The sequence below is a fragment of the Halobellus sp. GM3 genome (genome assembly GCF_052545375.1).
Genome location: NZ_JBQWLT010000013.1, coordinates 1 through 57,671, shown reverse-complemented (window position 1 = coordinate 57,671; position 57,671 = coordinate 1). Strand labels below are relative to the sequence as shown.

50 protein-coding genes and 4 pseudogenes (1 of these 54 running past the window's edge) are annotated in these 57,671 nt (G+C 55.8%); 21 read left to right on the top strand and 33 right to left on the bottom strand.

Annotation, left to right across the window (positions count from 1 at the left end):
* From ACT3HL_RS16010 to ACT3HL_RS15995, 4 genes are all read left to right on the top strand, one after another.
* A protein-coding gene (locus ACT3HL_RS16010) for a CPBP family glutamic-type intramembrane protease (protein ID WP_445087758.1) crosses the window boundary here: on the top strand, positions 1-403 show its final stretch. 635 nt of this gene lie to the left of the window's left edge; the window shows 403 of its 1,038 coding nt (coding positions 636-1,038); the start codon falls outside the window, past its left edge; the stop codon is at positions 401-403.
* 557 nt (positions 404-960) lie between these two features.
* A complete protein-coding gene (locus ACT3HL_RS16005; RefSeq protein WP_445087757.1) occupies positions 961-1,134 on the top strand; it encodes a hypothetical protein in 174 nt (57 codons plus the stop codon).
* Positions 1,135-1,336: 202 nt separating this feature from the next.
* The gene (locus ACT3HL_RS16000; RefSeq protein WP_445087756.1) at positions 1,337-2,188 is read left to right on the top strand and encodes a DUF3592 domain-containing protein; all 852 of its coding nucleotides are present in this window, start codon (positions 1,337-1,339) and stop codon (positions 2,186-2,188) included.
* Positions 2,189-2,653: 465 nt separating this feature from the next.
* Positions 2,654-2,806, top strand: coding sequence for a DUF7837 family putative zinc-binding protein (locus ACT3HL_RS15995; RefSeq protein WP_445087755.1), 153 nt, complete (start codon positions 2,654-2,656; stop codon positions 2,804-2,806).
* A gap of 362 nt (positions 2,807-3,168) precedes the next feature.
* On the opposite strand, the gene ACT3HL_RS15990 is transcribed toward ACT3HL_RS15995, so the two are convergent.
* The 3 genes from ACT3HL_RS15990 to ACT3HL_RS15980 all read right to left on the bottom strand — a co-directional run bounded on the left by ACT3HL_RS15990 (position 3,169) and on the right by ACT3HL_RS15980 (position 9,438).
* A complete protein-coding gene (locus tag ACT3HL_RS15990) occupies positions 3,169-3,474 on the bottom strand; it encodes a hypothetical protein (protein WP_445087754.1) in 306 nt (101 codons plus the stop codon).
* A 123-nt stretch (positions 3,475-3,597) separates the two neighbouring features.
* Positions 3,598-3,990 (bottom strand): hypothetical protein, encoded by a 393-nt coding sequence (locus ACT3HL_RS15985; RefSeq protein ID WP_445087753.1) that lies wholly within the window; start codon positions 3,988-3,990, stop codon positions 3,598-3,600.
* Between the two features lie 2,175 nt (positions 3,991-6,165).
* Positions 6,166-9,438 carry an ATP-binding protein gene (locus tag ACT3HL_RS15980; RefSeq protein ID WP_445087752.1) on the bottom strand — a complete coding sequence of 1,091 codons (3,273 nt, stop codon included), beginning with the start codon at positions 9,436-9,438 and terminating at the stop codon, positions 6,166-6,168.
* A 33-nt stretch (positions 9,439-9,471) separates the two neighbouring features.
* Between ACT3HL_RS15980 and ACT3HL_RS15975 the strand changes: the two genes are divergently transcribed.
* Positions 9,472-9,630 carry a hypothetical protein gene (locus tag ACT3HL_RS15975; protein ID WP_445087751.1) on the top strand — a complete coding sequence of 53 codons (159 nt, stop codon included), beginning with the start codon at positions 9,472-9,474 and terminating at the stop codon, positions 9,628-9,630.
* On the opposite strand, the gene ACT3HL_RS15970 is transcribed toward ACT3HL_RS15975, so the two are convergent.
* From ACT3HL_RS15970 to ACT3HL_RS15960, 3 genes are all read right to left on the bottom strand, one after another.
* Positions 9,627-9,899 (bottom strand): hypothetical protein, encoded by a 273-nt coding sequence (locus ACT3HL_RS15970; RefSeq protein ID WP_445087750.1) that lies wholly within the window; start codon positions 9,897-9,899, stop codon positions 9,627-9,629. The genes ACT3HL_RS15975 and ACT3HL_RS15970 overlap by 4 nt on opposite strands.
* Positions 9,900-10,181: 282 nt before the next feature.
* On the bottom strand, positions 10,182-10,823 hold the full coding sequence (locus ACT3HL_RS15965; protein ID WP_445087749.1) for an isochorismatase family protein: 642 nt from the start codon (positions 10,821-10,823) through the stop codon (positions 10,182-10,184).
* Positions 10,824-10,993: 170 nt separating this feature from the next.
* The gene (locus tag ACT3HL_RS15960) at positions 10,994-11,743 is read right to left on the bottom strand and encodes an HFX_2341 family transcriptional regulator domain-containing protein (protein ID WP_445087748.1); all 750 of its coding nucleotides are present in this window, start codon (positions 11,741-11,743) and stop codon (positions 10,994-10,996) included.
* A gap of 196 nt (positions 11,744-11,939) precedes the next feature.
* Here ACT3HL_RS15960 and ACT3HL_RS15955 point away from each other — a divergent pair, with 196 nt between their 5' ends.
* Positions 11,940-12,536: a hypothetical protein gene (locus ACT3HL_RS15955; RefSeq protein ID WP_445087747.1), complete on the top strand. Its 597-nt coding sequence runs from the start codon at positions 11,940-11,942 to the stop codon at positions 12,534-12,536.
* Between the two features lie 3 nt (positions 12,537-12,539).
* The gene (locus tag ACT3HL_RS15950) at positions 12,540-14,450 is read left to right on the top strand and encodes a HEAT repeat domain-containing protein (RefSeq protein WP_445087746.1); all 1,911 of its coding nucleotides are present in this window, start codon (positions 12,540-12,542) and stop codon (positions 14,448-14,450) included.
* A 211-nt stretch (positions 14,451-14,661) separates the two neighbouring features.
* Here ACT3HL_RS15950 and ACT3HL_RS15945 read toward each other — a convergent pair whose 3' ends face one another.
* From ACT3HL_RS15945 to ACT3HL_RS15920, 6 genes are all read right to left on the bottom strand, one after another.
* A complete protein-coding gene (locus tag ACT3HL_RS15945; RefSeq protein WP_445087745.1) occupies positions 14,662-15,900 on the bottom strand; it encodes a phage integrase SAM-like domain-containing protein in 1,239 nt (412 codons plus the stop codon).
* A 27-nt stretch (positions 15,901-15,927) separates the two neighbouring features.
* Positions 15,928-16,437, bottom strand: a complete 510-nt coding sequence (locus ACT3HL_RS15940) for a DNA-binding protein (RefSeq protein ID WP_174955904.1) — start codon at positions 16,435-16,437, stop codon at positions 15,928-15,930.
* On the bottom strand, positions 16,430-17,125 hold the full coding sequence (locus ACT3HL_RS15935; protein ID WP_445087744.1) for a nucleotidyltransferase domain-containing protein: 696 nt from the start codon (positions 17,123-17,125) through the stop codon (positions 16,430-16,432). Before ACT3HL_RS15935 ends, ACT3HL_RS15940 begins: the two co-directional genes overlap by 8 nt.
* Positions 17,126-17,225: 100 nt before the next feature.
* Positions 17,226-17,807, bottom strand: a complete 582-nt coding sequence (locus ACT3HL_RS15930) for a DUF7342 family protein (RefSeq protein ID WP_445087743.1) — start codon at positions 17,805-17,807, stop codon at positions 17,226-17,228.
* Positions 17,808-18,302: 495 nt separating this feature from the next.
* Complete coding sequence (locus tag ACT3HL_RS15925; protein ID WP_445087784.1) at positions 18,303-20,015, bottom strand: transposase; 1,713 nt, start codon at positions 20,013-20,015, stop codon at positions 18,303-18,305.
* A gap of 311 nt (positions 20,016-20,326) precedes the next feature.
* On the bottom strand, positions 20,327-20,704 hold the full coding sequence (locus ACT3HL_RS15920; RefSeq protein WP_445087742.1) for a hypothetical protein: 378 nt from the start codon (positions 20,702-20,704) through the stop codon (positions 20,327-20,329).
* A gap of 416 nt (positions 20,705-21,120) precedes the next feature.
* Here ACT3HL_RS15920 and ACT3HL_RS15915 point away from each other — a divergent pair, with 416 nt between their 5' ends.
* The 4 genes from ACT3HL_RS15915 to ACT3HL_RS15900 are packed head-to-tail and all read left to right on the top strand — an operon-like array spanning position 21,121 to position 23,144.
* Positions 21,121-21,456, top strand: coding sequence for a hypothetical protein (locus tag ACT3HL_RS15915; RefSeq protein ID WP_445087741.1), 336 nt, complete (start codon positions 21,121-21,123; stop codon positions 21,454-21,456).
* 5 nt (positions 21,457-21,461) lie between these two features.
* A complete protein-coding gene (locus tag ACT3HL_RS15910; protein ID WP_445087783.1) occupies positions 21,462-22,331 on the top strand; it encodes an FAD:protein FMN transferase in 870 nt (289 codons plus the stop codon).
* On the top strand, positions 22,315-22,602 hold the full coding sequence (locus tag ACT3HL_RS15905; protein ID WP_220599877.1) for a thrombospondin type 3 repeat-containing protein: 288 nt from the start codon (positions 22,315-22,317) through the stop codon (positions 22,600-22,602). The genes ACT3HL_RS15910 and ACT3HL_RS15905 overlap by 17 nt, the downstream gene beginning before the upstream one ends.
* Positions 22,602-23,144, top strand: a complete 543-nt coding sequence (locus tag ACT3HL_RS15900) for a hypothetical protein (RefSeq protein ID WP_445087740.1) — start codon at positions 22,602-22,604, stop codon at positions 23,142-23,144. The genes ACT3HL_RS15905 and ACT3HL_RS15900 overlap by 1 nt, the downstream gene beginning before the upstream one ends.
* Here the strand turns inward: ACT3HL_RS15900 and ACT3HL_RS15895 are convergent.
* The 3 genes from ACT3HL_RS15895 to ACT3HL_RS15885 all read right to left on the bottom strand — a co-directional run bounded on the left by ACT3HL_RS15895 (position 23,141) and on the right by ACT3HL_RS15885 (position 25,967).
* Positions 23,141-23,662, bottom strand: a complete 522-nt coding sequence (locus ACT3HL_RS15895; RefSeq protein WP_445087739.1) for a metalloregulator ArsR/SmtB family transcription factor — start codon at positions 23,660-23,662, stop codon at positions 23,141-23,143. The two genes, ACT3HL_RS15900 and ACT3HL_RS15895, sit on opposite strands and share 4 nt — an antisense overlap.
* Positions 23,663-23,665: 3 nt before the next feature.
* The gene (locus tag ACT3HL_RS15890) at positions 23,666-23,842 is read right to left on the bottom strand and encodes a hypothetical protein (RefSeq protein ID WP_445087738.1); all 177 of its coding nucleotides are present in this window, start codon (positions 23,840-23,842) and stop codon (positions 23,666-23,668) included.
* A gap of 448 nt (positions 23,843-24,290) precedes the next feature.
* A complete protein-coding gene (locus tag ACT3HL_RS15885) occupies positions 24,291-25,967 on the bottom strand; it encodes a transposase (RefSeq protein WP_445087737.1) in 1,677 nt (558 codons plus the stop codon).
* 111 nt (positions 25,968-26,078) lie between these two features.
* Between ACT3HL_RS15885 and ACT3HL_RS15880 the strand changes: the two genes are divergently transcribed.
* Both ACT3HL_RS15880 and ACT3HL_RS15875 read left to right on the top strand, forming a co-directional pair.
* On the top strand, positions 26,079-26,561 hold the full coding sequence (locus tag ACT3HL_RS15880) for a GNAT family N-acetyltransferase (protein ID WP_445087736.1): 483 nt from the start codon (positions 26,079-26,081) through the stop codon (positions 26,559-26,561).
* Between the two features lie 181 nt (positions 26,562-26,742).
* Positions 26,743-27,915, top strand: coding sequence for a Fic/DOC family N-terminal domain-containing protein (locus ACT3HL_RS15875; RefSeq protein WP_445087735.1), 1,173 nt, complete (start codon positions 26,743-26,745; stop codon positions 27,913-27,915).
* A gap of 257 nt (positions 27,916-28,172) precedes the next feature.
* On the opposite strand, the pseudogene ACT3HL_RS15870 reads toward ACT3HL_RS15875, so the two are convergent.
* The 5 genes and pseudogenes from ACT3HL_RS15870 to ACT3HL_RS15850 all read right to left on the bottom strand — a co-directional run.
* Positions 28,173-28,700 (bottom strand): annotated as a pseudogene (locus tag ACT3HL_RS15870) (transposase); the annotation flags it as partial.
* A 386-nt stretch (positions 28,701-29,086) separates the two neighbouring features.
* Positions 29,087-29,593 (bottom strand): twitching motility protein PilT, encoded by a 507-nt coding sequence (locus ACT3HL_RS15865; RefSeq protein ID WP_445087734.1) that lies wholly within the window; start codon positions 29,591-29,593, stop codon positions 29,087-29,089.
* Positions 29,590-29,958: a UPF0175 family protein gene (locus ACT3HL_RS15860; RefSeq protein WP_445087733.1), complete on the bottom strand. Its 369-nt coding sequence runs from the start codon at positions 29,956-29,958 to the stop codon at positions 29,590-29,592. Before ACT3HL_RS15860 ends, ACT3HL_RS15865 begins: the two co-directional genes overlap by 4 nt.
* Before the next feature lie 290 nt (positions 29,959-30,248).
* The gene (locus ACT3HL_RS15855; RefSeq protein ID WP_445087732.1) at positions 30,249-30,767 is read right to left on the bottom strand and encodes a hypothetical protein; all 519 of its coding nucleotides are present in this window, start codon (positions 30,765-30,767) and stop codon (positions 30,249-30,251) included.
* Between the two features lie 18 nt (positions 30,768-30,785).
* Positions 30,786-31,121 (bottom strand): hypothetical protein, encoded by a 336-nt coding sequence (locus ACT3HL_RS15850; protein ID WP_445087731.1) that lies wholly within the window; start codon positions 31,119-31,121, stop codon positions 30,786-30,788.
* A gap of 450 nt (positions 31,122-31,571) precedes the next feature.
* Between ACT3HL_RS15850 and ACT3HL_RS15845 the strand changes: the two genes are divergently transcribed.
* Together ACT3HL_RS15845 and ACT3HL_RS15840 are read left to right on the top strand one after the other, a co-directional pair.
* Complete coding sequence (locus tag ACT3HL_RS15845) at positions 31,572-32,117, top strand: DUF7344 domain-containing protein (RefSeq protein WP_445087730.1); 546 nt, start codon at positions 31,572-31,574, stop codon at positions 32,115-32,117.
* A gap of 91 nt (positions 32,118-32,208) precedes the next feature.
* On the top strand, positions 32,209-32,535 hold the full coding sequence (locus ACT3HL_RS15840) for an ArsR family transcriptional regulator (RefSeq protein ID WP_445087729.1): 327 nt from the start codon (positions 32,209-32,211) through the stop codon (positions 32,533-32,535).
* Between the two features lie 581 nt (positions 32,536-33,116).
* On the opposite strand, the pseudogene ACT3HL_RS15835 reads toward ACT3HL_RS15840, so the two are convergent.
* The 6 genes and pseudogenes from ACT3HL_RS15835 to ACT3HL_RS15810 form a co-directional block, all read right to left on the bottom strand.
* Positions 33,117-33,457: pseudogene (locus ACT3HL_RS15835) on the bottom strand (zinc ribbon domain-containing protein); the annotation flags it as partial.
* Positions 33,458-33,794: 337 nt separating this feature from the next.
* Entirely contained in the window at positions 33,795-39,446 is a 5,652-nt protein-coding gene (locus ACT3HL_RS15830) for a CARDB domain-containing protein (protein WP_445087728.1), read from the bottom strand.
* Between the two features lie 777 nt (positions 39,447-40,223).
* On the bottom strand, positions 40,224-41,348 hold the full coding sequence (locus tag ACT3HL_RS15825; protein WP_445087727.1) for a hypothetical protein: 1,125 nt from the start codon (positions 41,346-41,348) through the stop codon (positions 40,224-40,226).
* A 228-nt stretch (positions 41,349-41,576) separates the two neighbouring features.
* Entirely contained in the window at positions 41,577-41,999 is a 423-nt protein-coding gene (locus ACT3HL_RS15820) for a type IV pilin (protein ID WP_445087726.1), read from the bottom strand.
* Positions 42,000-42,011: 12 nt separating this feature from the next.
* Positions 42,012-42,512, bottom strand: coding sequence for a hypothetical protein (locus ACT3HL_RS15815; protein WP_445087725.1), 501 nt, complete (start codon positions 42,510-42,512; stop codon positions 42,012-42,014).
* Positions 42,513-43,587: 1,075 nt separating this feature from the next.
* Complete coding sequence (locus tag ACT3HL_RS15810) at positions 43,588-45,675, bottom strand: hypothetical protein (RefSeq protein WP_445087724.1); 2,088 nt, start codon at positions 45,673-45,675, stop codon at positions 43,588-43,590.
* Between the two features lie 126 nt (positions 45,676-45,801).
* Here ACT3HL_RS15810 and ACT3HL_RS15805 point away from each other — a divergent pair, with 126 nt between their 5' ends.
* Genes ACT3HL_RS15805 through ACT3HL_RS15795 form a run of 3 tightly spaced genes read left to right on the top strand, consistent with a single transcriptional unit; the run spans position 45,802 to position 48,645 of the window.
* Positions 45,802-47,211 carry a DUF58 domain-containing protein gene (locus tag ACT3HL_RS15805; RefSeq protein WP_445087723.1) on the top strand — a complete coding sequence of 470 codons (1,410 nt, stop codon included), beginning with the start codon at positions 45,802-45,804 and terminating at the stop codon, positions 47,209-47,211.
* On the top strand, positions 47,208-47,756 hold the full coding sequence (locus ACT3HL_RS15800) for a hypothetical protein (RefSeq protein WP_445087722.1): 549 nt from the start codon (positions 47,208-47,210) through the stop codon (positions 47,754-47,756). Before ACT3HL_RS15805 ends, ACT3HL_RS15800 begins: the two co-directional genes overlap by 4 nt.
* Before the next feature lie 16 nt (positions 47,757-47,772).
* The gene (locus tag ACT3HL_RS15795) at positions 47,773-48,645 is read left to right on the top strand and encodes a hypothetical protein (RefSeq protein WP_445087721.1); all 873 of its coding nucleotides are present in this window, start codon (positions 47,773-47,775) and stop codon (positions 48,643-48,645) included.
* Positions 48,646-48,832: 187 nt separating this feature from the next.
* On the opposite strand, the pseudogene ACT3HL_RS15790 reads toward ACT3HL_RS15795, so the two are convergent.
* Positions 48,833-49,364, bottom strand: a pseudogene (locus ACT3HL_RS15790) (SDR family NAD(P)-dependent oxidoreductase); the annotation flags it as partial.
* Positions 49,365-49,566: 202 nt separating this feature from the next.
* Between ACT3HL_RS15790 and ACT3HL_RS15785 the strand changes: the two are divergent.
* Positions 49,567-49,800, top strand: a pseudogene (locus tag ACT3HL_RS15785) (zinc ribbon domain-containing protein); the annotation flags it as partial.
* 83 nt (positions 49,801-49,883) lie between these two features.
* Here ACT3HL_RS15785 and ACT3HL_RS15780 read toward each other — a convergent pair.
* The 6 genes from ACT3HL_RS15780 to ACT3HL_RS15755 form a co-directional block, all read right to left on the bottom strand.
* Positions 49,884-51,113, bottom strand: a complete 1,230-nt coding sequence (locus ACT3HL_RS15780; RefSeq protein ID WP_445087720.1) for an ABC transporter permease — start codon at positions 51,111-51,113, stop codon at positions 49,884-49,886.
* Entirely contained in the window at positions 51,110-52,207 is a 1,098-nt protein-coding gene (locus ACT3HL_RS15775; RefSeq protein ID WP_445087719.1) for an FtsX-like permease family protein, read from the bottom strand. The genes ACT3HL_RS15780 and ACT3HL_RS15775 overlap by 4 nt, the downstream gene beginning before the upstream one ends.
* Before the next feature lie 122 nt (positions 52,208-52,329).
* On the bottom strand, positions 52,330-53,073 hold the full coding sequence (locus ACT3HL_RS15770) for an ATP-binding cassette domain-containing protein (protein WP_445087718.1): 744 nt from the start codon (positions 53,071-53,073) through the stop codon (positions 52,330-52,332).
* A 79-nt stretch (positions 53,074-53,152) separates the two neighbouring features.
* Positions 53,153-54,148, bottom strand: coding sequence for an AAA family ATPase (locus tag ACT3HL_RS15765; RefSeq protein ID WP_445087717.1), 996 nt, complete (start codon positions 54,146-54,148; stop codon positions 53,153-53,155).
* The gene (locus tag ACT3HL_RS15760; RefSeq protein ID WP_445087716.1) at positions 54,141-55,205 is read right to left on the bottom strand and encodes a DUF4350 domain-containing protein; all 1,065 of its coding nucleotides are present in this window, start codon (positions 55,203-55,205) and stop codon (positions 54,141-54,143) included. Before ACT3HL_RS15760 ends, ACT3HL_RS15765 begins: the two co-directional genes overlap by 8 nt.
* A complete protein-coding gene (locus ACT3HL_RS15755; RefSeq protein WP_445087715.1) occupies positions 55,206-55,481 on the bottom strand; it encodes a hypothetical protein in 276 nt (91 codons plus the stop codon). It abuts the gene before it with no gap.
* Positions 55,482-55,610: 129 nt separating this feature from the next.
* Between ACT3HL_RS15755 and ACT3HL_RS15750 the strand changes: the two genes are divergently transcribed.
* Both ACT3HL_RS15750 and ACT3HL_RS15745 read left to right on the top strand, forming a co-directional pair.
* Entirely contained in the window at positions 55,611-56,717 is a 1,107-nt protein-coding gene (locus tag ACT3HL_RS15750) for a DUF1616 domain-containing protein (protein ID WP_445087714.1), read from the top strand.
* A gap of 45 nt (positions 56,718-56,762) precedes the next feature.
* The gene (locus tag ACT3HL_RS15745; protein WP_445087713.1) at positions 56,763-57,356 is read left to right on the top strand and encodes a metal-dependent hydrolase; all 594 of its coding nucleotides are present in this window, start codon (positions 56,763-56,765) and stop codon (positions 57,354-57,356) included.
* The last annotated feature ends 315 nt before the right edge of the window (positions 57,357-57,671 follow it).

Below are 57,671 nucleotides of genomic sequence, written 5' to 3'. Positions count from 1 at the left end.
CGGACTCGGTGCGTCCTCGCTACTGTTTGGTGTCGTCCACGCCGACCAAGCGACCTCGCTACCCGCGCTTGGGTTCTGGGTGTTGATGGGTCTGGTTCTCGGCAGTACATACATCGTAACCGACTCGCTGGCAATTCCGATCGGCCTTCATTTCGCAACGAACCTGGCGTTCAACAACGTCTACGGCTTGAGTAATGTCCGACCGGAGACCGCAGAGATCGCCGCTATGCTACTTCGCCCGGAATTCACCGGCCCCACACGATTCGTCGGCGTATCAGGACTCGTTAACGTCGGTGTGGTTGTACTCATCGCCGTACTCTCGATAGGATACGTAACGATCCAGTATGGCCTTGTCAGGGTGAGAGTATCGTCCGCGTATGCTATTGACTCTGAGTCAACATAGACTGCGTCTCGAACATTTTGGTACGTGAAAGTGACTCACGGAAATTTCTATGTCGGTGGGGATTCTATCGTCGCGCGTTCGTGTCCCTGAATCGGTCCACTGTCGTCGCTTCCGGAATCCTCATTGTGTTCATCGCTGGAGGGGTTTGGATCGTCACGTAGTACCCAACACTGTCTGTCGGAAGTGTGACATCCTCGCCGCCCTAAAGGGCGACGCTTCCCGAGGTTCTTATGTTTCTCCCGTCAATTCGGGTGGTTGGGAATCTAAGGTTCGTGGACTGTCAGCCACTGGCTTTGCCACGAAGCTGGTTCCCATCCATCACGACTCGGATAGAGCAGAGAAAACCGCAACAACCCTTCCTCGTCAGCTGGTGAGGCCTCATCGGTAGCTACCTGTGCAGAACTCATACGCAACAGATCGCTTTAGGGGGTGAAAACTGCCTCTGAAGGCCAAACCCGAATTGAACCCTATTCGACCTCACAATGCCTTGTTGGAGTCGTTCCCTCAAGATCGGATATGTAAAAGAATATCATCGTGTACCCGAGTGGATCGTTCATATGCCCTCCATCTTCAACAGTCCAGTCGTCCGCTATGGCATCAGCCTCGTCAATGCCGCGATCATCGCCATTATCGCATTCGTCCTGCTCGAAGGCACGATCCGCTGGGTCGCACTCGGAATTGCTGCCCTGGAAATAGTTGTCACTCCGCAAATACTGAAACACGCAGAGTAACGCTCCTACGGGTCTCAAGCGTCGGTTCGACAGACCACAACACGTCCACAAGCAGTTGGTGTTCGGACAGATGGAGTTCACCATACGAGGAACGCCGATCAGAATCACGAGAGGGACCGTTATTCTGATTGTCGCCTGTCTCACGTTGATCTCGTACGGCGGGTACGACTACGTTCAGCAGTCCGAGGCGGTCGACGAGGCCGTGAAAGTTGAGGCGACGATCGAGGAGGCATCCGTCTCCCAATCGGAGAGCCGTAGTGGGTCGAACTATTACGTTCAGGTCGAGTTCACCTATCAGTTCCAGGGAAGTGAGTACACCAGCGATCAACTGTTCCCCGGCAGTATTAGCCAATCATACGACACGCGATCGGATGCCCGGTCAGCGATTGAACCATACGACGCAGGTGAGACGGTGACCGCATACGTCGATCCCGCGAACCCAAGTGATGGGTTCTTAGAGCGGCAGACGATAACGAGCCCATTCGAGTTCGTAGCCCTCGGTGGATTCGTGTTACTCGTCACTGCGCTCAACGCGATCGGTGCAAGAAAACCAAGATCTGAGATCGAAATCCGCGCCGAACCGGAATACGCCTCGACGCGGTATCAGACACTATTCGGTGTTTCCCGAGACACCGTCCATAGCTTCAGTACGCGGCTACTCAAGGCGACAATACTCGTCCTACCAGCCTCGATAGTGGGTGTTGCGGTGCTTCTCTTGCTTTCGGGAGCCGGAAGCGGTGATCCAGTGTATCTGCAGGTCGGACTGTCGGATCCGATCGGCGTGCTACTCGGGATTGCGTTGCTTGCGGCGGTCACGGTGGTCGTGTCGGTACTGCTCTACAGTATCTGGTCGTTCACCGAATATCGGCGGCTCCGCGATCGGATCCCGGAACCACGACCCCCAAGCCCATTCACACATCCAACGCGGCTCGTCACCATCCTCATCGGAAATCACGAACTCGAGACCTACGGACAGCGAATCCAAAAGACTGGAGTCGCGTTCTTGGTCGTACTCTTTTTCCTCGGTGGACTCGCCCAGATACTGATATTCTGAGCGGCATTACCTACGATTCTCCAAGGATGAGTTCAGGTGCGAAGATCGTGGCGGCAACTAGACCGACTAAGAGGAGAATCGCTGTGAGACGGAGGATGCCGGCCGCTTGTCGTCGATCGTGGGGGCAACGATTCGGCAATTCCAGACAGCGTGAAACTTCACCGACTATCCACTTGCGAGTTACCGCTTTTGTATTGTAATCATTAGGAATCAACAAGAACTATTTGCTACTCTAACAGGAACGTCTAATAATGAACTGTGAGCGGTGTGGAGAAGACACGACAGTCCACAAGTACGAGGTGGACGGATTTACTGGCTATCTCTGTGAAGAGTGTGCAGAAACGTGGGATGAAATCACTAAGGAGTGAATCATCTGTACTTAGTATTATTCGGGCCAACAATTTACCGAATGGGGTGTGAATAGCCAATGGATGGAACTTGTTACACGCTCTCTCCCATTCCCCTATGAATAGTGACACTGGCGCGTTAGGTGTCTGTCCCGACTGTGGTAATTCAATTTCACACACTTGGAGGATTATTGATTACCAAGATGAAAACGGGAATAGTAGATGTTTTGCTGAGTGTCCAGATTGTGAAAAAGTAGTCAAGCCCAAGTAGTGCTCTATTTCTCACCTGTACTGAGCGAATACTGCTCCGGGAGTGAAGACAGTTCTATGACACTCCTGATTATGAAGGTATGATCGGCTTCACCCTCGAGGTCAAGCCCCGAGGCACTCGCCTTGAACCACCTGTAGATGAGCAGATTCACAGATCGTTGCTGAGATTCTGCCTTCGATACTCCTCCGTCGAAACCGCCGCACAGAGCGGGCTTTGCACGAAGTGCAAACAATACCAATGCAACCGAAAGGTTTCCTATGAGCCCGCGAAACTTTCGCGAAGCAGTGTTCGACGAACACGGACTGGAATGTATCGTCTGTGGGCGGTCACCGGAGAATGGGTATGACCGCAGTCAAGAACTCTCAGTTCACCACCTGAACGGCGATCAGACGGACAACCGGCCGGAAAATGGAATCCCAGTCTGTCAGAGCTGCCATATCCACATTCACCGCACAGACGAACCACCATACCGACAATGGCACCGGCAACTGTACGTCGAGCACCGAAGCGTCTGGAACCAGCACACAGATCTCCCATACAACGGTCCCCATCTCACCCGAGATCTCGCTGAGCGGCTGTACGGAAATGAAGGGGGCACCCCAGAGGCAGTAAAATATCTCGATGATGATGACGATGATGATGACGATGACGACGACGAAGATGATCACTCCGGAGCAACGGAACTTCCCTAACTACTGAAAGCGCGGTATTCCCTCAGCCTGTCCGATGAAGGCGAGTTGGAACGCGCCCAACGCAACCGCTTGCGGAGGGTATGCGAATTACTTCAGGTCCTAGTGGGAGTCGCCGTCGAGAGCTTCGTCATCCTGTGTATCTCCGGAGGGGCCGCTCCAGTCATCGGGTCGTATCCCCAATGATTGGAACGCCTGATACGGTTCACCAGCCACATCGTCGATTACTGCTCCATCAGGAAGTGGTAACTCTAGGGCGTCGTCCATCGCCTCCTGCATCTTGATTTTCGCGTTCTCCTCCTCTGCGAACCCCTCTACCAACAAGTCAAGCTTCGCCTCCAACTGGAGGATCCGCACTCGGGCATCCCAATTGCTCATTCCCTGCTGGAGGAGCATCTCCACAATTCGGTTCCGAGGTACGTCGTGGTGGTCCGCCATCTCTTCGATCTGTTTGCCCAACTCCTCAGACACATAGCCTGAAATTCGTTTACCCATGCTTGAGTCATTCACAACAATCCTACAAGGCCGTTGCTCCTTGCACCCCGAAATCTAGACCAGATTGACATTTTCCCCGCGCTAAACCACATACAATCGTGTCGGCTCCGCCCTGAATAACTCGCCTACAGCGACCGGGGGAGTGTACTTCGTACTGCCCAGACACTTCGACACCTTCAGAAGTGCCTCCCACAGCGTGGCCCCCGCTAGGCCACGCTCCCCGTCTCGGACCGTCCCGAACACGGTCCGGGTCACGTCGACGTCGAACCGTCGACGCTCTTCTCGGTGCGGTCTCCCCTGCGGTGGCTGTCTGCGGTGCGGTCCCTCTCGGACGTCGCTCGCGACGTCCCCCGACACAACTCGCCATCGTCCTCCTGCTGTCGCTGTCGCCGTCCCGGTCGTCGTTGCTGATGCTGTCCCGGTCCCAACTGTCGCCGCCCCAGTCCTGGTCGTCGCTGAAGCTGCCGGCGTCGTCCTCGTTGCTGTCCTCGATCGCGGACGCTGTCCCCAACCGCACCTTCGAAGAGCTCGGTCGAATCGCGGCTTGCGTCTCCGCATCCAAACCCGCCCCTCGCTGTCGCCGTCGCGGTCGTCGTTGCTGTTCCGGTCCCGGTCGTCGCAGAAGCCGCCGCCGCCCATCCCCCTCGCTGATGCTGTCGCTGTCGGTCCCCGTCCTGTCCTGTCGCCGTCGCGGTCGCCGTCGCTCCCGCGTTCTCGTAACACCCCGTCTGCGAGATGAAACGCGACCCCGCCTCTCCCTCCCGTCGCACCCCAACCCGAACTCCCGTCTCGCGTCCCGCCCCGAACTCCCCTCCCGTCGCGACCAGACTGAACTCTCCTCCTGCGTCTCGCCCCCGACCGCCGCTCCACCCTCCCCTCTCGCGACACACGCCCCACTCCTCCTCGAGCGCACTCAGACTGAACCCTCCCCGGAGCACATCCAGACCGAACCCTCCTCGAGCGCGACCACGCCCTACTCCCCTCTCGCCGTCGCCGCCGTCAACCGCCCCGCCCCCGCGTCCGCTGTCGTCGTCGCTGTCCCGGTCGTCGCTGTCCCGGTCGTCGCTGAAGCCGCCGTGTCGTCCCCTCGTCGATCACCAACCAACCAGTCCAGCATCGACCACCGAACCCTCGTCCCCTCCGCCAGCCCCCTCACGCCCGTTCTCGAAGCCTCCTGTCCCTCCCTCTCAGACGCTCGGCCAGGGTCCCCTCCACCTCTGTCAGCAGACTGGTAGTCCCACCCATCGACAACCCCCACCCAATCCTCGTCTCTCCTCGGCTCCGCCTGCACCCCTCGCTACGCGACTACCCCTGAGTAGGTAACTCCCTTGGACCCTATTTGTGTGAATTGGCGCACCCCATCAGGAGCAATCCTGTGCTATATTAGAGATGCTCTAAAGCTCTCTCGTGCCGTAACTACCTCATCAGGCAAAATCGTGTGGTGGTGTGGCCTGATTACAGACCCCTCGAACCACGCCCCTGTACCGTGATTATGAAATTGGGCCGGTGGCCTCGGAAGTAATCACAAAGTGGACGTATCGCTACGCTGTCTGGTAATTATCGGGGCGTTAGCCGCCGTTGTCGCGACTGATTACGAACCCCCCGAATCCTGCCCCCGTACCGTGATTACAGAAGTAGTTACAGATGATGTCAATCCCAATGCCGTACCGTAATTACCGAGCGAGCGAAAACCAGATCGCTTCCGTAACCGCTGCCGAAGCCGCGTGATTACAATACCCCCGAAACCGGACGCCGTCCGGTGATTAGAGAAGTGATTATGAATCTACCCTATCGTGACGCTGTGCGGTAATTACGAAAATTTGGGCGCTGATTTCGGGCGGTGATTACGAACCCGCCCAATCGTACCGTCGTCCCGTGATTAGTGATTTGATTAGAAGGACGCTGAATCACGCACTCGTGCCGTAATTAGTTCCGCCGAATCCGCCCCATACATACAGAATCTGATAGTAGTGCCGTTGGTGGTGACTGACTGCCCGCTGTGAGCACTCGCGATCCGACTGGCTACACGCTGGGGAGTCGTCCAGCGGAGTAGTGGTCAGACACCGAGTGCTTGGGGGGCTCCGTTGTGGGTCAGCTGTGTGGTCACTGTTGAAGTCGCTCTGAGAACGGCGTTGAGAAAGCGCTGTGCGAAGAACGAAACTGCGTCGAAGGGAACTACTGTTCGACTTCGTCTCGGAGGTCGTTGATGCTCAGGAGTTCGTGGGCACCGTCAGAGTCCAGGTGCTCGTTGATGGTAGCGAGGCTCCCATCCTGTGGTGGGTTGGACTTGAGCTTCTCCGAGAGCGATTTGACGAGCCGCCGAACACCCTTCTGGTTCTCTGCCACCCAGACACCGTCTCCGTAGGCTTCTGCGAGCTTGTCGTAGTCGCCTTCGACGTGCCCGCGCTTCTCGGGGGACGTTTCGACCTCGACGACCTTCCGACGGTCGTCGGGCGATTCCTTCGTTGGGGTGGCGTACACGTCGTAGACGTTTGGGTCGCCGTCCGGACTGTGGTACATATGGACGTCGTAGCCTTGTTGTTCGTAGTAGGTCGTGGCCAGACGCACACCGATCCGATGGGTCAGACTCTCGTTGCCTTTCTCCCCGCCATCTGTGGGGGAGAACGTTCGGTCGACGGTGGCTTCTGCTTTCTTCGTCGGCCTGTAGTACACCTGCCGATTGCCGAGGTATTCTTTCTCCAGATACCCTTTCGCTTCCAGGTCGTCGCTGGCTTCGCTGAAGGGCAGACTCTTCATCGATTTGCCGAGCGTGTACCCGTCGACGCCGTCCGTGAGCGCGTCGAAGACCAACTCCAGATAGGAGAGATGCTTGTGCGAGAGGCCTTCGCCTTCGATGTCGTCTTCGTCCTCGTCTTTGACTTCTTGCTCCTCGGGGCTTGGGGCGCGACTGCGGTCGGTGGCGCTGTCGACGTCGATGGCGTCGTGGTCGCGACTGACGCAGTGGCGGGTTCGGCTCCGGCGGCGAATCATCTCGGATTGGGAGCGAACCTGGAATGGTCCCTCATCGTGGCCCGGCGGGATGGGGAGTGGTTTGAGGGTCAGAATCTCTGGTTTCTGTTCGTGGAAGCCCGTGGATGGGAGCTGGACGACCCATTCTCCACGCCGAAGGCCGGCGATACGGTCTTTGATTTCGTCGCTGTCTAAGTCCTCGTGGAACAGCGATTCCGCGAGCATATCGTCGGTCGCGATGTTCCCGATGATCTTCGTGTTGATGTTGTTGAGGATCTCCTTGTAGGAGCGCCGATTGCCGCGTGGGTCGTCCCCCAACACTTGCTCGGGATACTGCATAATCAGCCCGAGACTGAGGTTGAACTCGCGGCCTTTTGGGAGGAGGTCTTCGTAGACGATTTCGGTGCGAGCGACGTCCGCGCTCTCCTCGATGATGACGTTCGCGATGTAGTCGTCGTCGTCGGGCGTCCAGATCGAGCGCACCGAGGTCCAGAGGTGACTGAGGAACAGGACGGTGAACATCTTACTGGACTCGCCGTGGATGTCCCCGGTGTCGATGAGGATGACCTTATCGGAGTTCAGCACGCTCTTGAGGTCGAGCATTGGGACTTCCTCGCGGTCGTACCACCCGGTCTCGTGGTCCCAGTGTTCATCAGCGACGTCGAACGAAAGCATATCCCAGATGAAGTCACGCTCCTTGAGCTTGCGAATCCGGTTGAGGACAGCGTCGGTCGTGTTCATAAACTGGCGCTGGTCCTTCTGGAGGTGCGACATCAGGATGCTCTCGACTTGATCGTCGCTCACCTGCGGGAGTGCTCTCGCGATGTGCGTTTCATCATCCACATCGTCGTTGTTGTTGCTGCCGACTTTCGCGCCGTGTTCTTGGAAGTTCTGAGCCGTCTCCAGTAGTTCGCCGATGGAGAAGTGGTCGCTGCCGTAGACGGGGTCGAAGCAGGCTTTGATGAGGTTCGTGAGGATTTCGTTCGCGACGAACGCTTGGTCCACCGTGTCCTTTCCGAGCGCGAAGTACAGCACCTGGAAGTAGTGGTCGACGATGTTCTGGACGGCGGTCGCACGCTCGCGACCGCCCGCCTCGACGAGGGGCCGCAGGTCGAAGAACGGGATTCCGGGGACCATTCCGTCCTCCTCGGGGATCTTGATGTACTCGACGTCATCGAGGTCTCCGAAGAGGGTGCGATGACACCGCAGGTAGTTCTCACACATATCCCCGCCTTTGGGGTCGACGACGACGGTCGGCCCGTTGAGGTTCGCGTACGTCGAGAGGATGTCGTTGAGGGTCGCCACCGTCTTCCCTGACCCCGTGGTCGCCGCACGGATGTAGTGATGGGTGAGGTCGCTGGCGGAGAGGCCGATTGCGTGGCGTTGGTTCAGTTGGTCCCACCACTCGTTCTTGCTCTGGATGGCGCTGATGTCCGAGGGTGGAAGATCCGGGTCACGGATGGCGGTGACAGCGCGTCCGATGGTCATTCCGTTCGAGAACTCACGGAACACTTCCTCGTTCGGCGAGGTGAGCGGGGACTGTGCTTTGGGGGAACCACCGGTCCCTGCGCGGCTGGCTTTCGGCAGGGAGTCGATGCTGGGGACGGTGATGAAGTTCGCGAGCTCTTCGACGTTACAGACGAGGAGTGATTTCTTTCGGCCTGCGGTCTCGAATCCGTTCGGGTACGTGATGCCGTGCGAAAGCATTCGTTTGAATTCGTATTCGTTCTGGCCGAGGTATTCGCCTTTAATGCTGTAGAACCTGCCACTGAGGTGGTTGAGTGAGTCGGTGAGATTCTCCGCGCAGTCCTTGAGGCTTGTTGCGGCGCGGATGCTCACGTTGTAGGTGTGAGCGGGATCTTTCAGGTCGATCTGGCCCATTCGGTCGGTTCCGTGGCGGTGGCCTGATGTCTGGGAATCGTGGATACTCCCACCGACTTCTTGGGGAACGTCGGACCGATGTCGTTCGGCTTTGTCCTCGTCAGACACACCGAGGAGTCCGTCGAGGAGGGTACGCCCGATCATCCCCGCGGTGGAATTGACGCCTTGCTTGAGGAGGCCTTTCTGCCGTTGAGCTTTCCGCGACCAGTCCGAGCGCGGCTCGAAGATCACTTGGAAGACGACGGCCCCGTCGCTCTGAATCGCGGTCTCGAGAAGGTTCGAGAGCGGGGAGCGGTCGACAGTCTCCGTATCGTAGGTGGTGAGCGTAGTCATCCAGTCTTTGCGACGTTCCTCTTGGCCGTTATAGCGGACCATATGGGGAACATTATCGAAGAGGTCCGTGATATCGAAATCCTCTCGGTCGAACCCGAAATTCACGGGATATTGTGAACGTGTGGTACTTTCGAGGCGATCGGTGGAAACGTCGCCGCGCTCTCCGGGGCCGAGGTAGAAGTCGAAGTGGGAGGCTCCTTCGGGCTTGAAGATGATGAACTCGAAGTTGGAGGCGCCCTGGATGGCGTCGATGTACAATTCCATATCGAGCGGGAGCTTCCGTCCGGTGCCGTACTGGTGGAGGCCATACAGTTCACGGGTGACTGTCTCAGAGTTGATCTTGTCCCGGACCGGGTTGATTTTGATGTACTCTTGGGAGGTCTCGATCGCCTCGATGAACTCCTCTACTTCAAGATCGTTGTCGATGTCGTTTGGAGAAACAGTTTCGCGTTCTAGAGGCTGTTGGCGCTGAGATCGGCTTCTGTCCTGTCTCTGTTGTAGATCTCGACTTTGTCCCTTTGGTGGTGATTTCGAGGTATCCTTTGTGAAGCCACGACGTTCGTGTTCAGGCAGGCGCTTTTGGCTTTCATGTTTGCCGTTTGATCCAGATTTTTGAGACGAAGTTTGTTCTGATCGGTTGTCGGAGTTATCCTTTCTTTTCTCTTTTTCAACGAGATCTCGCAGACTGCCTTCCCTATCGTCTTCAGGCCGGTTTTGCTTGTCACCTCCTCCCTCAGAGCGTTGAGCTCTATCGTCGGTCTGATTACGTGCTCCGCCTTGAGGGGATGAATTATTATCTTCCGTCATAATGGCCAGAATTATACGCTTCAAACAATCTATCTGCCATCTTCTATACTTTGTGATTAGCTATATTCGACCGTGTAGAAACTACAACCACCAATATGTCTTATCCAACAGACTACCCAGAGGGCGTCATAGAACTCTTCGCACCCACCCAGGAGTCGCTCAGTACAGGGTACACATTGTTCGGACTGGGTTACCGAAGACTACTCCGTCACCCACTCGATGGTGTCCTCAGTCTCTTTGACGGCGACCCCAATATCCTCCAGCTCTCGTACCCCTCGTTCGTAAACTCCGGATGTCGCGTCGGGAACGAAGACGATTCGGTAATCACGTTCGCTCGCCTCGTAAATCGTCGTTCGCGGGCAGTTCGGGAAGTTACAGCCACACACGACGATGGTATCCAGTGAGCGAGTATCGAGAAAATTGGTTAGATCCGTTCGATAGAATGCGCTCCAGCGAGGCTTGTACATCACGTGTTCGTGGGGGCTGATCTCCTGAAAATCGCCGTTCAACAGCCGGTCTGCGTCGAGGCGCACGTCTGTCGAGGGTTTCAATTCAGCGACCAACTCGGCACCATCGGTCCCGGGGCGAACGATATCCGCTCCGGCTTCAATCTCCGCTCGTCTGCACCGATCAACGTTCGAGCCGTCTTCTTCGTACAACCGGACGACGTGGACGATTGGTGCCTGCCGGGAACGAAACAGTTCGACGAGCCGGGTCATTCGTGGCACTGCCTCACCAGTCCCCTCGATTTCAGCGGGGGCACCGGCTAACGTGAAGTCATTTTGCGTGTCGATGGTGAGCAACACCGCACTGTCTCGGTTGGGGCGGACGTACTCATTCATACGCTGACATTAGCGCAACTATTATTGAACGTTCGGTGCGTTCGGTTCGCAGCCAGAGTCTTACGGCTGATTCGTCTAGATGAGATCGTGAAATAAACATCGTGACAAGCCTTCGATGACACCCTATACCCCATTCAACGCGTGAGTTACTCGAAATTTTCGAGTTTAGGTCATTCGAACGTTGGGCTAGGGAATATTCGGAGCGCGTCTCGGCCGTGATCATCGAGGTAGACACGCTTTTTCCGACCGTCTTTCTCGATGTGGATGTAGCTCTGTTCGCGGAGCGGTTTGATGATGTGTGTTTCGAGTAGTCTGTAGAGTCCTTCTTCGGTTTTCGAAGAGGTGTCTGTGATGAAATTGAGTTCCTCGTCTCGGGCGTGTTGAATGAGTTCTTTTTTCGTTGCACCGTTTTGCTCTCGGAGATACCCAAGAATAGTCAGCTGGTCTGGCGATGGACTACTGAGCCGAAAGACTGGCAGATCAAACATTTCCCCAACAGAATCGACAAGGGGGTCGGAGGGCGCCTTGCGACTCCCGTCCTTGTCTTCGAAGCTGGGCGCGACGTAAAACGGCGTCGCAGAGGTGGATTGACACGCCATCATCCCACCGATCGCAGTTAGCTTACTCCCTGTCGAGAGGTTCACTAAGACATCATCCTTCTGGTGAGCTTCGATCGCGTCGACAAATGCGGTGACCGCGCTGTTGATGTCGAAGAGGTCGCATTCTCGTTCGTTGAGCTCGATACGATCATTCTCTCGGAGAGTCTGTACGAGATCGCGTTGGAATGATGCCTCGTAGTCCTGGTTCGCTTTGTGACGGAGTAACACGACTGTATCGGCGTTATATTCGTAGATCGGTTCGAGAATACGGTTGTATTCGTACCCAAGTGGCGCGATCTGTACGCGGTCGGCGACGTCCATTAGCGATGGATAGACAGCCCTCTCTGAAGTAACTAACGTCTATAAGTTAGTATTGTTGGATATGGCCAGAATTTGAATTTGGATTTCTTCCAGAACTACAGTACAATCTGTCTCAGACAAGTACGCTGTGAGCGATACTAACGATACTAAGTTAACAACAATACTTATAGCAAATACCATCATACTCTGAATCACAATGTCGGCAGATCGACCAAGCCAATCCGATGACGAACTCACAGCCACGCTAAGAGAAGCACGTAGCGAATACGAGCGTCGAACAAGAGCACAGTCGCCTCCGACGTTAACCCAGAATCTGGATGTCGAGAACTTTTGGGCTGCTGAAGAAGAACTCCTCAGCTACGTACCGAATCACATCAAGCAACACGGTCACATCGAAGACAAAGAACTCCTCGAGAATATCGTCCTGTGGAAATTCCCCGTCGTCATCGGTAACATCCGCGAGAACAAGCCTGCTCAAATTGCGACAGTCTCCAAGCGCGCATTTCAAGCAGAGAATGCGCGTGATGCAATTCAGGAGCTCAACGAGTTACAGGGCGTTGCAGATTCGATCGCAGGTGCGATTCTGATGTTCGCCCATCCACACCGATACACGGTGATGGACCCTCGAGCAACGGAGGCACTCGAAACTCTCGGCTACTGGAATGGTGACACAGTTGCTGTAGACGAACAGTATGAATCATATTGTCTTCGTTGTCACGAACTCAGCCAGCAAACTGGGCTCTCACTACGAGACGTCGATAGAGCGCTTTACATCCTCGGTGGCGAGGAGTGAACAATGGTCGTCTCCATCGGTCACTTCGACACCGACCAAGACGAGTTCGTCATCGAAGGGAGACTCCATAATGGGGCTGCCGTCCCGGGGAGTTCAGATGACTGGGAGCAATGGGTAACGACGTTTCGTGGGGCACCACACGATATCGACCAAGAGTATCACCGTATCGAGCATCAATCTCGACTCGACAGACAAATCATCGATCGCCCGGCAGCCCACCCACGCGACGAATATTCGCTGATGATGAAAATGAAGACGCCATACCAAATGGCGTCAATTCGTCCCCCGAGAAGTGAGTACGAGACCCTCAAAACGATCGCAGCTGATGCATCACAACTCACTCTGCCACCGCAGAACGAACTTGAGTCTAGTCCACTCTCGATTCGACGCTACAGCGGCCCCTCAGACGGACAGCCGCTTTCTTTTGTAATCATCTACGAGACGGGTCACGTTGCAGTCCACGCCCGCGAGAACTGTGCCTACGAGGGCCAATATCAGTTCGCCATCAGCGATGATGTAGTTTCAGACCTTGTTGGTTGCGTATACGAATCCGGATTCGGATCGCTCAGCCATACTTATCTCGGCTCGAAAGACTCTCTCGCTGCAACGTCACTTGGATTCTGTGCGGGAACTAACCAACAGTGGGTGTATGCCTACACGGACCCCCCACCGAACGCATTCTCTACAGTTGACGACGCGGTCCGTTCCGCAAGTGGAATCGATCTATTCGAAACAGGAGACCACGAGGCGATCAGGAGTACCTTGACTAGTGGGCGTCCTGCGGCGGCGCTCTCACTACTCGCTCAGAACACGGACCTCATTGAAGAGATCCCTCACGAAGCGGTTTTAGCGGGTATCGAAACGGGAATACAGAGTGACCCGGATCGAACTAAATACGTCGCTTTGGAGGTGCTTTCGAACGTCCAGTCGACAGTTCCAGACCGTCTCTGGGAAGCGGTTTGCACCATCGAAAGCGATCATCCCGACCTTATTCAAAAAGTGACGTCGACGACAACAGTAGTCGTCGCAACCAAACCAGAATTAGTTGACGACCTCGCAGCATCGCTCCTTGAGACGCTTAGAACAGACGATCCGCGTCGACGAACGGCTGCGTTAGAATCACTCAAGAGCGTGAGTGAACACCAGCCACGTGTTCTTATTGATGCCCTCCCAGCTATTGAGACCATTCTGACGGATGGTCGGACATCGGACCAACGGACTGCGCTCGATGCAGTCCTCTCGCTGGCGAAGGCAGAACCAGAACACGTCGAACCACTCGCTTCAACCCTGCTGACGTTCATTGACGAGAGGACACTTCCGATACGGTCATCAGCGATTGTCGGGCACCTCGCAAAGGCCCGACCTGATGTTGCGGTGCCCGCCATCGAGACATTTGGAGAATGGCTTGATGCTGAAGAATCGCGGATTCGAGCAAATGGACTCGCAATCCTCGCAGACTTAGCTGGAACGTATCCCGAGAGACTCCGTCGATACGTGCCACGGGCACGCGAGTTCCTCTTGGATGAGGACGAGCTCGTCAAATATAATGCGACATCGATTCTCGCCAGAGTCGCAACCGTCGATCCAGACGCCGTCGAACCAGCAACAGACGCGCTTCGGGAAGCCCTTTCAGCCGATCATCCGCCGACACAACAAAACGCGTGCTGGGCGTTGGGTCGGATTGGTGCCTACGAAAGTCTATCAGAACTCCAAGCTCTTCGAGAGCACACTGATGTCGAAGACGTACGGGCAGCAGCAACTGCGGGAGCGGTTCTCTTGTCACTATCTGAGTGTCCCCGCTGTGATGAACGCATCAAGCCACATCAGGTGTCAGTTGCCGTCTATGAGAGTATGAAGGCTAGGTGGGAATGTCCTAGGTGTGACTACAGTACGGTCATCCAGGGATCAGACTGAAGAATATATGATTTCGGACAGAGACGTACACAAGAAAATTTGGACTCTGACACAGTTGCTCTGTCAATCTTGGAGTGTGGCGGCCATTTGGCCCGCTTCCTCTGCCTCCTGACTTCGCGACATATTGTACGTCGCAAGCGCTTCGTCAACCGCTTGGTCAAGGCTCATTGATCAACCGAACCTTGAGTCTTCTTCCGTATAACCGCTTGTGTCAATCGATCTGTTCTAATGCTTCGGTAGCCACATCCCCGAGTTCCCCCGCCTCGATGTGTGAGTACCGTTCCCGGACCATCTCTTCGGAGTTATCGAGATACCGGGCCGCTACCGTGTACCCAAACGCGCGGACAAGCACCTCCCCCATTCCACGTCGACCCCCGTGCGGAGCAAGATAATCGTGTTTCGGATGGTCGATATCGATCTCTGCGGTCTCCGAGAGCCGTTGGAGAATCGACCGTGCGCCGTCCGTCGTGATCGACGGCGGCCGAATGTCCTCATCGAGCGCCAGCAGGAGGTCGCGGGCGTATTGTTCACGTCGTTCAGTAATTGCTTCTGGGCGTTCCCCTCGGTCGGTCAACTCTTTCTGGACGAGCCCTGCGAGCGTCCGTTGGTCGAACGTCGGAAACACCGGCCATCGTTTCGTCGGTGGGTCCATCAGCTTGCGGTAGCTCCGGAGCGGTGCGATCACCGGGTCGGGGAGACTCGCGGCGTCCCACTGCTGTTTCTTCCGGTAGACGTCCATACTACCATCGTCAAGGGAGAGGTCCTCCCAGCGAACACCGCGCCGGCGCGGGTCGTTCGGGTCCCGTAGGAGTTCGCCGACGCGGACGGCGGTGTACGCGAGGACAAACACCAGTGCGCGGTCACGAGCCGCCTTCAGTGCCGCGTAGCGCGCTCGCTGCTTGTCAACGGGGTCAGTATCCTCCGGGAGTGTCGTGTACGCCTCGATGGTCGCGCGTGCCTGTTCGTCGACGTGACGAGTGATCGCGTGGCGCTGTTCCGATGTCCAGGCCTGCTGGTCGCCGGGCTTGCGGCCGTCGTCCTCCGGTAACGGCGCCATCGCACTCGCCCGCTGCGCGTAGTGCGCTTCGAGATATCCTTCGTTGACACACCATCCACACCACGCAGAGATATAGCGATAGTAGGTTTGTACCGTGTTCTGTTTGAGTCCTCGATCGCCGGCAAGATGTCGGGCATATTCCCGGAACACGCGTTCGTCGAGGTCCTCGAAGGTGGGGTCGCGGTCGACGTCGTCGGGGACGATCCCGGTCCAGTCGTCGCCCCCGCGGTCGCCGGCGGCCCACTCAGCAAACCGTTCGAGTTCGCGGGCGGCGTTGCGTCGATAATTCCCGCCGTCGCCTCCACGGCCTTTCCCCTTGTCCTGGAGGTAGCGCTCGAACGACTCGGAGAGTGAGGTCAATGGCGTCCTTTTCGTCGGTGCATTCTGGTCCATAGTGCTCTCCTGAACTGTTGAACGTAGTCAGTCACACAGACAGACGCCGCCTTCCCGGATCTGGCTCACTGCAAACTGATGGACAGCGCCGGCGAGGTCAGTCATTGCTTCCGCCTGCTCTTCGGTTGGACGCCCCCCGCCGTAATAACTCTCTGTCCGGTTCTCGCTGTAGAGGTCCTTCATCGCCTCTGCAGTCTCCCGCTCAAACAGCCCGATCTGGTGGGCACGCTCGTAGCTGAACTGGTGATCCTGAAAGTCCTGAAGCGTATCGTTCGTCATCGCGAGCGCGTACGCCTCGATCGACCGTTCGATCGCGCCGAAACAGACCTCGATGACGGCCGTGTAGTACCCATCCTGTGACTGGAGAGTGTCAACAACCTCAAGGAGGCGACACGCTTTCGTCAACTGTGTCTTCCAGTCTTCGTCGGCACTAATCCCGTCCTCGAACGCTGTTCGACCGCGTCCGACCATCTCGAAGGCATCCTGTGCACGGTCGAGTGCTGTGAGCACAGCGGTCGGGTCCGAGCCGTTACTCATCAGAGGCACCTTCCTCCAAGAGGAGGTTCTCGACGGTTTCGAAGTCATTCGTCTTGTAGACCGGAATCCCTGAAACGACGATCTCTCGGATGTCTTCGGTGTACGCCGGGATCGCCTGGACGGCCTCGACATCAATATCGTAGGCGTATCGGTCACCATCGAACTCCGTGTCTTCGAGGTTACGGGCAATGGTGTTCGCTTCTCGTTGACTTTCGGCCCGCCCAGACCGGGTTAGCACCCAGAGATCGATATCGCTCCGTCGGTCAGCCTCGCCCCGAGCCACACTCCCATAGAGGATGATGCCCACGACGTCGGTGATGTTCTCACGAAGCTCCGTAACCGCAGCTTTGACGGGTTGATGATACTCTGGTTGGGGGATCCGAAGGATCGGATCGTCCGGAATCGACAGACGCTGTCTGTTGATCTGGACGAGTCGCTGGTTGCTTTCGGCCGATTCGACGACCAAGTCGTTCGCGCTGAGAACGTTTACTGCTCGTCGGACGGACTGGTGTGAGTGACCGATCTGTGTCGCGAGTTCTCGCAGTGAGAAGTCACTGAATCGGTGGTTTGTTAAAAAGAGAAGGACGTCGCTCGTCGCCTTGTGTTTGAATAAAGTCGGATCTGAAGGGGGTATTGAAAGAGAAATAGCTGCCCCAGACGAATTCGTACTATCCGTCTCGCGGTTCATGTGCCGTACCACGGACCACTACTATAAAAACATTATACGTGAGTCGTAATCAGCCTAAATATTCATCTGCCAGCAACGGACGTGCGGAGAACGAGGTCCGTCACCTCCGGGCCTCACCACGTTCAGTCGCTGGGGCTAGAAAGTCCCACTCTCGGATGGCAAAACCCACAATTTCGATTCGCCGTTGAAGCTGTTCCCACTCACGCACGATCTCTCGGCGACGATCCTCTTCGGTGACGTCGAGTACCTGGTCAGCGATCGTCTCGCGAAGTTGGTTCGGTGACTCGACATCGAACTCGACCTTCCATCCTCGGATCTGAGCGTTCATCTCGGTGAGCCGTTCGGTGAGGTCTTCGACGGTGTAGTCGCTGTCCCGAAGGCGTATGGCCTCCGTGAGCGCTTGACGGCGATAATCGGGGAAGTATGTCGTGTGGCCCCCGGTGTCGTCACGGTGGAGGATGCCGTCGTCGACGAGATGTTCGAGGACGCGTTTGGTCGGCCCGTGTGACCAGTCTGCTTCGGAGGCGATCCAGTTTGCTGTCCGCGGCTCTGAAACCTGTCGGGCGACCATCCGCACCCGGTCTTCCCCCATGGGTTGGCGTTCCATCGGGCCCTCGGAAATCGACTCACCTCCAGTCATACAAACCCGTTCGTGCTGTGTCATAAAATAGGTCACAGGCATCTGGTCTACCACGAAAACGGCCCTCGCCATCTCCACGGACTTGGCTGAGGCGACCCAGAGAAATCTCGAACCCCGTTCTTGGCGGGTCTACCGGGGGAAGCGTCTTTCTGAGCCGATTGCAGCATTCGTGCTTCACCGACGGCGGCGGGGCACTTCAAAGTGGTCGTGATTACGGGCATAATCAGAACCACTCGCTGTATTCGCCCCATCGAGAGAAATCGAGTATCTGGAGCCCCTTAGCACCGAAAAACCGCACTATGGAAAATTATATATCGTATACCGCTATACAAAATCTCAGGCCTGGGAAGTTGAGACTACGGCGGCTATAGCACCGCTGGTATGCACGATATCAGCCGAACCACCGAACTTGACACGGTTCACACTCGGGTCGGGACACCACTTCCAGTTAGTATCCCAACTAGAACTGCGTATTTGAAGAGATCAGAACAGCGCTGCCGCTCGTTACCCCTGTTCTCACTGGCTCAATATCGGCGATTACCCGACTCCAGTTTCCTTCTTCAACAGTGTGAGCGTATTGTCCGCAGTCACAATCGGGGAATGCTCGTACTCACCCGTCAACTCGACTTGCACGAGGAGGTCGACGGCCCGCCAGATCGAGTACAACAGACACGCAAACGCGAAGTAGAAGAAGCGAAGCCCGAAATCCTTCGACGTAGTGGCGGCCATGAATCGCTTTATCGATCTGTAGCCGCTCTCGATTTCCCACCTGTAGCCATACTCCGTGAGGTGACCACTCCCGCAATTCGTCATGAACACCGAGTACTGTCGATGGTCGTCGTGCTCGGCGTCTTCTTTTCGACGATAGATCAGCGTCGTCTTGTGCCACTCATTCTTCCCGAGATGGAGTTTGCGGTCAGTCTCGTACCGGTCCTGGTCACGCTGGAGCAATCGCTTCGCCTGAGCCTTCTCGCTGGTCTGCATTCGCTTGGGAACGACGTAGGAAAGCCCGCGGTGGCTAATCATCTCCAGGACGTGCTGACTATCGAACTCCCGATCCATCAGTACGTTATCGACGTGAACGAGGTCCTCAGCCGAATCGAGCAAGTCCTCGACGATTTCTAGTCGTGTCTCTCCCTTTCGGACGGGGCGCGCGTCCAGCACGATCGGCACTGCATTCCCTACTAACTGGACGGTGGCCCACTGATAGGCGTACTCGTCGGTCTTCTCTTTCGTCCCGATTATTTCGTCTTCGTGGCCCGTTCTATCGCCGGTGAAGGGATCAGCTTCGGTAATGTCGATTGCAACGATCCCCGCTCGGAAGAACTGCTCTGTCTCGGCAACTTCGTTCAGGAGCCGAGTGATGGCCTGCCGGTACATCGCTCGAACCTGTTCAATCGAGAGGTCCCGAATCTGCTCCCGATGGGCGTGCCCCAGCGGTGTCCGATCCCGAGTCGACTCGTAGAGGAAACTGCGAGCCCCTTCGTTCGCAGCCAGCCGCTCGCGAAGTCCGAGATGCGTCTGCAGGCCCCAGTAGGCGTTCTCGTGGATCTCACAGCCCTCGCCACGGTCCAGCGAGAACGCCGGAAAGACGACACGGCTAACGTGATCGCTGATCTTCGCTGCTTCTTCCAAAACAGTCTGGTCGTCCAGATCGGTCGCACTAGGCTCGTCGTTATGGTACTGGAGCTTCCGTTCCGGGTCACGAGGAATCGCAACACCGGCATTCTGTGCGTTGATGAGAATCGTCCGAGCCGTTCTCTCGATTGTCTCACGGAGATCGGCGCTGAAGCGCTTGTTCCAACTGCGCCAGAGTGTCGACTGGTCGGGAACGGAACCGAACCCGAGCAAGCGACGGGTTTCAGAGTGCTGACGAAGATACTGGACGAGCGCGGTTTCGTGGCCCCAGCCGTACATTTCTTTCAGTAGGAACGCTCTGAAGAGCTGTGGCATCTCGTATCGAGTCGGGCCGGAGTACTGATCATGGGGACTGAACTCCACGTAGGACAGTGGATACTGACACACGAACCCCTCGACCGAGTTGTGAGCGCTGTGTTCGAACCAGATTCCCGAGACGGTCCGGATATCCTCTGTGAGCGCTGTCAGTGAACTTTGGTCGTACAGTGGCGTCGAGTCGTAGGCCGGCCAATCGACGTGTGGGCGTTGAGCGATTCGTCGAAAGACATCACGGCGGGAAGTATCACTCGGGACCACTAGAACTCCATACCCCTGACTCGTGTACGGACTCATCTCCATCGAAGGATGTGCGGCACTGTCCGAAACGGGCCAATTCCAACTTTGCCGTCATTCCTCTACTATCAGGCTGAGTCGACACCACGGGAAGGTCAACCACCGATTGCAGTGATAATGTGGAGGACGAGGACGATAGCAGTGACAACAGTCAGCAAGACGTGTACTCGTCGCCATCGTGAAAAGAGAGTCTCTTTGGTGACGGTCAGCACACGGCCAACGACTGACGGAGCCTCATCTCCTCGTCCAAGCCGGACGACGTGCCGATGTAGATATCGACCGTACAGGCCACTCGCCACCTCTAGGCCGAGTCAGACAGCAACTGCGAGACCGAGGCCTTCCCACTCTTCCACAGTAATGAAGTGTGGCAGCGTTAGTGCCGTCCCGATGAGAACGACCCACTGGTGTGTTTGTAACTGATACCGACGGTATTGCACTGGCAGTAATCGCTTTCGCTTTACAATACTGTACCCGAGGACACCGAGGACGAGAAAGACAATGCCAGCTTCAACCACACCAATGTACGGAGCCTCATTCACTTCGCCACCAAGGCCCCACCAATCTCCAATCAGACTCGCGCCTGTCTCATCTTCGTCCGAATCCTCTGCATCTTCACCTTCCTCTCCGTCCAATTCACCCATGTCCGAAACAGGGGAGAGTGACTGTTCTGTTGCGTCGAGTTTTTTCATAACTGTATGATCACCACCTACTGGCGAGGCCCCCGCTTGAACGGTGCCGACTCCACTAACGACTAGCAGGAGTACAACGAACAGACTTACTCGCCGTAAACGAGTCTGCATAGAGACACGTAGATACAACGCCGAAAAGTTCGTTCGCGTCCATCTATCGAATCCTCGTACAACCGCCGAATCATCCCGTACGCAGAGCAAACAGGGGATCGCCAGTAGTGCCAGTTGCTCAATAATGAAGCCACATACATACTCAGAACCCACCTCGCGCTCTGAACCGATTCGATAGCTGTACGAAAATTCGATGGTTGGACGCGAACGCCTTACTAAGGCTGTCTCAACCCTCTATCTGCAATGGCTGAACGCAACGACCGACACGTCGAAGATAGTGGTTCTGAACCGAGGGGTAGCTAATCATGCGCGTTCCCGTCCCGAAAAACAAACTCGTCGCCTTCACGCTCGTCGGTGCGCTCCTCACAGCTGGTGTCGCCGGGGCCCTCGCGCTGCCCGGTGGCAGCCTCGCGCAGGCTGGCGACCAACCTAACTCACCAGATACACCCGCGTCAGAATCCTCACAACAGGTTACTGCGGATGCGCCGACGCCGAATCAGGAGTTCACCCCAGCAGTCCAGACACAGTCCGGATACGAGGACGAAGAACACGAGGAGTATGAAGAAGACGACGAGGATGAAGACGACGAGGAAGAATACGAAGAGGAACACGAGGACGAAGAACACGAAGAAGACGAGTGACCGAGATGATGAGATCGCTCGCATCGGTCTACGAACGGATTGGAGACGCCTACCGCGAGTTCGAGTGTTGTGACACGACGTTTCGGATTCAGGCGACGGGCGTTCGGGCCGAGGCTGGGGCAACTGCGGCCCGAAAAACGGCTGAATCACTCGAAGCCCAGCTGAACGCCTTCGATGCGGCGAGTGCCGTCAGCCAGCTCAACCGTGAAGAAGAAGTCAGGAACGAACACGTTGCCCAAATCGTTCGCCGTGGAATCGAATACAACGACCGGACTGACGGGGTGTTCGATATTCATCAGGGCCGCGTCGAACACACCCTCAAAACATTCCTGCGCGGTGACAGCGAAACACCACCAACGGAGTTTGATACCGGAACTGTCCGAACCAGCGGGTCGCACGTCACGACCGACGTCGAACTCGACCTGAATGGCCTCGCCAAGGGATACATCGTGGATCGAACCGCCGAGACGCTCACGGGACTCGGCCGATGCGGGTTCGTCAGTGGTGGGGGGGATATGTCTCCACCGACGGGCCCGGTCGCCATCGAGAGCCCATACGGTGACGACACACCGCTGAAGGTCCTCGACACGGACTGGTATGTCGCAACATCCGGCGGATACCGACGGTCGCGAAACGGCACTGACCACGTCTACGATCCGACCACCGAATCGCTCGGCTCTCGCCATGAATCGGTCACCGTCGTGGCGCACCGAGACTGTATGGAAGCCGACGCCCTGGCGACGACCCTCACGGCACTCCCACTTGCCAAGGCACGCGAATTAGCATCGGAATGGGAGGGTCTAGAGGCGCTCATCATCCACGATGGCGTCTTCCATACGACAGATGGCTTTGAGACACATGTCTTGGACACATAAGCAACGAATCACTGTCGTGGCGATGGTCGTCTTAGTGGTGGCTGTCCCTGCTCTTTGGCAGATCGGAGACGTACGTGCCGCCCAAGCGACCGAACAAAAACAAAGCGACCTCGTCGACCAGACCGTTTCGACGCGACAGGCCCCTGCCGATTACGATGGTGATGGTATCAACGACTCGGCGGATAAGTGTCCGACACGACCGGAAACGAAAAACGGGTTCCAAGACGCGGACGGCTGTCCCGATGTCGTCGAAACGACGGGGGCATCGTGATGTCACAGTTCGTCTGGCTCCTCGACCGAGGTGCCGCACTCGTGACGTATCCGGCGTTGTATCTGGCAGTTCTCACGGGAATCCTCTACAACACGGAGTCGTTTGGAATGCTCCACGAGGCCGCTCAACGAATCCATATCGAACTCTCCGTGTTCGCGATGATCGTCACGTTGCTACACGCGGGACTCGGTGTCCTTGATGCGTGGTTCGTTGTCACCGGACAGGTTCCAGCGCCGGCATACTCGATGCCGTACTTTCTCGGCGGCATCGCCGTAGGTGCGGGGGCACTGCTCATACTCGTCGTCGCGGTGCTTGGCTTTACTGACGCAAAACGCTTCCATCGCCCTTGGGGCCCACGCGTCGTCCACTCATTCGCATATGCTGGGTTCGCCTTCGGGACAATTCACGCGGCCGCAATCGGGACTGATCTGACGGGACTCATCCGTCCTCTGCTGGGACCCTCAGTGGCGTTTCTCGTGTACGTGCTCCTGTTGCGTCTGTTGGTGCTTCGAGGGATTCCGTCGAACACGACCCCGGGTTAGTAGCTGTCCCAGAGGCCCAGGATACGGTCGACGACTTTGTCTGTGAACGAGCGCCGGTGAACCGTGTAGAGGTACTTGACGCGATCGGGATCGCTGAGCTCGTAGACGACACTTCGGCCGTCGCGCTCTTTCGTCACGAGTTCAGCTTCGGCGAGCTTTGATAGATGCCACGAGACCGTCGATTGTGCCTTGTCCAAGCGGTCGCTGAGCTCGGTTGTCGAGAGCGGACCGTCCGTGAGAAGATGTGCGAGGATGCGGCGACTATATTCCCGGCGCAACGCGTTCATCACTGTTCGATCGGCTTCGTCGAACTCGGCAGCCGGATAGTACCGCGTGTACTTGCCGTCGTCAGAGACGTCGATCAGGTCTTCATCGGCGAGCCACCTGAGCTGGTACTGGAGCGTCCCCTGCGCGTACTCGAGTTCGTCGAGGAGCGCGCGAAAGTGAATTCCGGGCGTATCGGCTATCCGCTGGTAGATTTCCCGCCGAGAGGCCAATTCGAGATCCGGGTCCGACATTGCTTAGTCCCGCGTCAAAGCGACGAAAAACGCTAGGAGGCCACCGAGGATCAGGATTGCACTCCCGTGTTCGAGTAATTCCAGCGTAGCGTACGGGACGTACGGGAGCAGCGGGTACTCGAGAAACACGATGAGTCCGTAGACGGCGAACATCGCGTACCCGAGCGTAACGATCCACATACGACGATCACGTTCCCGCCGCCATGCGAGGAAGCTGAGTACACTCAGGCCTGCAGCGAGGACGAAGATACCCAGACTAACGTATTGTTCGAGGAGTTGAGCGAGTGGCATACGTTGTATCTGTACACACAGCCGGAGCGACGTGCTCGGCGATCGATACAATTCAATCGAAGGGGGTAGCGGGGAAAACGATTGGCGTTCAACCGTCGAATCCAATCTTATGCATTGAGACGACCAGTCTCAACTACTGGGGGCCTTGGGAGTTGAGACTACAGTGGGTATAGCGGGCCTGTGATGCATGGTTTTGGCCGAATCGGAGAGCGGAAATTGACTCAGATTGCTCTCCAAATGGCCCATATTGTTGAAATCTCAACCATATACGCGAATTTCGGCCACTTTCGACAGCGTAGCCACTCAGAGTCGGGCTACCACGGGGTGAGTACCGCTACTATCCGATTCCCGTTTCCTTCTTCACCAGCGTCAGCGTATTATCGGCTGTCACAATGGGCGAGAGTTCGTATTCACCGGTTAATTCGACCTGCACAAGCAGGTCCACAGCCCGCCAGATCGAGTACAGAAGACACGCAAATGCGAAGTAGAAAAACCTCAGGCCGACGTTCTTCGAGGTCGTCGCGGCTATGAACCGCTTGATCGACTTGTACCCGCTCTCAATTTCCCATCGGTACCCGTACTCTGTGAGCAGGCCGTTGCCTCGGTTCGTCATGAAGACCGAGTACTGCCGATGATCGGTGTGTTCGGAGTTCTCTTTGCGTCGGTAGATCAGTGTCGTCGAGTGCCACTCATTATCGCCGAGATGTAACTTCCGATCGGTCTCGTAGCGGTCCTTTCCCTTCTTGAGGAGCCGATTCGCCTGCGCTCTTTCACTGGTCTGCATCCGCTTCGGGACGACGTAGGAGAGGCCGCGTTGGCTGATCATCTCCAAGATGTGCTGGCTGTCGAACTCTCGGTCCATCAGGACATTATCAATATGAACAGCCGCCTCTGCCGAGTCCAAGAGGTCCTCGACGATCTCCTTCCGGGTGTCGCCTTTCCGAACTGGGCACGCATCGAGGACTATCGGAACAGCATTCCCGACCAGCTGGACCGTCGCCCACTGGTAGGCGTACTCATCGGTTTTCTCCTTCGTGCCGATAATCTCGTCTTCGTGGTCCGTTCTATCGCCGGTGAACGGGTCGGACTCAGTAATGTCTATGGCGACGATGCCAGCCCGGAAGAACTCCTCTGTGTCTGCTACCCGGTCCAGCAGTCGACTCACCGCCTGGCGATACATCTTCCGTATCTGTTCGATTGAGAGGTCGCGTACATGCTCGCGATGGGCGTGGCCAAGTGGTGTACGGTCTCGGTTCGACTCGTGAATAAAGCTCCGAGCGCCTTCGTTGACAGCCAAGTTCTCGCGAAGTCCGAGATAGGTCTGGAGGCCCCAGTAGGCGTTCTCGTGGATTTCACAGCACTTGCCACGGTCCAGTGAGAACGCTTGGAACGCAACATCACCGACCCGCTCAGTGACTGTCTCGGCTTGTTTCAATACGGTCTGGTCATCGGGGTCCGATTCCGGACCCTCGTCACAGTGTCTGCGACTCTGTCGGTTTGGCTCGCGCGGGACCGTGACGCCCGCGTTCTGTGCTTTGATGAGGATGGTTCGCGCTGCGGTCTCAACAGTATCTTGGAGTGTAGCTGTGAATCGGTGGTGCCAGCTGCGCCACAGCGTGGACTGATCGGGGACCGACTCCAAGCCAAGTTGATCACAGAGATCGGGGTGCTGAGTGAGGTATTCGATGAGGGCAGTTTCGTGGTCCCAGCCGTGGCATTCTTTCAGCAGGAACTGGCGAAATAGTGTCTCCATCTCGTAGCTCGTCGAGCCTGCGTATCGGTCATGGGCATCGAACTGAACGTATGCGAGCGGCACTGCGTGGATGAATGGATCAACGCCATCGTGATCATCAAGCTGGAACCATATTTCCGCAACGAGACGAACGTCCGACCCTAATCCGGAGAGCGACGTGCGATCGAACAGTGGACTCGACTTGTACGTGGGCCAGTCGATATAGGATAGCTGGGCGATCTGCCGGAAGACAGTACGGCGAGACTCACGGGTTGGAGCCACGACTAGAGGGTGACCACGACACGCTCAAGTATTCGTCTAACTGCTCGATATAAACGAGGATTGCTCAATCTGGGGGAAAGTTATTATTCTAGCTGTTTGCTTGTTCACATAATGGTCTCTCTTCGAGAGGCGTCTCCTGAAGACGCAGCAGCAATGGCGCGTATCCAATCGGAGTCGCTCCGAGAGAACGGAGAAGAGTACTACACGGACGAACAGCTTGCGCTTCTGGCACCCGCTGAGCCAGATGCTGAGGCAATTCCTGAAGATGAGTTTACCGACGATTCGTGTCGTCCAATTATTGCTGAATTAGATGGATTGGTTGTTGGCTGGGGGAGCATCCACCTCGACGAGAACGTGCTGGCTGCAACATTTGTTGATCCCGACTACACAGGACAAGGAATCGGGCGCACAATTGTTGAGGAACTCGAAACAATCGCACGACAGGAAGGCGTAGAGGAGCTAATCGTTCCCGCGTCGCTAAACGCTGTTGGCTTCTACGAAACACTCGGCTTCGAAAAACAGCGCGAAATCGATGCAAGTGGCCCCGACACACCGGAGATTCCGAGTGTAGAACTGACGAAACAACTGTCCTAATCGCTCGAGTTGCAGACACACTGAGCAGGTGCTCCCCCGCAAAACCAGCGAAAAGATATGTGCCTCCAAACCTGTCCCCAAAGATCCTGAGTAGTTGTAACAGCGCAATCAGCCAGACTGTTATTTTGATTTAGTACCAAAAATACCAATAGTGGCGGGCGTATTCGTAGGGATACCACTAATGGAGCGAGATGACTTCGACGAGGCAGCACCCGGTGAGATCGTTCCCACGACGACGTCGAAGGGGACGTATTCGGCGTTTCAACCTGACCCGCTTCCGCCCTCAATCAGTACTGAGGAACTCATTACACCGCTGGCGGAGGCGACACAGGCACTTGGCCGACTTCACGGCATCGGTCCACGTGTCGGCTCAAGGGAGATCCTGATCGAGCCGTTCATCCGAAAAGAAGCGCTGGAGTCCTCGCAAATCGAGGGCACACATGCTACTCTTTCAGACATCTACGCCTATGAGGCTGGACAGGAGGCTCTCATCGACGAAGACAGACAGCAGGGCACCCAAGAAGTCGTGAACTATCTACACGCGCTGACGCACGGATTGGATGCGATCACAGCTGGCGATCCAATCACCGTCGAATTGCTATGCGAGATGCACGACCGGTTGCTTTCGGGTGTCCGTGGAGATGAGGCTGACCCAGGGGAACTCCGTTCGACTCAGAACTTCATCGGCAGTACGCCATACATCCAAGACGCCAGATACGTCCCGCCACCACCGAACAAGATTCCTGGCCTTCTCGAAGACTTGCTCGAGTATGCGAACCAAGAGACGAATCTGCATCCACTTCTCCGAATCGGGCTAATCCACTACCAGTTCGAGACGATTCACCCATTTCTCGATGGGAATGGACGACTTGGGCGACTATTGATCAGTCTCCTCCTGCAACGTGACGGTCTCCTGCCTGAGCCGTATCTCTACCTGAGTTCGTATTTCAACGCACGACGTTCAGCGTATGTCGATCATCTCTTGGCAGTCAGTCAGCACGGTGAATGGGAAGAGTGGCTCCTGTTTTTCCTGCGTGGCGTGCAGTCACAAGCAGAGGAGGCCCACCAGCGGGCCAACCTGCTAGTCAACCTCCGAGAAGACTATCAACAGCGCTATCAGAGCGAGCGGTCTGAGAATATCCTTGAACTGGTGATGCGGCTCTTCGAAGATCCGTACCTAGACGTGAACACAGCAGCCGACTGGTTGGATGTCGAATACAGCACGGCTAACCGACTGATCGGACAGCTCGAAGATGACGGAATACTCGAAGAACTCACCGGGAAAGACCGGAATCGGTTCTACCGGGCGAGCGAAGTCTTCCAGATCATCAACAAGCCGATCGATCAGCTCTGAACGACTGAGCAGAGAGGGCTTGAGGCATACGCATTGAGATGGCCAGTCTCAACTACTGGAGACGCGGGAAGTTGAGACTATAGCAGGTTTAGCGGGCCTGTAATGCGTGGTTTCGGCCGAATCGGAGAGAGGAGTCTGCTTCAGGCCAATTCTCAAACGCCCGTTCTTGTTTCGCAGGCAACTAATTCGGGGACTTTTCGAGACTTCAAATAGCGTAGCCACTCAGACGCCGCGCTACCACGGGTAGAGTCCACGTACTATCCGATTCCTATTTCCTTCTTCAACAGCGTCAGCGTGTTATCAGCCGTCACGATTGGTGAGTGTTCATACTCGCCAGTTAGCTCAACCTGCACAAGCAGATCCACCGCTCGCCAAATCGAGTACAACAGACACGCGAACGCAAAATAGAAGAACTGCAACCCGAAATCCCTCGATGTCGTGGCGGCCATAAATCGTTTGATCGACCTGTAGCCGCTCTTGATCTCCCACCTGTACCCGTACTCGGTGAGATGTCCGCTTCCCGTATTCGTTATGAACACCGAGTATTGCCGATGATAGTCGTGTTCGGAGTTCTCCTTCCGCCGATAGATCAGCGTTGTCGAGTGCCACTCGTTGTCGCCGAGATGGAGTTTGCGGTCGGTCTCGTACCGATCTTGATCATGTCGAAGCAACCGCTTGGCCTGAGCTCTCTCACTCGTCTGCATCCGCTTGGGAACGACATACGAGAGCCCGCGCTGGCTGATCGTCTCCAAGACGTGCTGGCTGTCGAACTCCCGGTCCATCAGGTCGACGTCTCCTACCAGAGATACGCCTTCGGTGTCGGGGACACAATGTTCGAGTTCTCCGGCGTACCGACCAAAAGCGAAATCGCGTCGACTGTCACGCAACTCCAGTCGTAGCTGTGGACTCTCGGTCAGGGATCGAAGTGGTAGATGTAGGGGTGGTCAGCCTTCCTAGCGGGCATAATCTCTTCGAGTAGCTTGCGAACCTCGGATTCGGAGGGGGCACTAGTGATGATCCGATCATCGCAGATCGCTACATATGCTTCGTTGAGTCCCAACTCGCGCAGTTCGCGACCCAAGCTGCGGGCTCGGGCCTTCCCCATTTCCTGGTGGTAATACACGTGCTCACGGTCACACTAATCAGGCGTTTCGAACTCCGAACAAGCCCGTCATCGATACTCCGAGATGGTTCGATACGGAACGTAGTAGCTAATCTCATCAATCCATGTCGACAGCCACTCGTCAGCAGTGGCTTCATCGATCTTCCCAGCATCAATTGCAGCCAACAGAACGCCAACCGATCCGACAACGGTCACACCTTGGTCTTTCGCAAACGACCGGGCATCTCCGTCATCTGTCAGCAGTCGACCGTCTTGTGCGTCGGCAAGGGCGAACGCCTGTGCTTCCCCGGGGTCGAGATGCCCACCAACAACGGCTTCTCTGTTTGCGACAGTATCCGAAATCGTCGCAACTGGGATTTCGTCATCGAGCGTATCGAGTGCTTCCTGGAGATATGGGTGATTATCGACGCCGTGTTCGAGCTCCTCACGAACGACTGGTACCGTACAGATTCCGGAGAGGCCAGCAACTACCCACAGCTGATCGATGTACGCAAAATTCGAGAGGACAGTCGTGTTCAAGACGCTCGGGTTCGCTGGGAGATCGTTACCTGTCATTTAACACGTGACGCCTCATCAGACGAGTCCTCATCATCGAATTCGAGTTCACGTGCTGCCTCTACCTCGTAGGCTGCGTCGTCTTCGTCACCGAGCCCGAGGCGAAGTTCAACACCGTGCTCACGGAGGATGTCACGCATCGTCCAGCGGTCGACATCAGCGAGTCTCGCAGCATCACCGAGTGTGATCCGCTCGCGTTCGTAGAGGGCGACCGCAGCTGCAATACGTTCGTTCTCGTGGTCCTCGAAGTACTCACGCACGAACTCGCGTAACGCATCGCTCTTGCCCCCGAACACACCAGCCTCGACAGCACCCTCGATGAGGAGGTCGAGATCGTCTGGGTAGGAGCCGGTAATTCGTGCCATCGTTCTATCCGGGACTACGTTTTCATACTATTTATGAACTGCGCCAGAATGCCATATGCATTGAGACGACCAGTCTCAACTTCTGTGAGCCCTGTAGTTCGAATCCCGGTGATTTGCTGTACGGGATTTCCAGCTTCAACTGCGATATTCCCAGTTTCACCACCGAACCACACCGCGAAACCAGTCAAGAACCGGACAATTCACCGGAATCCCTCAAAATCACCGCGAAAACACGACTACTGCGTACTGATGGCTCTCACGAAAACTGCTGCTGCGAAAACGAAAACAGGCTATATCAGCCGCGTCAACCGCCGCTGAATATACCTGCGGAACCGGTCCGCTGTAATCCGGGGCTTCGACCGAAACTCCTTGTCCAGTCCGACCTGCACAAGGAAGTCAACCTTCAGCCACGCGTTGTACAGTAGGACAGCGAACCCGAAGTGCCACAACCGCACCTCGAACTCCTTCGAAGTCGTCCACGCAGCGAACTCCTTGATTTTCTTGTACGCCGTTTCAATCCCACCACAGCGGTTGTACTGCTCGACCTTCCGCCGGGTCTGCCGGCGGTCCACCGCAAGCTCATCATCAACGTGGGTATTCGTATAGAACGGCACCGGCTCAAGGGTATCCCCATCATCGTCACTGGTCTCCTCGTCAGAATCCCGCTTCTCACCGAACCCGTACTGTTCCTCATCAGGATTGCCCGGCATCTCGACGAGATTCGTCGTGACGCTGTCGTTCGACACGCCGTGCTTCACCGCCCCGTGGAATGCCCAATCCTGCTCAGTAGCGATGATGCCGCGTTCCATGTTTACATTGCGGCGCAATCACCGCTTCGTCCGCTTGTTTCGCGGTGCAGGCATCAGGTACCGCAGGTTGTTCGATTCGAACGCCCGGATAGTATCAGCCGTCGCAAACGCCCGGTCTGCGTAGATGCACCGCGGTGTAAGGTGGCCCGAGACGATGCTGAGAAGTTCTCGGACGACATCACCGTGGACGAACGACTGTTCATGGTCGCCGGGGTACGCCTGGTTATTCGTTCGTTCTGCGTTTCCGACGGGGATCATCCCGGCGACCATATGGACGCCGTCACCGACGAGCGTTGCTGTGGCGAACTTGTGGCACCAGTCGTATTGCTTGTGGTCAGGAATTCGGACACCCACTCCATTTCCTCACTCACCGTAGTAGGCGACGTACGTGATGTCGATTGCGAGGAACACCGGTTCAGGGTTCACATTTTCTCATCGGACAGGTCTCTTCGGCTGAGACGCTGTTACAGGTGCAGTGCGATGCTTCGATAGTTTCTGAGCAGACGATCAAAAAAACCTGTTAGCACTGTTTGATGTCGTAATTGAGTTCAAGCCGGAGGGACGATACAAAGTCTCAATGTGAAGCGATGCGATGGGACAACTCCCCACTGTTTGAGAGCTAACAACGAGTTTTGTCCCAAATCATTAAGCTTGTCTTGCCCGTGTTATGGCATAACTGCGACCGTAGTTGTCGGACAGGGACTCTGACCCCCTAACGGACGCGTCGCATTCACAACTCGTGGTACGAAGCCTGAGAACCACACTCCACGGCCCCTGTTGGGTAACGGAGGCCAACCAACTCGAATGTCCCTAACGGAACAGAGAAAATTCGATGCACCCGAAAAGAACGAACTCTACGACCTCCTGAGTAACCACCGTCGACGCTACGTCCTCCACTTTTGCAAGCGTGCCGACGGGCCGGTGACGCTGTCGGATCTCGCCGAACAAGTTGCGGCGTGGGAACAGGACAAGGAAAGAGGAGAGCTCACTGCCGATGAACGCAAGCGTGTCTACACGTCCCTGCAGCAGACGCATCTTGAACGACTGGCCGATGCGGGGATCATCAAGTACGAGGGCGGTGAGGTTGAACTGACCGACGAAGTTGTGGATCTGGATATTTATCTCGATATTGTCCCTAGTGAGTCGATCCCGTGGGGTATCTACTATCTTGGACTCTCACTGCTTTCGGCGATCGTACTAGCGGGCATCTGGCTCGGCTTTGTCCCTACTGACACCATCCCCGAAATCGGCTGGGCGGCGCTCGTTCTCTTGGTGTTTCTTCTCTCCTCCATCGGACAAGTCGTCCAGAACCATCGGTACCGCCTAAGCCAGTTGGAACACCCGCCTTAAGTTCTGTGAACCTACCCTCGCCGTTGTCGACTACTGTTCAAATTAGTGGTGCGACACTAGAAATATATACCAGTACCATATAGTGTGAGATATGCCGATTCGACTCACCCAGCCAACTGATTTCCTCATCTTGGACGTTCTCTCAGATGGCAGACGAGATCTGGGGGCGAATATATCCAACCGAATCAACAAAGACCGTGGATATGTAAACACTCGACTGCCAGTCTTAGCCGACTACGGATTAGTCCAAAAAATTGGCCCAATCGAAAATTCTGGCCTGTATCAAATTACCCCGCTTGGAATCGCTGCCGTCGATCAACAATCCCTCTACAGTAAAGATAGAGAGCAGTTTCAAACTGCAATCTCAGATTTGGAAAAACACGTCGAGATTCAAGCGCCCAAAATCAACATTGAGTAAATCTCCCAACTCAGCAAGCCTTCGCTTGTGGGAAGCTCCGCTGTTTCCGGCGGAGAGGATGTCATCATATGATACCTCAAAATCAATACGAATGGTCGCAAAAGAGAAGCTACTAATGGAGTTGAAATTAGTCGAACCGACTGATTTTCTGATTTTGGAGTGTCTCAACGATCGAGGCCGGAACAACGCTGTGAATATTGCGGTCATCTTGGATTACGAACGAACGTATATGAACGCCCGGCTCAGCGCACTCGTGAATAAGGGCTGCGTACAGCGTGTTGGTCCCGCGGAGAATAGTGGGCTCTATGAAATTACAGATAAGGGGAAAGCCGTACTGAAACATCAAGATGCCTATCGTATGTCCCATACGAATTTCGATGACCTCATAACATCTGAACTAGGTCCAAGAGAAGGAGAAACAGACGAAAGGTAAACTACCCCACCCTACTTCGCTCCCCCCATACGAGGATCCCTCGTTGAGGGTGGGGCTTTGATGTGGACTCCCGGCGATCAGTCCCCCAGCAATAGGCTGGTTACTCTCGCCGTTCAACGTCACCAGAACGCGAAGCGTTCTGGTTGGCTCACGAGAGCTCCGCTCTCGTGAACGTCCCACCATTCACACGCCCGTCTACTGGTGTGTCTCCGCTCCCCGACGTGGGCGAGGAACGCAGTCTGTGTATCCGCTTGCGGGCGTATCGTAGCCCGATGTTCTTCGCGCCGTTGTAATCAGCGTTCACTTCGTACCCACACTTCTGGCACTCGAAGTGTTCTCCGTGGCGATTGTCCTCGTGGGTGAACCCACAGTCCATCCGAGAACAGCGTTGAGACGTATGGTTCGACTTGACCTGCTCCACAGAGACACCGCGCTCAGGGGTTTGTAGGAGACGTACTCGAACAGGCGTCTGAAGGCCGTGATATTGTGTCTATTTCGCCGATAAACCAAATATGAGTGTCATAACAATACGGTTGAAAACGAAACACGCGAGAGATCACCTGATGTCTCTCAAACGTCTTACTGCCTTCGTTGTTTTAGTTGAGTTACTCGGGTTGGGCGTGTTCTTTAGCTTTCTAATTGGTGCCCTAGTGGCCCACGGCGGACGCGTTACACTCGATATGACGTATTTAAATGAGGTCTGGATCGAGTACTTCGTGATTCTATCCATTGTCGGGGTCGCCCCATACGCACTCTATGTGGGCGACCAGTGGTATCAACGTCAGTGAGGAAAGAGGAAAAAGCGAGTCAGACAGTCGCAGCGAGATCAGTTATTCTGCTGGAAATACCAATAGGCCCCGCCTGCGAGGACGATCAGCGCGATCAGGATCCCAGCGAGAGAGCCGATGCCACCACTACCACCATCGTCGCCCGGTGTGGGCGTATCCGTATCGGGCTCAGGAGTATCTGTCTCTGAAGTGGGTTCTGGCGTGTCCGTGTCCGGCTCAGGCGTGTCCGTGACGGGCTCGGGTGTTGGTGTCTGTTGCTGATAGGTCACCGCGAACGGAGAGAAGCCGTCGGTCTCTGCTTCCACGACAACGTCGCCATTACTGGAGACGACTGTCGTTTCGAGATCTCGCCACTGGCCGTTGATGTAGTGTTCGACGACCAACTCGTTAGGTGTCACATCATCGGGCAGCGCAGATTCTCGGACCGAGACCCGGACAGTCGCTGTCGAGCCTTCAGCCGGATCCGGAGCGGAAATATCGACCGTCGCGATGCGCGATCGAGTGGGCTCCGGCGTCCCTTCGGGGAGATCAGTCAGTTCCTCGACGGTCACCTCACCACTCGCGCCGGGGTTCGAGATCTGCACCTGACTGACGCTGACGCCGTCAGTCAAGTCTGCGGTGGCGGTCCCGTCTGCGCCGATCTGCGTCGTCACGCGGTTCGCTACCTCGGAGCGTCGACTGCTACCGCTACCGCCAGTGTCATCACCATCATCCGTGTCGGAAGCCTCATCAACGGTCACGGAGGCGCTCTGAGAGTCGTCGGTAGTCGCCACGGTGAGGTTGATGGTACCAACGTCGCTGCTACCAGTAGTGTACGAGAGCGTCGGCGTAGCTGTTCCCGATCCGCTAATACTACCGGTACTTGCAGTGTCGACCTGTGATCCATTCACCAGAAGCCTGACCGTATCCTCGGCGGAGGCCTCGCCAGTGTTAGTGATTTCCGGGGACACGCTGATCGTGTCTCCCTCGGTCACGCTCGTCGTCGGGCTGTAGGAGGTGATCGAGAATACCGCCGGGTCCAGCACTTGGACATTAGACTGGCTGGCGGAGTCGTCGAGACTCCGCACGGTGAGATCAATACTATCTCCGTCCGTGATGTCCGGCGTGTACGAGAGATCGACGTTCTTCGATTCTCCCGCGTCGAGTTCGACGTCAGTCGAGTCGACGACTGTGGTGTCAACCACCAGCCCGACGGTTTGGAGATCGGTTTTCGTTCCAGTGTTCTCAACCGTAGTGGTAATCGTGAACTGCTCATCACGAGTGACATCACTCGGTAGAGTCGCACTCACGTCGAATTGTGAGTCCGGACGGGTCTGGAGCGGATCGTCGGCTGCAATCGAACTCCGTACGATGTAGTCGACGTTCTCTTCAGCGACGCCTGGGCTTCCCCACCAGTTACTGGTCGCGTTCACACTACTGTTGTCAATGAACGCATTCACCCCGTTGGATTCGAGCGCGTTGTTCTGTACGATAGCGCTCGGATCCACTGGGTTAGTGAGACTTCCGGGGACATTACGAACTCGGATGCCGATATCGTCGTTTCCGCGAATGATGCTCTCTCGAATCTCGTTATCCGGTGCAGTGCTGACATCGATTCCGATCGTCGAGGTGAAGACGCTCATACCGCGGATCGTGTTGTCCGGGCTCCGAATGAACATCCCTCTCGTGTCGGAACGAGCGATGCGCGTGTACTCGACGGTGGAACCACCAGTCCCATCAAGGATGATTCCTGTACCTGAGTCGACGACAGCAGAGCCGCGAATCTGGTTTCCGCCGGTGTCCGTGATGCCTCGAGTCCAGTTTTCGACACGGACGCTAGTCACGTCAGCACTGTCACCGTCCAAGGCGATCCCGGTACCGCTGCCATCACCACTGAATCGAAGACTGGAGATGGTGATATCGTCGGCCGTAACGATCAGTCCCGTGTCCGCGTTACGTGGTGACTGGATCGTCGGTCTAGCGTTAGGGTTTGCGGCTTTGAGCGTGACGCCGTCAGTCTGGATTGTGATCGCATTCCGTTCGGTGAACGTCTCGGAGGCAACAAGGACCGTATCGTCGTCTCCGCTCACAGCGTTGATACCACTTTGGATGCTGTTGAAGTCGACGGGAACGGTCGTCGTTGCCGAATCGTCACCGGCCGAGACTTCTAGCTCGCGATCGAAGGTGCCGGCGCGCGGCTCGGCCGACGGCGTCGCAGTGAGCGTGACCGTCGTGGTGTTGCCTGCTCCGAGCGAGGAGACTTGGACGTCGTCATCGATCGTCCCGTTAGCCCGGTAGTCGAGTTCGACCGTCTCGGTCAGATCAAGGTCGCCGGTGTTCTCGATCGTCGCGTTGACGTCGAAGCTCTCGCCCTGCTGGGCTTCGTCCGTGAGGACGTCTGTCGAGACGATTGCTGCGGTGCCCGGTGTTGGCTCGTTGATCGTGATCGTACCACTTCTGGACTGATTCTCGCTGGTGACGCTGTAGGTGACGTCACCAGTGTCGACATCGTCGGTGTTGAATGCGAGATCGACTGTCGTGGTGTTATCGCTATCGAGTGTCAGGCTCTCGTTGGTGTCGCGTGTCTCACCATCCACCGAGAGCGTGACGTTCTGTGTGCCAGCTAGGTCGCCTATATTCGTCACGTTGGCCGTGATGTTCACCGTCTGGCTCGTATTCAGCACCGACGCAGGCGCATCGAGGTTCGAGACGCGGAAGTACGGCTCCGGCTGATTCTCGATGGTGACCGTGTCGTCAGCTTGCGACTGTCCGTCGGGACCGAGGATGTCGACCGCGACATTACCAGTGGTACTGCCGACCGTGTGACTGAGCGTCACCTGCGTCGTTTCGCCGCCGGCAGCGGTCGCCGTCGTGCTGTCGACGACCTGTCCGTCAACTCTGAGACTCACCGTTTCTTGGGCGTCTCCATCACCGACGTTCGTCGCACGAACGGTGGCTTGGAGTTGGCTGTTCGTGGTGACCGGATCAGTAATCGAAACGAGTTCGTACTCAAGCTCTCCGGGTTCTCCGACGTCTATCGTGTCAGTTCCGGTGTCATCATCGGTGACCGCGGTCACCGTGAGCTCGCCAGCTGCCGAGGGAGTGACATCCCCATCGAACTGAACGATGCGGGCCTCGTCCGAGCCGAGTGTTACGCTCTGGTTTGCGACCTCCTCACCGGCCGCGAACAGCCGCACCTTACTCGTATTGCGGGCAACCCCGCCGACGTTCTCGACGGTGACGGCGACGTCTGCTGAGTCACCGGCGATGGCTGTGTCGTCAGCGTCGACGTTCGTCACCTCGAACTCGGCGTTCTCTTCGACGGTGACCGTATCCTCAACCACGTCGTCGTCGGTGCTGACCGAAACCGTTTGACTGCCGATGTCGGCCCTACGCGTCTGGTAACCGACCGAAATCGTCTTTTGGGTCGCACTTGCGAGGTTTGTGACCGTCGCGTTGATTTCGGTGTCGTCGAACTCAAAGACGACGGTCTGGTTCCCGGTGACGTCACCAGTGTTGTTGACCGTGGCGTCGATCGTCAGCGTGTTCCCCTCTTCGATCGTTCCGGAGGGATTCAGCGTGAAGCTCTCGATCGTGAAGTTCGGCGCATCGCCAATGTTGACACGGCGAGTCGAGGTATCATCGCTCGCATCCGTTCCGTTGTTGATCACTTCGGCTTCGACGATCTTCGTTCCACTCGTGGAGGCGTTGAGCGAGAAGCCACTGTTTGGTTTGACTGTCTCGTCTGTCGTGCCGCCAGTAAGGGCGTTAATAGAGAAGTTCTCTTCGATACTGCCGTTGAATCGAACCTGAACGAGTCCATCGCCCGGCTGTTCACCGACGTTCGTGACGTTGATCGTCGGCGAAAACGGCGTCTGGGTGTCGAGTTGACTCTCGTTGCTCGCCTCGACGATGGTCACGTCGAACTCGGCGGTACTGTTGACCTCAACTGTTCGCGTCTCGGTTTCATCGTCGCTCGCGACCGTCACCTCAACGGAAGGCGTCTGTCCCGGATTGATCGGGACTTTCACGTCGTTCAGCGTCGTGCTGCCACCTCCAGTGAGGTTGACCTCGCGACTAGTTTTCTGGGTTCCATCGACGCCGAACTGGATGGTCTGTTCAGTGTACTCGTTGCTATTCCCGAGGTTTTTGATCGTCGCATCGACGGTGATGTTGGTCTCGTTACCGGGTAGTGGCTCGTCGACACTCCCGTTGATGTCGTCGACTGTCACGTCAAAGTACGTGGTGGCTTCTTCGACAGTGACTGAGACAGTCTCCGAATCGTCATCGCTCTCCACAGTGACGTCGAACCCATCAGGTGCATCAGCGTCGAGCGTCTCGTTCTCGGCCTCGATATCCGTGATCTCACCTGCTTCGAGGGTAAACTGCTCACTCGCTAATGTATTGCCGTTGCGGGAAACCGTGACTGTCTGAGTATCGGTCACCCCACCCGTGTTCTCGACCTCAGCGACAATCGTGGCGTTCTGTCCGGCTATGACATCGAGGTCAGACTCGCCTTCGATTACGTCAACCTCGAAGTTTGCTGGCTCTCGAACTGTCACGAGTGCCGAATCGCTGTTGTCTTCGGTCGAGGCCGTGACGGTTCGCGTGCCTGCATCGCTTCCGGTTGTCTGGTACGAGAAGTCGACTTCTTGACTCGCACCTGACGATAGATTATTTATCGAGGTTTTCTTTATCTCCGTATCATCGATCGTGACCGTGAGATTCTGCGTGTCACCCACGGTTCCGCCTTCATTCGTGACGTTCGCCGTTCCGGTGATCGTATCACCGGGGTCGACGGTTTCGTTGTCCAGTGTGAGATCGACAGTGAAGTCCGCACGCTCGTTTATCGTGATCGTCGTCGATGCCGAATCGTCGGGGCTTTCAGCGCGAACGGTCGCCTCGCCGACGTCGTCTTGGGTAGTCGGGACCGAGACGAGCGTCTGAGTGCTCTCCCCCGTATCGAGGGTTTCCGTAACGTTCGCACGCGCACCATCGTTTACTGAGACCGAGACAGTATCCGTGCCGTTCGGTCCCGTGTTGGTGATGTTGAGCGTGACGCCGATATCGTCGCCGGCAGTCACCGGATCGTCGATACTCGCGATTTCGACATCGAAGTACGGTGTCGTACTCGAAACGTCGAACGTGCCGACGTCGGTGGTGATCGCACTCTTGTTGTTCTCAAGTGTCCCGAGATAGACGTACTGATAGGTCCCGTCTTCCCAGCTGTTCTTCGTTTCGACGACCAGCTGGTGGGATCCGTTCGTGCCGACGTCAGCGTCGATCGACGCGTTCAGTATCTCGTTACCGGTCCGGTTCGTCTTCGGTGCGGTGCCGTTGAGATCCTCCGCAATGAAGTCGATCGTCGCACCGAACCCAACAGCACGTGACACGCGACCGTCGCTGAGGTCGATTCCATTCACCCCAGCACCTTTCTCGATGTCGGCAACACCGTCGACATCGGCTATCGAATGCTCGAAGGTGCTGTCGTTTTGTATGTCGAAGTTGCTGTCGAGCTCATTTGGATCGACCTTGATGTTGTGACTCGAGCTAGTGAACTGTTCTTTGTTGTAGACTGCAACGACGTGAGTCACGCCGCTATCGCCGAGCTGGTTGCTGGCGTCGACGTCGAAGGTGATGTTATCGCCAGGCTCCGGCGTCGTCGGGTCTTGTGAGACGCTCGCGGGATCGCCACGTTGGACTGGCGCCACATCAGTACCGAGAAGTGTGATATCTTCAGAAACAGAGATGTTTCCAGCTTCGTCAATGCTCACGGCGTCGTTGTTCGTGGTGTCACTCGAGACAACGAAGAACACGTAATGGCCGGGTTCAGAGGGCTCGTAGGTAAAGGTGCTCTCACCTTGGGAGTCCAGAGTGGTATTCTCAGCAACGAATTCGTAAGAAGCGTTTTCGTTCGCGTTCTCCGTAGAGATAAGATCGATCGCATCGGAGAACGTATTGGGGATTCCATCACCGCTTCCGGTCACACGCGCCGCGACCACCTGTACGTCGGCGTTGGATAGATCCGAACTACCAGCTCGATCCTGCTGGAATGACAGCTCGATTTCGGTTCCCGGATTGAAAACAGCTGTTTTGGATTTTCCCAGTGACTTTTGTCCAATACCGGTTCCTTCAACGTCCAAAAACGGATTGTCTACCGTTTTAGCCGCATTGTCTGTCTCAACGCGTAACGGGAGCACCGAGCGCTCCCATACGTTGACGTTACTTGATGCCTCGAAGACTTGGTCGTCCGACAACGGGTCCGAATTTGCGGCGGACGCCGTTGGCGTGAACGTAGTGACGCTTAAGATGATACACGCCACCATCAGTATCGTGGCTACTCGTCCCATTTTGTCAGCTATATGTGTTATTGCCTCCCTAATAAGGCTTTACCTGTCGGGATGAAAATAGTAAGCACCGCCTACTGTTATCGACTTACGACTCAGTCGTGGGCTTCTGTCTTGTACCTCTGTGACTCCCGAGGTGATTCAGTGGCGACCCCGTGCTAGCAGTATCGCGACTACGAAAAGCACACCCAACAGCGTGAGGTCAAATCCGGGGGTGTTTGTTTCGGTCGTTGGAGACTGTTCGTTCGGTGTTACGACATTCATCGGAGTTGGTGTCGTATCCGTCCGTTTTGGAGTAGTTGATCCCAATGATCCCGTTGTGCCTGATGATGAATCGGTATTGTCGGTCACCTGATCGCGGGAATTTTCACTCGTCGATTGATTAGATGTAGTTGTATTGACCGTGGACGTTGCCGTCTGATTGGCGGGTGTTTGGGTCGCGGTTACCGTTTCTGTACCTTCAGTTGTTCCTGGCGGGAGGGCACCCCCGCCACCGCCACCACCCCCACCCGACTCCGACGTCGATTCGGACGTACTCCCTGACTCGAGATCGAGTGACTGCGGATCACTGATTCCGAACATCACTTTTTCGCCTAGTACTTCTTTTTCGCCACGGACGTTGGCGTAGACACGATACGAGCCTGCAGCAAGACTATCGGTATCGATTGTAGCTGTATATCGGCTGCCGTTTTCGCTTGCTGTTGCAGTTGTGTCCTGATCTTCACCGGCGACGACAACCTCTACACGGTTGTTCGTCGCACTCTGATCGATCTGATAGAGCGATACATCAACCTCGATCTCGGCTCCAACAGTTGCGGATTTCGGTGACGTAACAGAGATATCGTATCCCTTGATCACGAAGGGATGAATCGTCTCGGTCGAACCCTGCTCCTGTACTGTGAAGACATAGGTGCCGGCATCGAGATCTAGATCACTAAGATCGAAGGTCGCGGTATCATCTCCTTCCAACCGAGTTCTCTCAACTACATTCTGATCCGAATTATAGAGATAGACTTCGTATTCCTGATCTGAGTCGGGCGCTGTGACCTCAACATCGACCGAATCTCCCGATTCTGCTCTCCCTATTGCCGAAATTTCATACGTTGATCCATAGACTGCAACCTCCCGGGTGGGCGTCTCAATACTTCCGGGAATCGTTATATCGTACTCACTATCGGCAGCCACAGGATCAGATCCCCCAATAAATACACCGGAGAGAACAACGACACAGATTACGATCCCAACAGGGACCACTCGGCGTTGCATATGCTCGCCTCAAACTCTGGTATTAAAAGTCTGTTCTGATTGGGACACAGCAATGAGTGTCAGGGGAATCGTCATACACGGCGATACTGGGAGCGACAACTGATTTTGTGAACCATTCGAGGAGAAATCAACGGCTTGACCCGTGAAATGAAGCCGATCCACAGAAATCAAGGCAGAGTCCCTCGGGGTTTGACCCCGAGGCAATTCACGGAGCTTCTAATCAGGCGGTCACTCCGCTGGCGCAGTGGACCGACTCAACGTCGCGGAGCTTTCGCCCGTCTCGGATTCCCAGACCACACGCAGGGTTTCACCAGCCCAGTCACCGGTATCCTTCTCGTAGGTCGCCGAATCACCAGCACCCACTGTACCACTCCAAGACTCGGTCGCGGTCAACGATACTGATGACGTTACGTTCAACCGATCGGCATCAATCGTATCCCCGCTCTCGTGTGTCACTGTCGTCGTATTTGCGGTAGTGTTGTACTCGAAGTTGAAGCTCGCTTGGGGTGCAGTTTGCTGGAGTCCCTGCCCGAGGTTCAATACGAACGTGCCGATGACGGCCGCGAGGATGACCGTGATTGCGACCATCAGAATCACGCCGATAACTGGCGATACCGCTGAATCGTCGGTGAAAAGTTCTGTGAGTTGCATAATCGTGGGCTCTTAGCGAACGGCTTCGAGATCGATAGACTCTGGCGTAACCTCGTCGAGTTCTTTGACCACGGCCTCTTCGTGTTTGACGGTCAAACTGATCGTCAGTCCGAGCCCGTACAGGGCGATGAGGAACCAGCCGTACGCCACGATGGTTCGACTGACGAGATCAAGATTGATGGCCCACCACTCGACGGTCAAGAAGCTCCACGCGGCCAGAGCGATCACGTAGAGGTGCAGTGGTGTACTGCTCAAGAAGTGATTTTGGAAATGCCTGATTCGCTCCCGGTTGGACTGCGTTTTGAACAGGCGATACTCGTCGGAGAACCGTAGTATTCCCATCGCGATCGCCAGCATCGCACCGATACCGGCGATGGCGAGCCATCCCGTCCCAATCGCTGTGGGCGAGACATCGATACCGAATCCCATCCAAGCTGCTGACCAGCCGGCCCATACGAGAATTCCAAGTCCATACACCCGGTACAGTTGTCGGACAACCCCTGCAGGATTCATACGTATCTATGCTAATTCTAGTATGTTGGATGTTTCCCCCGTGCATATGGCAAGGGGAATCACTGCTCCTACGTGGGCAGGCGCCTGCTTCGACGACGTGATAGAGATACGAGCGCTAACCCCTGTCTTCCCGTGAGTGAGAATGTTCCGACAGGTGTCAGAACCGAGGATCGAACAGGCGGGGGTTAAGCGGATACAGCGGTCACAATCCACGGACGGTGGCTGCCCCTGATTTCTCACCGCAAGAATATTGCTGTGGCACCACACAATGAGAAGTGCTATGGAATCGGTGAGATGCCGTCCCCGAACCACAAGGGGTGGGGAACCAGCGTGGTTCCCACGGTAATGACACGAATTCCGATGGGGTCTGTTTGGCCGGGCCACAGCCCTAGACAGGAGGAAACGAGAGTTCCTCCGGTATGCTGCCGGCTCCCTTTGAGCGCGGGTTGGAACCTCGAACGCTTCACTTGGCGGAAATCCGATGGGCGGATTCCGCGTCCTTCAGGGCGTGGAAGTGGTCAAATAACTCTGCCATATATGTCTATTAGATATTATTTATGCACTATAGATATTTCGATCGGAGTCAACTACCCCGCCCTAACCGGCTACGGCGGTTTGAGGACGGGGCTTGCGTGGCTTCCAGCAGAGGTGGGTTTGCACGCCCGTCTGGACTTGTTTGCTGGCAGGTCGGACCAGCAGCGGCAATTTAATTGCCGGTGTTCTCCCGCTCGAATCCGTGTGGACACGGAGAGGCGTGTTGCGTCACGTTCGCGGTCATCGTCCCCGGCGTTGGGGCCAGTTGACTGTGACCCGTCCCACTCGAGAATCCACCGTGCTTAGACCCTCGAAAGTTGCTGTGGCCCCCCTTCACAGGGGTACTTCTGCCCGTATGGAACTATCTCACGGTTAGCGGGTCGTCATTATAACCGTTTGCGCTCGAAACGAACACGCTCCCTCCCCTCCCTACTCACTCGCTTTGCTCGTTCGTTTAGGCAGGGTCCTCCGCGCTATCGCTTAGGGTGAATTGGTGTTTGACCCCCAACCTGAAGACGGGGGTACCCGTACGCGGTCTGTGTCACTCCTTGGAAGTCGGATGTACAGTGTCAATTATCGCGGTCGCTGCAGCAACGACCTCACCGGCTCGATTTGGATCGAGAGTTCCAGCAAAGACGGCTTGTTCATAGCCGTCGATCACTGTGACAAGATCTGCCTTCTCGACATCATCGAGTTGGGATTCACAGGCCCGTCGGAATTCTCGGTGTGTGAGTGACGGAGAGATTCCAGAACGATCAGCCATTGCGGTCCGAAGTGCCGCATAGGCTGTTATAACCGACTGTTCTGGCTCTGTAGCGCTAGCTTGGAGCCCATCACGCGCACGATCAAGTAATTTTCGAGCCACTCCTGAGTGCTTATTCGCCCCGCTTGCAGCGTCGAAAGCCCCGTCTGGAGTCTCGTTGCTCGTACTCTCGCTGGGGTCACGTATCCAACGAATTGCTCCAATCAATGTGACAAGCAGTAGAACCCCGCCCCCAGTCCAAAGCAGGATATTCGAATCCCAAACATCACCTGCTGAATCACCAGTTGATGCATCTGGAAGTGTCACTTGTGTGTCCGCCGCGGCGGACGCCAAATTGGTACCACGGCCATCGAATCGAGCGGTAAGCGTCGGTGTCGTCGCATTCATCTCAAGAGCCGTTGCATCGGTCTGCCACTGATAGGCCCCTGTCTCGTTTGTGGTGACGGTAGTCACAGTCGGGCCCAATCCAAGTGTGACTGGTTGGTTTGGAATTCCCGAACCAGCCGCTGTTGTGAGTCGCCCCCGCACGGTGAGCTGAGATGAGTCGGTACTCGTCTGGACGGTGAGGGCTGTCGCTGTTGATTCCACCATAATCGATTCTGTCGCCGTGACGGGGCCAATCGCGAGCGCAGTCTGAGCGTGAGAAATTGAGAGTGTGGCTGAGCCAACCGATAGCGATGGGGGAATCCGACGAGTAAGACGTGTCGTCCCAGCTGACGTGGTCTGATTTACAGTACTGCCCGCAAGCGTCGCCGTAATAGGTAGTGCGGGAACTGGCTGGCCGTTGGTGGTGACATTCACTTGGATAGCAATCTGATCGCCGTATTGTACGGTCGACTGTGAGATAGTGGCTGTCACCGTTGGTGTGACTTGCTGGACTTCCACCGGAAACATAGTGTTACTTCCGAGATACGGTGATGCCGCGTTCGGAAGATAAGAGATGGTTGTAGAGTTTGCCGAGACGGGCAGTGTCACGGGTCGATATTGAATCGTAAAGGTCCCAGTAGCGTTCGTGACCGCTGTGTATCTGCGTTCGTACACCTGCAGTTGGATCGACTGATTTGCGATGGGGGTGCCGTTAGCTGTTGTCAATTGACCGGTGATCGCCAACGGTTCGGTGAACGACACAGCCGATTGAGTTACTGACACCTGCAGCTCTGTGGCGACGAATGTTTGTTCACGAATGCTGGCTTGCTGACGCGCAATTTGCTGTGAGACAGTCGAGATTGATTCCGGTGCGGTACCAACCTCCACACCAGATTGGGCAAGCTCACCGTATAGGTCCGTGAGAGATTGGTTGAGCTCGTTGATCTGGGTGGACTGATTCTCCAAGGTCCGCGCATACTGCCGGGCCGCCGTGGTATTCCCACTCTGGCGGGCATCCAAGTACTGCTCGTAGGTTCGGTTATATGATACAACGGTCTCAGCATACGTTTGTTGTTGCGTCGCCGTCTCGCGTATCTGCTCGCCAGTTTGATCGTCGCTCGATGTGTCTGTTTCTCCCGCAACGTCGACGTACTGTTCTAATCGAGATTCAAATTCAGGTCCTAATAGGTCCTGTCCACGTTGATATTCACTCTGGGAAATCGCGACCGCACTTCCATTCAATTGCCTAGCTAACCGACCAGACAACCACTGACGCACTGCCTCAGTGTCCCCGGATTCGCTTACAGAATCAGGGCGCTCGTGTTGCACCGTAGAATTATTCGCGTGCGCTGGCGTCGGAGTTGTCTGCTGGAATACTGGGTTGTCTGGAGTAGACTGGAGTGCAGCCACCGGGCCTACACTTACCGTAACGAGTAGCAAAACCACGAATAATATGGATATCGCATCCTGCCAATCCGTGGTCAAGCCCGATAACGTCACATCACTGTAGAAATGCCGACTCATCAAAAGCCTGTCTTTCACCGAAATCAGTCGACGAAACCCGCAAACGGTTAACCATCCCGCTGTGAAATGGCTGCTTGGATGCAGATAACGGGCCGATACCTAATGCTCCTCGGGATTGGAGTCGTCTTAATTGCGTGGAGCATACTACTCGCGAAACCGCTCATTCTCCTTGGAGCAGTTGCGATTGGGGCCTATCTCTGGACCGCGCAATATCAGTTTATTGCGCACGTGCGCGAAATCGAGACAGACATAATAGTGGACCAATCACTCGATCGAAAACGGGTGACAGCAGAAGAGGCAACCACAGGCACACTCCGTATCACGACTGAGACACCAACACCAGTATCGATTACCTCGCATCTTGCGGCCCCACTGAGTAGTGATGCGCCAGACGTAACCTGTGAACTGCCGGTTGGCGAACGGACTGTCGAAAAAGCGTTCACAGTCACGTGGCCAGTGGCCGGAAAATATGAATTCGAGAAGCCGACGGTCACGGTCACCGATCGCCAAGAGTTGTTCCAACACAGCATTCAGACCGGTACCACACCAAGTGTAACGGTCGAACCCCGAGCGCAGTCGACGATTCACGTTGGGGAGGGCGGGACACAACTCACGGCGGGCTTCGGAGAACACGATACTGGACGGACTGGAAGTGGGACCAAACCAGCTGAGCTACGCCAGTATAACCCGGGCGATGCAACAAAACAAATTGACTGGAAGGCAACGGCGCGTCTCGCCGAGCCGTACGTCCGAGAATTCGAGGCACAAACAGACGTCGAAACCGAACTCTTGGTTGACCATCAGCATACGATGGGTGATGGGCCACCAGGAGAAACAAAACTCATATTTGCGCGGCAGGTGGCCTTAGCCATCGTTGCAAGTGCACAGGAGTTTGGCGACCCGCTCGGATGTTATACAGTTGGTGATGCGGGCTTCACCAACACGTTCTCGCCCGGCACAACAGCCCGTCATTATCAACGAATCACAGAGTCGCTGCAAGAACTAATCCCAACAACACCCGTCGATGCACAGTTAGATCAGGACGCCGCTGATCCCTCTTGGGCGCGACGAACTGCGGCAAACCTTCCCGACGATGAGACCTTCGGTGAACGCCTTCGACCATTCTTTGCAACCCCAGATGCGTATGTGCTACGTATGGCAGAGCGACCACTGTTCCAAGCGGCACGGCTCGCAACAGCCCGTAATAGTGGTTCGACGCGAACTGTCATTTTCACCGATGATGAAGACCGAACCACGCTCAGAGAAACGGTCAAAGTAGCTCGCCGCGGAGAGGGACAGGTCCTCGTATATCTCACTCCCTCTACGTTGTTCACAGATACCTCACTCCGTGATGTTGACCTAGCGTATCAGCGGTATACCGAGTTTGAGCAATTCCGTCGGGATTTAACTACCCTGCCGCGAGTCAAAGCGTTTGAAGTTGGTCCAAGTGATCGACTCGCTCGGATTCTTGCTGCTGGGAGCCGGACCCGACAACGGAGGGTCGAATCGTGAGCCAACAATCTCCTTCGAATTCTGCCGAGTCGAATCTGGTGGCTCGTAGCTTCGCTGTGGTGACCACGAGGATAGATGAGCAACGAATCAATGCACATGCAGTGACCAATGTGATTATTGGATTCTCACTCGTTGTGTCGTTTTGGTTCTTGTTGGGGCCGATCGGGCTTGGAGCGGCCTTTGTCGCCGCACTCTCTTGGGTTGTGTTCCCCGCTGTCGTTCCAGTCGCTATCGGTCACATAGCGATTGTGACGTTCTCTCAAAGTCAGACTACCGAGATTTTGATCGTCGCGCACGCAAGCCTCTATGCGATACTACTCAGTGATGGGATACGATGTGGCTGGGGTCGGGACTCACAGATGCTGTTTATAGGGGTTTCGGCCATCGGTGTCATAGGCGTCTTGTTCCTTGTGAATCAGACCAGTACGCTTCTCACCGGGGTTATCCTCCTTGGAGTGATCGCCGGTGGCGCAATTCTGCTCGCTCAATTCACTGACATACTACAACAGACCGAGAAGCTCGAATCCAGTAACAATGAGCTTTAAACACCCACATTGACCAATGAGTGATAATCCTACGACAACAGAGACGACGAATTCCTCTCGTGAGGAGTTACTTACGCAACTTGAGTTACTCAATACGGAAAACCAGGAGTTGTATAATTCGTATGTTCGGGCGAAACACACGCAGTACCGACGGACCGCAATCGGACTGGGAGTAATTGGCGTTATAGCTGCTGTCAGTGGCGTTGTTATTCCGAGTGCTCAGACCATATTGTTGTCGCTCGCTGGGGTCGGGGTGTTTGGTAGTGTCCTGACGTTGTATTTGACTCCAGAGCAGTTCATCGCTGCTGATACCGGCCGTGATGTGTATTTGACGCTGGCAAGTAACGAGGAAGCACTCACCACCGAACTTGGGCTCACTGACGACCGAATCTATGTTCCAACGGGATCCCCCGAACGTCCCGTTGTACTGTTCGTCCCGCAAGTCGATGAATACGTTATTCCGGAGGCAGAACCCCTAACAGAGACCATCATCGCAACGGAGGACGCACAGAGTCGAGGGGTAGCTTTCACCCCAAGCGGTAGTCGATTATTCGAGTCCTTTCAGCAAGCTCTCGCTGGATCACTTGCTGAGACACCTGCAGAGCTTGGGTCTCAACTTACGGAAGCGTTGACAACACAGTTCGAGTTGCTTGACTCAGCTCAAGCCGAAGTGGATACTGATCTGCAAGGTCTCACAGTCATAGTAAGTGGTTCCGCATATGGGCCCGTAACACGGTTCGATCACCCCGTGGTGTCGTTCATTGCAACCGGTCTCGCCCACGGTCTTGAGTGTCCAGTAACGATCTCGACGATAGAATCCGGTGACACACGGGCAGATTACAGGATTCGTTTCGCGCTTCAGGAGATCCCGGATCAAGCAGATTCGTAGCGCAGGAACCAAGATTCGTCAGCGAAACCACGCCTAATAAGAATACGCATTCTGTCGATCAAAGTGACATCCTCTCCGCCGTAAACGGCGGAGCTTCCCACAAGTGAAGGCTTGCTGAGTTGGGAGATTTACGGTTTACCTCGCACTCGACGAGCACAGCCGGCGAGTGGCTCCGCTCCCGCCGCGGTCAGATGAATTCGGAGTTCTGTGGTCCGTTCGTAATGTGGACCTCGAATGGCTGTGTGCTGACATCATCCTGTTCGACGAGGTGCCAGTAGGTCTCGGCCATCTCATCGGGATCGAGGAGCGTCTCGTCCTCGCAGTCGCCGAACTGATCGCGGACCCCTGGCGTGTCGATCTGTCCGTCAATGACGACGTGTGCGACGTGAATCCCTTCAGGGCCGAACTCTTGGCGATATCCATCGCCATCCCGCGGGCGGCGAACTTCGAGGCCGTGAAACCGGTTGCGCCCCCGAGGCTCCGCACCGCAGAGGTCGCGCCCGTGAAGAGAACCGTTCCGCCGCCCGTCTCGAGCATATCGCCGACGGCTTCCTGCGAGCAGACGAACGCACCGCGCCCGGTGACCGCCCATGCCTGTTCGAATTCCTCAACATCCACTCCAAAAGTCCCTTCCACGCGGCGGCACTGGCGTGATTCACGAGGACGTCAATCGGCCCGAACGCCTCGCGAACCATCTTAAATCCGTCCCGGATCTGATCGGTAGTGTTTAGTTAATACTGTGAGTAATTATTTTGTGTCGCATCTGATTCGTGAGGTTTTGAGCGGTTTCACACGTCAGCGTTCGGTTCGTCGTTCGACGCTGACTAAGTTACTAACCGTTACCGCGGATCCAGTCGGGCGGGGAATTATCCGCCGTACAGGCTCCCTAAGTTGAATATTACTCTGACGCTTAACTAAACACGACCGCTGTGGGTGCGCGAACATTCTTGCCCGTCGTGCGGCTTCAAAATCGACCGAGACTGGAACGCGGCGCTCAATGTTCAGCAACGCGGTTGGAACCAACTAGGAGTGGTTCACTCCGAAGACACGCCTGCGGAGACTGCGACCGCTGCGGATACGATTGATGTGTCTGCAAGTCGCGTCGTCGAAACAGGAAGCCTCTGCCTCGAGGAAGCGGTGCAAGCCGCCGAGTAGCAGGGGTAGTTCACTCGATAGATGGTCAGTGAGTTCACTGACCTCAGAAGTCGCCATACAGAGCAATATATCCGAGATGCTAATCACCGTAAATGCTTGAGCGGCTGAGCCCGGCCGAGATACAGCGTTGCAGCCACGCCACCAATCAAACTGATTAGGACCGAGATTCCGATCCCGCCCACCAATACACGGTCCGAGAGTGACACTACGTTCTCGAATCCCGTGATAGTGAGCGTGATCTCATTCAGTACCCACACGCCTGGTACCGATAGCGCTGCCCCAAGTAGTCCACCGAGAATCCCAATACAAACCGTATTTATCACGATCACGAGGATGAGTGAGGACTGTGACGTCCCTAACGCCGTTAGTGCACCAAACGTTTCGCGATAGCGAGCAACGAAGGCCAATTGAAGGTTTGTGAGCAACAACACACCAGCCACAATGGCGAGAAGCACCAAACTCGCACCGCTGGCGATGACGATCGCCTGATCAGCGAGTGTCGCTTGGAGTTGCTCTTGGTTCGTCCGGATAGTATACTCCGGGTACGCTCGCTCAAGGGCAGCTTTACTAGCTGTGGCGTTCGCATCGTCGCGAAGCTTGACCGTTATCATTGCCGCCCGGTCACTCGCAGTCAATCCCGAAATTTCCTGTAGCTCGCTCGACGGCATTACCACCGTGGGAGCGCCGACAGTACTGGAGTACATATTCGAGATGCCGACGACAGTAAACTCGTGTTCTTGCGCGACTGAAATGGTGGCCCCAATCTGTAGGGTATCGCCTACTGAGATATTGTACTGATCGGCCACACGCTGGTCGATGATCACTTCGTGGACCATCGGCCCGTTGTAGTTCCCATCACCGTAATGGATGTCTCCCTGTTCAATTGCACGGCCCTCGCTCACCGGAATGGCATTCGGAGTGGATGCAGCGCCAACTCCGATCACCGTGTTGTACTCAGAGCCGTTCGAGCTAATGTAAACGGTCTGAAAAACGAATGGATCAGCAGTTGCGACATCTTCACGTGCGTTTAGTTGGGCTTCGACTTGATGGGCGTTAACGAGCGAATTCTCAAAAGAGCCGACGCTCCCGGGTTGGATTTCGAGCGGTCCCCCGCTGACCCACAGATCTCGGCCGGCCTGATCGAACTGTTGCTGGCCGGTATCGACCACGCCGATGCCGACGCTGACGAGTAAGACAGAGGCAAGGACGGCCATTGCCACGCCACCGACTGCCAGTCCCGTCCGTAAGCGCTCGTGACGCAAGATCGATCCGGCAATCCCAAGCAGTCCACGCCACCGTGAGAGACGACTCACTCTGACAACACCTCCAGCTGGGTAGTACGGAGACTCAACAAGACTGGGTAGATCGCTCCGACGCAGCCAATGAGGATCGCCACCCCAAGCGCATAGAGGAACATTCGCGGGTCAAAGCGAGCAACAGTGTCTAACCCAAGTGTGGCCGTCCCAAACGAGTTCACCCCGGCGATTCCGAGGGCACCCATACCGACGCCAAGAACGCCGCCTACAAGCGCAATCGCAATGGTTTCAGTGGCGATGATCAGCGATCTCGAGCGCCGTGAAAAACCCATTGCAGCGAGCATTCCGAGTTCTTGGCGACTCGCATTTACCTCTAGCCCCATCAGTGTCGTAACGAATAACACACCAACTACCAGTGCAGTCACGAGGGCTGCGAGTGCAATCGCGAGAGGGAGGCTGGAGGTCGATACCTCCTGTGCAGCAAGCCCGTTGCGTTCGACAACCATCGTTCGTGGGTACTGGGCTTCGAGGTCATCCTTGATCCGGTTGTTCGTACTGACAAGAATTTGATCCGCTTGATCGCCTGCTTGGGCACCGCTCATTGATTGCAGTTCACTCAACTGCATTAGTGCGATCGGGACTGTCCCACCGACCGATGGCGAGTCACCTTCGGAGACTGCCGTAACTGTAAATTGACGCTCTGTCGCTCGTGGTGATGAGATGGTTGCTCCGGTCGAGGCATTAAGGAGCGTCCCAGCTGCATCGTTTATCACAAGATCGCCCGTCCATTTACCGTTGTACTCCCCAGCGGCGTAATATGGGTCGTCAGGGGTCATCGACCCCGTCGATAATCCGAGGACTTCAACGTTCTCGGCGGGAATCACCCCAACGGCTAACACGTATGTTTGTTCCCCAGTTTGGGTGTCCTCAAAGGGAACCAATGTTAATCGCACTGGCGTTGCGTAGTCGATTCGCTCGTCCTCGTTGAGTGATGCTGCCGTTGTATGGACATCGCCAAGATTCAGGCCCCCGGAGCCAACGACGACGGATTCAGCGGATGATTCCTCGGGAACGATCCAGTAATCAACGTTTTCGCTCTCGATGACTGCTTGGGAGGCAAGCCCGACAGCGATACCAGTAACGGATACCATCAACCCAATCGCGAGGGCGACCCCGAGGATGCTGAGAAGCACCCGATGGGGCGACACACGGAGTCGCCCGGTGACACGCGCGATTGCCACTCCGAACAATGACTGGATGCGTTGGCGCCGACTCATACCACGCGCTCGCTGATCTGCCCATCTTGGAGGTACAGGACGCGGTCACACGCATCGATTGCTTGCTGGTCGTGGGATGCTAAGACCACTGCTCGGTCCTCTGCGGTGATCCGCCTGAGCAGTTCCAACACGCGAGTGCTAGCTTGGGAATCCAGTTCGCCAGTGGGCTCATCAGCAACGACAAGGGCCGGTTCGGTCGAAAGTGATCGGGCGATCGCAATCCGCTGTTGCTCTCCCCCTGAGAGTTCGCCAGGGCGATGCGTGGTTCGCGTATCCAATCCAACTTCTTCGAGGAGCTCGACCGCTCGTTCACGACGATCAGCTTTTGGCCAGCCCAGTTCAACGAGAGGTAACGCCACGTTCGAGCGGGCCGTCAGGGAGGAGAGCAGATGAAATCGCTGGAAGACAATCCCGACGTGTTCTAATCGAAGTTTTGTGCGGCCCCGAACGCCATACTGGTCTGTGGCGGTCCCGTTGAGTGAGACTGTCCCGCTGCTTGGGATATCTAGGGCGGCAAGTAAGTGCAGTAAGGTCGATTTCCCACTCCCGCTTGGTCCTGCAATCCCGACGACTTCGCCCGGCCGGACCGACAATGAGACCCCATCCAGTGCTTGAACACTTGGAGCTGTACCACGCCCGAAGATGTTCGCATCACCACGGGTGTATTCACGGCTGATGTCGACCGCCGACACGACCGGTCTCGTCTCGGTGTCCTGCCGTCCATCCTCTTCAGGGACCATTGATCGTTCCCTCTTCGGATACCTGTTGAATTAATGGTTTTGACACCTGCGCTATTGTGGTAGCCATACTGTTCACAACCTATTCTCCGGCGTCTGGGGTCATCGGCTCGACTTGCTCCTCGGTGATCCCCTCACTTTCTGGCGGCGAGACTGACGCAGCGATCTCGTCGACGATTTCTGTTGGTTGGACGTCTCCGAGCTCGGCATCCGTCGTGAGTACCAATCGGTGTCGAAGGACCGGTGTCAGCATCGACTTCACATCGTCGGGAATGACATAGTCTCGGTCTGCAATTGCTGCCTGAGCTTTCGCCGTCTGTAAGAGTGCCAAGGATCCACGAGGTGACGCCCCGTGTGCAACATCGGGATGCTCTCGGGATGCGTTCACAAGATCGATAATGTATCGGTGCACTTTGTCTGCGACATACACATCTGCAACGTGCTCACGAGCAGCCTGGATCTCGTCGGTAGACACCACCGGTGTGATATCCTCTGGACTCAACATCGGATTTCCATCGAATCTGGAGAGCAAATCCTGCTCTGCATCCGGCGTCGGTAGCTCAACGGTGAGCTTGAGTTGGAAGCGGTCGCGTTGGGCTTCTGGGAGATCGAATGTTCCCTCCATTTCAATCGGGTTCTGTGTCGCAATCACGAGGAACGGCGACGGAAGCTGTAACGTCTCGCCCTCGATGGAGACGTGTTCTTCGGCCATTGCTTCCAAGAGTGCCGACTGGGTTTTTGGCGTGGCACGATTAATCTCGTCTGCCACTACGACGTTCACAAATACTGGCCCCTTTTGCAGCTCGAACTCCCCTGTCTGTTCTCGATAGACGTTCGTCCCCGTAATATCAGCTGGCAGGATGTCGGGTGTCATCTGCACACGGTTGTACGAGAGTCCGCTAGCGTTGGCAAAAGCATTCGCCAAGGACGTTTTCGCTACACCCGGTACGCCTTCCAATAAGACGTGCCCGCGGGTCAGCAACGCAATTGTTAGAAAATCCGTTTCGGCGTCCATCCCCACTAGAACCGTTCGGATCTCGGCCCGGATCTCTTCTGCCAACGTCGCCGGATCAGTCATTGTCCTCCCGTTGCTGTCGCCGACTCATCAAACTATCCGTCACTCGTTCGACGCGGTCGGCATCCCACTCCGGATGTTGAGTCCGGATTCCAGCTGCAATGTCTTCGGGCGTCCGCGGGATTGGTGACTCCGGGGTGTCACGCCACGCGATGATTCGTCGACGAACCTGTGGGAGATGCGGGAGTAGTACGACTCCAATAATTGAGATGATCCCAGCGAGGAAGGCGAGCCCACCAGATTGCTGGAGCAGCAATTGCACGGCAACTAACGGCGGTACGCCCGCTGAGTGTGAAACGTCAATGAGGACGTGCTCGTGGGGTTCGACAAGCGCTTGCAGAAACATCGCGTTGTCCGCTCGCTCCAACATCGCGTTCAGAAAGAGGCTGGCATCGCTCGCGACGATGATGGTGCCTGCCCCAACTGATTCGACTGTAACTACGGGATGTTGGGTTAATTGTTCGTCCTCGTTGAGCGTTTCATCCTGGTTTTGATCACGGTAACTGAATTCTGAGGAGACGAACAGGACCGTCGCACCGTTCGGTTGGACTGTCCCACCGTGATTCAACATCAGCGACGTCGCGTTTCCCCCGATAGTATTGTTCGACACTCGCTGGGTGCGTGGAAACGCTGGTGATGGGCCGGAGAGCTGTTCATCGCGCAGTGGAACCGGATCAATCCGTGCTTCAGCCCCGAGAGAGGCTAACAATGGATTACTGTGTGCTCGATAATCATCAGCGATCAACACGGTCCCTCCTGCCTCTACAAAGGAGCGTAACCGAGCAGCTTCTCCCTCACTGTATTCTGTGGTCGGAGAAAACACGACTGCGACGGAATTTTCTGGTGGTACTTGCTGGTACTGCGTCGTATTCTGTACGATGGTTGGTTCAGCGCCCGCTGCAGTAGCCGTATCCCGAACCTCAGTTGTCCCGTCCCACGCTGGATTATACGCCCCAAACGCGGCTGTCGAGGTACTTGCAGTGACGAATACGGTCAGCCCAACCGTGATAACAAGCGCACCAAGGAGCAGACGTGGATACGAGGGCCGAGACCACGCCATTTAGATCACTCCTTGAGGGAGTATTTCGATAATTCGCCGAATCACAATATACCCAAAGACAAGCAAGCCCCCTGCGATGACCCATATGAGACGTCGTCGCCACGCTGGCGTGATTGCAAAGGGGGCTGTGAGCTCAGTAATAACCAATATACCAATCAACGAAATTACGAACACTAACTCGAAGGACAACGACCCGAGTAGCGCTAGGACGAGAACTGTCATAAGCTGCCACGCCACCGTGGCTGTAATATATCGGTGGCGGCGTCGAGTCGCCATTACTGCACACTTTCCACGAGAACATTTGTACCTACCGCTCCGTACGACTACAAGTCGTTGACAGCCGTGTTGTAGGATTCATACTCGGTACCGCCGCGCTTTTACACTGTAATCTCTTTCCCTTGGGTAATGGACCGACGGACTGTCGAATTGCAACTTCCCTCCTTCCTCCGAAACCTTCCTGCGGATCTCACAGCCGTCCTCAGTGTGACGCTCTTGACGGTCCTTTCTGTCCTCCTACCGGTGGTCAACGAGACACCGCTCCGCGTCCTCGTCGGACTCCCATTTATTCTGTTCATTCCGGGGTATGCCTTTATTGCAGCCCTGTTCCCGGAAGCGGGAAGTTCGCCTAAGGGACGTGAAAATAGTGGCGGAGCAGAATCCCCCGCTGATACCCACCGTGAGTCCGGCATTGACGGCATCGAACGGGTTGCGCTCTCCTTCGGCCTTAGTATCGCAATCGTGCCGCTGATCGGGCTTGTACTGAACTTCACGCCGTGGGGCATTCGGCTCGTACCAATCCTCACTACGCTCACGGCATTTACTGTCATCGCCACGATTGTCGCAGCTCAACAACGATGGGAACTCCCGTCTGACGAGCGTTTCGCTGTTCCGTACCGCCGGTGGGTCAGTGATGCACGAACTGAATTGCTCGAGCCAGAGACGAATGCAGACTTCGCATTGAATCTTCTGCTGGTCGCCTCAATCCTTCTTGCCACAGCAAGTGTCGGCTACGCTGTTGCCGTTCCGCGACAAGGCGAATCGTTCAGCGAATTCTACTTGCTTACCGAGAACGAAACGGGCGACCACGTCGCTGATGACTATCCAACCGAGTTCACTGCTGGGAACTCACAATCACTCGTTGTTGGCATTGGTAATCACGAACACCAGCCCGTCACCTACACTGTTATTGCCGAAATCCAACGTGTCGACATTGTCAATAATTCCACAGTCATTCGTGAATACCAGCAAGTACGCCGGTTCCAAACACGGATTGAGGCGAACGGGACGTGGCACCGGAATCATACGGTTAGTCTAGAACTCACAGGTGAACGATTACGTCTCCAGTACTTACTGTACCGCGGTGAGCCACAAACTCCGTTGAACCGATCCGCAGCGTACCGAGAGGTTCATCTTTGGATTAACGTGAGCGATCCCACTTCCGACACAAGGTCCAAGATTAGACCAATCCACCCCTCGAGTGAGCATCCATCCGCGGTTCGATCCGCTGGTTGACCGAAGTCGGTACGCTCATACCGGTTACATCCTCAACGCTAATCAATGTGGCCGTGGGGACACCTCGCTGTGGGCTATTTGTGCTATTCAGTATTCACACGATGGCGATTCCGACAGCCACCGCAGCACCGTCCCGCACTCGTTCTCGCGGTCGCGACACAACTGCCTGACCTGATCGATAAACCCCTTGCATATTGGAGTCAGATCATCCCATCCGGCCGATCGTTAGCCCACTCTCTACTCATCGTAGTCCCACTCTGGATCCTCGTTTGGCGCATATCTACTCGGTATGACGCGCGACGAATTGGGACTGCATTCTTTGTGGGATATCTCACGCATTTGCTTGGTGATAGTTACGGGGCGTTACTCACCAGCCAGTTCGATCGTGCTTCATTTCTCCTGTGGCCAATCCTCCCTGCGCCAGAATATACGACTACGAGCTTCGGCCAACATTGGATACAATTACTAACTCGTGTTCGTACTATCACGGTCCAGGGATTCCTCAGCGGAGACCTCCCAATGGTCGCATATCAAGGTCTCCTTGCTGGGTTCGTCGCTGTTCTGTGGGTCATTGATGGAACTCCAGGAATCGATCCTTTGTTAGACCGTATCAGAGATCATCTGAGAGATGCAGCGTGATGAGAGCCGATATCGAAGACTCGGGGTTTCGTGACATCGTGTGCCGTGACTCGACGATATCGAACTCTCAATGGGTTCGCCATCAGTAGAAGCCAACAAGGTGGACAATCGGACTCTGTAGACCGCCAGTGCAAGCCTAGTGCTCTGAATAGGGTCCGAGCTAAGTCATGACCGCCGTCGTCCAAAGACAAGGAAGCCTACCCAAACGACGAGTGCTACTGGAGCAGTAAATTGCCTTGGGGTCAAGCCCCGAGGCTTTCGCGTGGACTCCCGTTCTAACTGCTGAGAGCAGTAGGCGAATATTCGCCGTTCACG

Excerpts from the sequence above, each read along its gene's own strand:
- ACT3HL_RS16005 (WP_445087757.1), top strand. The coding sequence starts at position 961 with ATGCCCTCCATCTTCAACAGTCCAGTCGTCCGCTATGGCATCAGCCTC.
- ACT3HL_RS15995 (WP_445087755.1), top strand. The coding sequence starts at position 2,654 with ATGAATAGTGACACTGGCGCGTTAGGTGTCTGTCCCGACTGTGGTAAT.
- ACT3HL_RS15985 (WP_445087753.1), bottom strand. The coding sequence starts at position 3,990 with ATGGGTAAACGAATTTCAGGCTATGTGTCTGAGGAGTTGGGCAAACAG.
- ACT3HL_RS15980 (WP_445087752.1), bottom strand. The coding sequence starts at position 9,438 with ATGGAATTGTACATCGACGCCATCCAGGGCGCCTCCAACTTCGAGTTC.
- ACT3HL_RS15965 (WP_445087749.1), bottom strand. The coding sequence starts at position 10,823 with ATGAATGAGTACGTCCGCCCCAACCGAGACAGTGCGGTGTTGCTCACC.
- ACT3HL_RS15960 (WP_445087748.1), bottom strand. The coding sequence starts at position 11,743 with ATGGACGTCGCCGACCGCGTACAGATCGCGCCACTTGGGTACGAATAC.
- ACT3HL_RS15955 (WP_445087747.1), top strand. The coding sequence starts at position 11,940 with ATGTCGGCAGATCGACCAAGCCAATCCGATGACGAACTCACAGCCACG.
- ACT3HL_RS15950 (WP_445087746.1), top strand. The coding sequence starts at position 12,540 with ATGGTCGTCTCCATCGGTCACTTCGACACCGACCAAGACGAGTTCGTC.
- ACT3HL_RS15945 (WP_445087745.1), bottom strand. The coding sequence starts at position 15,900 with ATGGACCAGAATGCACCGACGAAAAGGACGCCATTGACCTCACTCTCC.
- ACT3HL_RS15940 (WP_174955904.1), bottom strand. The coding sequence starts at position 16,437 with ATGAGTAACGGCTCGGACCCGACCGCTGTGCTCACAGCACTCGACCGT.
- ACT3HL_RS15935 (WP_445087744.1), bottom strand. The coding sequence starts at position 17,125 with ATGAACCGCGAGACGGATAGTACGAATTCGTCTGGGGCAGCTATTTCT.
- ACT3HL_RS15930 (WP_445087743.1), bottom strand. The coding sequence starts at position 17,807 with ATGCCTGTGACCTATTTTATGACACAGCACGAACGGGTTTGTATGACT.
- ACT3HL_RS15925 (WP_445087784.1), bottom strand. The coding sequence starts at position 20,015 with ATGAGTCCGTACACGAGTCAGGGGTATGGAGTTCTAGTGGTCCCGAGT.
- ACT3HL_RS15920 (WP_445087742.1), bottom strand. The coding sequence starts at position 20,704 with ATGAAAAAACTCGACGCAACAGAACAGTCACTCTCCCCTGTTTCGGAC.
- ACT3HL_RS15915 (WP_445087741.1), top strand. The coding sequence starts at position 21,121 with ATGCGCGTTCCCGTCCCGAAAAACAAACTCGTCGCCTTCACGCTCGTC.
- ACT3HL_RS15910 (WP_445087783.1), top strand. The coding sequence starts at position 21,462 with ATGATGAGATCGCTCGCATCGGTCTACGAACGGATTGGAGACGCCTAC.
- ACT3HL_RS15905 (WP_220599877.1), top strand. The coding sequence starts at position 22,315 with ATGTCTTGGACACATAAGCAACGAATCACTGTCGTGGCGATGGTCGTC.
- ACT3HL_RS15900 (WP_445087740.1), top strand. The coding sequence starts at position 22,602 with ATGTCACAGTTCGTCTGGCTCCTCGACCGAGGTGCCGCACTCGTGACG.
- ACT3HL_RS15895 (WP_445087739.1), bottom strand. The coding sequence starts at position 23,662 with ATGTCGGACCCGGATCTCGAATTGGCCTCTCGGCGGGAAATCTACCAG.
- ACT3HL_RS15890 (WP_445087738.1), bottom strand. The coding sequence starts at position 23,842 with ATGTGGATCGTTACGCTCGGGTACGCGATGTTCGCCGTCTACGGACTC.
- ACT3HL_RS15880 (WP_445087736.1), top strand. The coding sequence starts at position 26,079 with ATGGTCTCTCTTCGAGAGGCGTCTCCTGAAGACGCAGCAGCAATGGCG.
- ACT3HL_RS15875 (WP_445087735.1), top strand. The coding sequence starts at position 26,743 with ATGGAGCGAGATGACTTCGACGAGGCAGCACCCGGTGAGATCGTTCCC.
- ACT3HL_RS15865 (WP_445087734.1), bottom strand. The coding sequence starts at position 29,593 with ATGACAGGTAACGATCTCCCAGCGAACCCGAGCGTCTTGAACACGACT.
- ACT3HL_RS15860 (WP_445087733.1), bottom strand. The coding sequence starts at position 29,958 with ATGGCACGAATTACCGGCTCCTACCCAGACGATCTCGACCTCCTCATC.
- ACT3HL_RS15855 (WP_445087732.1), bottom strand. The coding sequence starts at position 30,767 with ATGGAACGCGGCATCATCGCTACTGAGCAGGATTGGGCATTCCACGGG.
- ACT3HL_RS15845 (WP_445087730.1), top strand. The coding sequence starts at position 31,572 with ATGTCCCTAACGGAACAGAGAAAATTCGATGCACCCGAAAAGAACGAA.
- ACT3HL_RS15840 (WP_445087729.1), top strand. The coding sequence starts at position 32,209 with ATGCCGATTCGACTCACCCAGCCAACTGATTTCCTCATCTTGGACGTT.
- ACT3HL_RS15825 (WP_445087727.1), bottom strand. The coding sequence starts at position 41,348 with ATGCAACGCCGAGTGGTCCCTGTTGGGATCGTAATCTGTGTCGTTGTT.
- ACT3HL_RS15820 (WP_445087726.1), bottom strand. The coding sequence starts at position 41,999 with ATGCAACTCACAGAACTTTTCACCGACGATTCAGCGGTATCGCCAGTT.
- ACT3HL_RS15815 (WP_445087725.1), bottom strand. The coding sequence starts at position 42,512 with ATGAATCCTGCAGGGGTTGTCCGACAACTGTACCGGGTGTATGGACTT.
- ACT3HL_RS15805 (WP_445087723.1), top strand. The coding sequence starts at position 45,802 with ATGCTCCTCGGGATTGGAGTCGTCTTAATTGCGTGGAGCATACTACTC.
- ACT3HL_RS15795 (WP_445087721.1), top strand. The coding sequence starts at position 47,773 with ATGAGTGATAATCCTACGACAACAGAGACGACGAATTCCTCTCGTGAG.
- ACT3HL_RS15775 (WP_445087719.1), bottom strand. The coding sequence starts at position 52,207 with ATGGTATCCGTTACTGGTATCGCTGTCGGGCTTGCCTCCCAAGCAGTC.
- ACT3HL_RS15770 (WP_445087718.1), bottom strand. The coding sequence starts at position 53,073 with ATGGTCCCTGAAGAGGATGGACGGCAGGACACCGAGACGAGACCGGTC.
- ACT3HL_RS15765 (WP_445087717.1), bottom strand. The coding sequence starts at position 54,148 with ATGACTGATCCGGCGACGTTGGCAGAAGAGATCCGGGCCGAGATCCGA.
- ACT3HL_RS15760 (WP_445087716.1), bottom strand. The coding sequence starts at position 55,205 with ATGGCGTGGTCTCGGCCCTCGTATCCACGTCTGCTCCTTGGTGCGCTT.
- ACT3HL_RS15755 (WP_445087715.1), bottom strand. The coding sequence starts at position 55,481 with ATGGCGACTCGACGCCGCCACCGATATATTACAGCCACGGTGGCGTGG.
- ACT3HL_RS15750 (WP_445087714.1), top strand. The coding sequence starts at position 55,611 with ATGGACCGACGGACTGTCGAATTGCAACTTCCCTCCTTCCTCCGAAAC.
- ACT3HL_RS15745 (WP_445087713.1), top strand. The coding sequence starts at position 56,763 with ATGTGGCCGTGGGGACACCTCGCTGTGGGCTATTTGTGCTATTCAGTA.